The following is a 56,208-nucleotide window of genomic DNA, read 5'->3' as shown; positions in this document are numbered from 1 at the left end:
TGCAAGGCGCGAAAGTCACGCTGAACCTGGCCGAAGTGATGACGCGGCGGCTGGTCGTTACCGGGTCGACCCTGCGGCCGCAGTCGGACCTTGCCAAGGCCAGGATCGCACAGGCGGTCGAGGCGAATGTCTGGCCGATGATCGAGCGTGGGGCGCTGAAGGTGGTGATGGACAGCGAGCACGCGCTGCACGATGCCCCGGCTGCGCATTGGCGTCTGGAATCCGGTGGGCATGTCGGAAAGATCGTCCTGAAGGTGAACCCGTAGGGATTTCCTTACCTTCGTGGAAGTTGTGAGCCGTTTGACGGTTTCTTCACGCGCGTCGCAAGTTAACGTCGGGTAAACCGGTTGCAGGCGGGATCGGAGTTTTCGATCCATCTCTTGGCCCGAGGATGGTTCCCCAGCCACCAACGGCACCGGTGATTTGACAAAGCACTTTCCCCAGACTTCCCCTCAGCAGTTGCTTTTCCCCAGATCCGGTCCCGCCCCCTCTCCTACCGCACCGCCTCCAGCACCGCATCCTTCAGGCGGCAATCGCGGATGACATCCGTACCGCAGCGACGGAACTCCAGGTCAGTCGTCAGGCAGATGCGGGCCTCCTGGATCAAGCCATCCGCGCAGGTGATGGTGATCTCGTCGCGCGCCAGGCCGGGGTTGGCTTCGAGAAAGGCGTCCTCGATGACGCTGGCCGGAACCTCCAGCGGATCGGAGACGTCGGCGAAGAAGTCGGGAACCTTGACGCGCCCATAGGCCTTGCGGGCGGTTCGGTAGTAGTCCGACGCTGACAGGCCCGAGCAGCGACCGTGCTTTTTCCATTCGTAGAAGGCAAGGCCCGCGCCGCCCATGATGTCGGCCATCGCCGCCGTCTCGGCACGGGTCGGATCCCGCTCGCCCGTGCGGCAGAACGAGGGCCAGCCGGTTTCATGCTGCGGCCAGAGCCCGTGCAGCACGAAGGTCAGGCCGCGCCCTTCGTCGCATTGCGGATCGTGCCGGGAATCGCCCTCCAGCGCGCACCAGGCGGCGGACCAAGAGAGCGACATGACGTAGTAGTCGAAATCGCCCGCCCGCTCGCCTTCGGCCCTTGCGGCGCCTGCCCAGCACAAAGCCGCGATGGCCAACGGGATCAGGCGCATTTCCGCTTCCCCTTCTTGCAATTCGGCCCTATATGGGCCGTGAATTCCCTGAAAACGTGGAACTCGCGGGCCCCGCCCGCCGCCGTTTTCCCGGCTCGGGGAAGCTTTGTAAAGGAGAGATCCGATGTCGAAACCGCTTATGGCCAAGGCCACTGCCGTCTGGCTGGTGGACAACACGACGCTCAGCTTCGCGCAGATCGCGGATTTCTGCGGGATGCACGAGCTGGAAGTTCAGGGCATCGCCGATGGCGACGTGGCCACCGGGGTCAAGGGGTTCGATCCGGTTGCGAACAACCAGCTTGACCCGATCGAGATCGACCGGGCGCAGGCCGATCCGCTGTACCGGATGAAGCTGAAGTTCAACGCCGCCGCCGTGGGCGAGGAAAAGCGTCGCGGGCCGCGCTATACGCCGCTGTCCAAGCGCCAGGACCGCCCGGCCGCGATCCTCTGGCTGGTGAAGTTCCACCCCGAGCTGTCGGATGGTGCGATCGGCAAGCTGGTCGGCACCACGAAGCCGACGATCCAGTCGATCCGCGAACGCACCCACTGGAACATCTCGGGCATCCAGCCCATTGATCCGGTCGCCCTGGGCCTGTGCAAGCAATCCGAGCTGGACGCCGCCGTACAGGCTGCGGCACGCAAGAAGGCTGCCGAGGGCACGGTGATGTCGGACGACGAGCGCCGGAAGCTGGTGTCGACCGAGCAGTCGCTGGGCATGGCGCCCGAGGCTCGCATGCCCTCGGGCCTTTCGGGGCTGGAGGTGTTCGGCGACGAGGAGAAGGACGAGAGCAAGCCGTCGGATTTCTCGGATGCGGACAGCTTCTTCAACCTGCCTGCCGGCAGCCACGACGACGAGGACGAGGACGAGGATCACCGTCGCTGATCCTTGGGCGGGGCCTGAGCAAGAACCCGGACGCATCGCGCGGCCGGGTTTTTCATTTGCGTCGATTGCTCACGCGAGGTCCGGAAAAGCAAAAAGCCCGCAACCGGTTACGGTCGCGGGCTTTTTGAGCGATGGTGCCCAGAAGAGGACTCGAACCTCCACGCCTTGCAGCGCTGGTACCTGAAACCAGTGCGTCTACCAATTCCGCCATCTGGGCACTGATGGGCGATGTAACGGCGCCCCTTGGCAGAGTCAACGGGCCGCGACGCAAATTTCTTGGGCCGCTTTGGCCTTGCCCGGGCAGGGCTGCGGGGATAATCATCCGCCATGTTTTCCGGTGCCGAACGGGCGCCTTGAGCGGAGTGTGCGCATGAGCAAGCTGGTCACGATCTTCGGTGGTTCGGGCTTTGTCGGCCGCTACATCGCCCGGCGCATGGCCAAGGAGGGCTGGCGGGTGCGGGTTGCCTGCCGCCGTCCGAACGAGGCGCTGTTCGTCAGGCCCTACGGGGTTCCCGGGCAGGTCGAGCCGCTGGCTTGCAACATCCGCGACGACGCCTCGGTGCGATCGATGATCCGCGGCGCGGATGCGGTGGTCAACTGCGTCGGCGTGTTGAACGGCATCGGCGCCAACACCTTCGACGCGGTGCAGGCCGAAGGTGCCGGTCGGATCGCACGTCTGGCGGCGGCTGAGGGAGTCGGGGCGCTGGTGCATGTCTCGGCCATCGGCGCGGATGCGGGGGCGGACAGCGACTATGCCCGGACCAAGGGAGCGGGTGAGGCCGCTGTGCGTGCGGCCTTCCCGGCGGCAGTGATCCTGCGGCCCTCGGTCATCTTCGGCACCGAGGATCACTTCTTCAACCGCTTCGCTTCGATGACCCGGATGGGGCCGGTCCTGCCGATCGTCGGGGCGGTGACGAAGTTCCAGCCGGTCCATGTGGATGACGTGGCGCGCGCGGCGGTCAAGGGTGTGCTGGGGCAGGCCGGAGCGGATGTCTACGAACTGGGCGGGCCGGAGGCCGACAGCCTGCGCGGGCTGATGGGGCGGATGCTGCATGTGATCCAGCGCCGTCGCGCCGTGGTCAATGTCCCGTTCTTCCTGGCGCGGATCATCGGTTTCGGCTTCGACATGGTGCAGGGCGTGACGCTGGGCCTGGTCGAGAACAAGATCCTCACCCGCGACCAGGTGAAGAACCTGCGGCATGACAATGTCGTGGCGCCGGGAGCGAAGGGTCTGGCCGATCTGGGCATCACCCCCACGGCGATGGAAGCGGTCCTGCCGGAGTATCTGTGGCGCTATCGCCCCTCGGGCCAGTATGCGGCGATCAAGGATTCGGCAAAGAACCTGAAGAAGGCGTGATGCGCGCCATGTCGCCGGCGCAGGCCAAGGGATCTGTTCGGGCCGTGGGGCTCCGCGACAGGTAGGTCATGGAAAGCCAGACACTCACCGCAGCCTTCCTGGGGCTCATTGAAGGGTTGACCGAGTTCCTGCCGGTGTCCTCGACCGGGCATTTGCTGCTGGCGGGGCATTTCCTGGGGTTCCAGTCGCAGGGCCGGACCTTCGAGGTGGTGATCCAGCTGGGGGCGATTCTGGCGTTGTTCTCTGTCTATGCCGGGCTTCTGACCCGCCTTGTCCTGCGCGCTCGGCACGAGGACGCGGCGCGCCGATCGCTGGTGTCGCTGCTTCTGGCCTTCCTGCCCGCAGTCTTCGTCGGCCTTCTGGCGCATGACTTCGTGAAGAACGTCCTGTTCGAGACCCCGAGCCTGATTGCCGTCATGCTGATCCTTGGCGGGGTCGTGCTGCTGGTGATCGACCGCATCGCGCCACGGGCCGTCTATCGCGACGCCCTGGCCCTGCCCTTCGGCAAGTCGCTGGCCATCGGGTTCTTCCAGTGCCTTGCCCTGGTGCCCGGCGTGTCGCGGTCCGGTGCGACGATCGTGGGTGCCTTGCTCCTGGGTGTGGAAAAACGCGCGGCGGCGGAGTTTTCCTTCCTGCTGTCCCTGCCGACGATGGGCGCGGCGGTGGCCTACGACCTGTTCAAGAACCGCGACGTGCTGGATTTCGGCGCGATCTGGGAAATATCCGTGGGCTTCGCCGTGGCCTTCGTGACGGCAGTCCTGGTGGTGCGCTGGGTGCTGAGTTTCATCTCGCGCAAGGGCTATGGCCTGTTCGGCTGGTGGCGAATCATCGTCGGAACGGCGGCGCTGGGGGCGCTTTTGCTGGGGTATTAGTGCGGTTTGGAACCTATACTGACCTGTTTTGACGCCGAAACGTCAGCTTTCCTGCCGCATAACGTAAAAAACCCGCAATTAGGTAAACTATACTGACTTTTCTTGTCGGCGGATCGGCTGTATCCCATCGCTCCCGGAAGTATTCGTTGGGAGACGCAGCCCATGGCCACGCAGAAGATGCTGAAATTCGTCACCGTCGGGAAGGAAATGCCCGAAAAGCGTGACGCATCCTCGCGCGCGCAGGATTTCAACGAGATTTACCGCGAGTTCGCCGACCGCAAGGCCGCCGAGCAGGCGAGCCGGTGCAGCCAGTGTGGCGTGCCCTATTGCCAGTCGCACTGCCCCTTGCACAACAACATCCCCGACTGGCTGAAGCTGACCGCCGAGGGCCGGTTGCAGGAGGCCTACGAGCTGAGCCAGGCCACCAACACCTTCCCCGAGATCTGCGGTCGCATCTGCCCGCAGGATCGCCTCTGTGAAGGCAATTGCGTCATCGAGCAATCGGGCCATGGCACCGTGACCATCGGCTCGGTGGAGAAGTATCTGACGGATACGGCGTGGGAGGAGGGCTGGGTCAGGCCGATCCGCCCGCACATGGAACGCGCGGAAAGCGTGGGCATCATCGGCGCGGGGCCGGGTGGCCTTGCTGCGGCGGATGTGCTGCGGCGGCAGGGCGTGCAGGTCACGGTCTATGACCGCTATGACCGCGCGGGGGGCCTGCTGACCTATGGCATCCCCGGCTTCAAGCTGGAGAAGGACGTGGTGGAGCGCCGCAATGGCCAGCTGGCGGACGGGGGCGTGAACTTTGTCCTGAACTGCAATGTCGGCGAGGACATCACCTTCGACGCGATCCGGGGCCAGCATGATGCGGTGCTGATCGCCACGGGTGTCTACAAGACGCGCGAGATCGAGGCGCCGGGGGTCGGGGCCAAGGGCATCGTGAAGGCGCTGGATTACCTGACGGCGTCGAACCGCAAGGGATTTGGCGACGAGGTGGCGGAGTATGACAGCGGCGAGCTGAACGCCAGCGGCAAGCGGGTGGTGGTGATCGGCGGCGGCGACACGGCGATGGACTGCGTGCGCACGGCGATCCGGCAGGGCGCGCTGTCGGTGAAGTGCCTCTACCGCCGCGACCGGGCCAACATGCCGGGCTCGCAGCGCGAAGTGGCTAATGCGGAAGAGGAAGGCGTTGAATTCGTGTGGCTTTCCGCGCCGAAAGGCTTCACCGGCGGGGTCGAGGTCGAGGGCGTGATGGTGCAGAAGATGCGCCTTGGCGCGCCAGATGCCAGTGGCCGCCAGTCGCCGGAAGTGATCGAGGGCGCCGACTATGTGGAGCCCGCCGATCTGGTGGTGCAGGCGCTGGGGTTCGAGCCGGAGGAGCTGCCGACCCTGTGGGGCGTGCCGGAGCTGAAGGTGACGCGCTGGGGCACGATCAAGGCCGATTTCCGCACGCATGAAACCAGTCTTCCGGGTGTCTATGCCGCAGGCGATATCGTGCGGGGCGCCTCGCTGGTGGTCTGGGCGATCCGCGACGGTCGCGAGGCGGCGGAGGCGATCCTGGGATATCTGAGCCAGACCGGGGCGGTGGCGGCGGAGTAGCCTTTTACCCGTCTTGAAGGCGTGTTCCTTCCGCCTCTACGTACGGTCGATGCAGGGAAAGTTAAACGTCAGGATGAGTGACCTGACTTTAGGTGAAACGGCGATGCGGAAGTTTGTGATCCTTGCCTTTCTGACTGCCCCGGCCGCCCCCGCGCTGGCCGGGACCTGGACCGCGCCCGAGGGCTGCGAGGTGTTCATGACCGTGCAGTCCAAGGGCTGCCGGGTGTCGCATTACTACCGCTGCGAGGCGGACAATCCGGGCGACCAGTGGCGGGTGGACCTCGATCAGGAGGGGCCGTTCTTCTATTCGAAGATCGACGCCGAAGGGCAGTGGGTCGAAAGCTATGACCCGATCAAACAGACGCTCGACCCCTCGCCCGCCGACCCGGCCAGCTACAGCGAGCTGATCGCCGAGGGGGTGGACACCTGGAGCTTTGGCCTGTCGAAAGCCGACGGCACCGGCAGCCGTGCCGAGGGGTATGACCGGCTCACCGGGCAGAGTTTCGTCATCGACGGGATCACCCTGCAACAGACCGAGGTCGACTTCACCGAATACGACCTGTCGGGCAACGTGCTGCGCCGATCGAAGGGCAATGAATATGTGAACCCCGACTGGCGACTGTTCTTCGCCGGGCCGGGCGAGACCGACCTGGGCGATGGCCAGTGGCTGCCGATCGACGGCTCGCCCATGCAGTTCGTCTTTCCGGGGGAGGAGGGGTTTCTCTCCAGCCAGCCGCTGTTCGACTGCGATGCCCTGACGGCGGAGTTGCCGCAGTCCCTGTGGAGGGCGCGGTATGAGCCCTGAGCGGCCCGAAATTGAAAGAGCAGGCGGCTGCCTTTGCGGCGCAGTGCGGTTCAGGGCGCGACTGACGGGCACGAACTTCGGCGCCTGCCATTGTCCGATGTGCCGGAAATGGACCGGCTCGGCTCTCTTGGGGATGACGGTGCCTGAGGGAAACGTGGAATGGACCGGGCTTGACCATGTCGCCAGACGGCAGTCGTCGGCTTGGGGCGAACGGGCCTGGTGCCGGGAGTGCGGCTCTCCGGTCTGGTTCCGGGTGACGGTCGACAGCCCCTATGCCGGGACCATCGAACTGCTGGTCGGCACCTTCGACAATGCGAACGGGCTGACCATGACGAATGAGATCTACATCGACTTCAAGCCCGACAGCTATGCCTTTGCCGGTGAAGGGCGGAAGGTTCTTACCCGGGCGGATTGCGTCGCGCGCTTTCCGCTCCTGGCGAGCGGGTGAGCCGATGGTGACGCCCGAATCCTATCTGGAGGAACCGCCGCTCTACCTCGACTACCTGCCGGGGACGAGCGACATTCTGGTTCTGGCATTCAGCGGGGTCGGTGACCGGAGCAAACCGGTTCCGATGCCCGAGGGAACGGTGCTGACCGGCTGGGACGGCGTGAACCATGTGCTGTTTGTCCGCGACGCCAGTCGAAGCTGGATGAACGCCCCGGGGATGGCCGAACGCCTGCAGGCGGCGGTGGCGCGGCTGGTCGAAACGATCCGGCCCCGCCGGATCGTCGCGTTCGGCAACTCGATGGGCGGCACTGCGGCGCTGATCTTTGCCACGCTCTGCCGACTGGATGCGGTGCTGGCAATCGTGCCGCAGTACTCGGTGAAACCGGACATCGTGCCGGAGGAACGGCGCTGGCGGCATTTCAGCAGCACGATCGGGGACTGGCGGTTTCCGTCGGTGCCTGATCTGTCTGCGCTGGCCAACGTGATGATCCTGCACGGCGGCGACGCCTACGAGATGATCCATGCCCGCCGGTTCCGCGCCGGGCCCGCGACCGATCACTACGTGTTGCCGCAGTACGGGCACATGCTGGCGAAGGTTTTGAAGAACAAGAAGATCCTGCGCCCGCTGATGGTGCAGATGATCAACGGAAACCAGAACGAGGCCCGGGCCGTGGTGGAAGCCGCGGGGGGCCTGCGCTTCGCCGAATTCTGGCAGCAACGCAAGAATGCCAAGAGAGAGAGACAGAGAAATGCAGCAGCAGTTTGATGACGCCTGGGTGAAGGCCGAGGAAGAAAAGCGCGCCTGGCTGGATGCGAATGGTCTCTACAAGGCCGAGGACGAGCATTCGTCCTGCGGGGTGGGGCTGGTAGTCTCGATCAGCGGCAAGCCCAGCCGCAAGGTGGTGGAGAACGGCATCAACGCGCTGAAGGCGGTCTGGCACCGGGGGGCGGTCGACGCCGATGGCAAGACCGGCGACGGGGCGGGGATCCATGTGCAGATCCCGGTCAAGTTCTTCTACGACCAGGTGCGCCGGACGGGGCATGAGCCCGATGCGAAGAAGCTGATCGCCGTGGGCCAGGTCTTCCTGCCGCGCACGGATTTCGGCGCGCAGGAACGCTGCCGGACCATCGTGGAGACGGAAGTCCTGCGGATGGGGCATTACATCTACGGCTGGCGGCATGTGCCGGTGGATGTCTCGGTCCTGGGCGACAAGGCGAATGCGACCCGGCCGGAGATCGAGCAGATCCTGATCCGCTGCGATCGGCCCGTGGACCAGGAGCAGTTCGAGCGCGAGCTGTACATCATCCGGCGGCGGATCGAGAAGGCGGCGACGGCGGCGGGCATCCAGGGGATGTACCTGTGTTCCCTTTCCTGCCGGTCGATCATCTACAAGGGGATGATGCTGGCCGAGCAGGTTTCGACCTTCTACCCCGACCTGATGGACGAACGCTTCGAGAGCGCCTTCGCGATCTACCACCAGCGCTATTCGACGAACACCTTCCCGCAATGGTGGCTGGCGCAGCCGTTCCGGATGCTGGCCCACAACGGCGAGATCAACACGCTGAAGGGCAACGTCAACTGGATGAAGTCCCACGAAATCCGCATGGCGTCGAACAACTTCGGCGAGGCGGCCGAGGACATCAAGCCGATCATTCCGGGCGGCACGTCTGACAGTGGCGCGCTGGACGCGGTGTTCGAGGTGCTGGTGCGGTCGGGGCGCAACGCTCCGATGGCCAAGACCATGCTGGTGCCGGAAGCCTGGTCAAAGCAGACGGTGAACATGCCCAAGGCCTGGGCCGACATGTATTCCTACTGCAACTCGGTGATTGAGCCCTGGGATGGTCCGGCGGCTTTGGCGATGACCGACGGCCGCTGGGTCTGCGGCGGGCTTGACCGCAACGGGCTGCGGCCGATGCGCTATGTGGTGACGGGCGACGGGATGCTGATTGCCGGGTCGGAAGCCGGGATGGTGCCGGTCGATGAATCGACGATCCGCGAAAAGGGCGCGCTGGGGCCTGGGCAGATGATTGCCGTCGATATGGCCGAGGGCAGGCTTTACCACGACACCGAGATGAAGAACAAACTGGCGACCTCGCAGCCCTACAGCGAGTGGGTCGGCAAGATCGTCGACCTGAACGGCCTGTTGCGCGATATCCCCGAGACGCAGACCTTTACCGGCGGCGAGCTGCGCAAGCGGCAGATCGCGGCGGGGTTCACGCTGGAGGAGCTGGAGCAGGTCCTGGCGCCGATGGCCGAGGACGGCAAGGAAATGGTCGCGAGCATGGGCGATGACACGCCGCCCGCGGTGCTGTCTTCGGTCTACCGGCCGCTGTCGCATTACTTCCGGCAGAACTTCAGCCAGGTGACGAACCCGCCCATCGACTCGCTTCGCGAAGGGCGCGTCATGTCCTTGAAGACGCGGTTCGGCAACCTGCGCAACGTCTTGGACGAGAACAACTCGCAGACCGAAATCCTGGTGCTGGAAAGCCCCTTCGTCGCCACCACCGAGTTCGGGGTGATGGTGGAACGCTTCGGCGACCAGGTGGCCTTCATCGACTGCACCTTCCCGGTCAGCGAGGGGCTGGATGACTTGGCGCAAGGGCTGGAGCGGATCCGGGCGGAAGCCGAGGATGCCGTGCGGTCGGGCGCCGGGCAGCTGGTGCTGACGGATGAGCATCAAGGGGCGGAGAAGGTGGGGATGCCGATGATCCTTGCCACCTCCGCCGTGCATAGCTGGCTGACGCGCAAGGGCTTGCGGACCTTCTGTTCGATCAACGTGCGCTCGGCGGAATGTATCGACCCGCATTACTTTGCCGTCCTGATCGGGTCGGGGGCGACGACGGTGAACCCCTATCTGGCGCAGGATTCCATCGCCGACCGGATCGACCGGGGGCTGCTGGATGGCTCGCTGACCGACGCGATGCGGCAGTATCGCGATGCCATCGACGCCGGTCTGCTGAAGATCATGTCGAAGATGGGGATCTCGGTGATCTCCTCCTATCGCGGGGGCCTGAACTTCGAGGCGGTGGGTCTGTCCCGCGCCATGGTGGCCGAGTATTTCCCGGGCATGCAGTCGCGCATTTCGGGCATCGGCCTGACCGGGGTGGAGCAGAAGCTGGAGGAGGTCCACCGCAAGGGCTGGCTTGGCGGCGCGGATGTGCTGCCCATCGGCGGCTTCTACAAGGCGCGGCGGTCGGGCGAGAAGCACGCCTGGGAAGCGCAGACGATGCACATGCTGCAATCGGCCTGTGACCGGGCGTCTTATGACGTGTGGAAGCAGTATTCCGCGGCGATGCGGGCGAACCCGCCGATCCATCTGCGCGACCTGTTGGACATCAAGGCCTTGGGCAAGCCGGTGCCGATTGAGGAGGTGGAAAGCATCACCTCGATCCGCAAGCGGTTTGTGACGCCGGGCATGTCGCTGGGGGCACTGTCGCCCGAGGCGCACAAGACGCTGAACGTGGCGATGAACCGGATCGGTGCGAAGTCGGACTCGGGCGAGGGCGGCGAGGACCCGGCGCATTTCACGCCGGAGCCGAACGGGGACAATCCGTCCGCCAAGATCAAGCAGGTGGCCTCGGGCCGCTTCGGCGTGACGGCGGAATATCTGAACGCCTGCGAGGAGCTGGAGATCAAGGTCGCGCAGGGGGCGAAACCCGGTGAGGGCGGCCAGTTGCCGGGGATGAAGGTCACGGCGCTGATCGCACGGTTGCGGCATTCGACGCCGGGGGTGACGCTGATCTCGCCGCCGCCGCACCATGACATCTATTCGATCGAGGACCTGGCGCAGCTGATCTATGACCTGAAGCAGATCAACCCGCGCGCCAAGGTGACGGTGAAGCTGGTGTCGTCCTCGGGTGTGGGCACGATTGCGGCGGGCGTGGCGAAGGCCAAGGCCGATGTCATCCTGATTTCGGGCCACAACGGCGGGACGGGGGCGTCCCCGGCGACCAGCATCAAATATGCGGGCCTGCCGTGGGAGATGGGCCTGACCGAGGCGCATCAGGTTCTGGCGATGAACAACCTGCGTGAGCGGGTGACCTTGCGCACCGATGGGGGCCTGCGCACGGGCCGGGATATCGTCATGGCGGCGATGATGGGGGCCGAGGAATACGGCATCGGGACAGCGGCGCTGATCGCGATGGGCTGCATCATGGTGCGGCAGTGCCAGTCGAATACCTGCCCTGTCGGCGTCTGCACGCAGGACGAACGGCTGCGGGCGAAGTTCACTGGCAGCGCGGACAAGGTGGTGAACCTGATCACCTTCTACGCGCAGGAAGTGCGGGAAATCCTCGCCTCCATCGGTGCGCGGTCGATTGACGAGATCATCGGGCGGGCGGACCTTCTGACGCAGGTCTCGCGTGGGGCGGCGAACCTCGACGACCTTGACCTGAACCCGATGCTGATCAGCGTCGATGGGGCGCGGTCGATCACCTATGACCGGACCAAGCCGCGCAATGCGGTGCCGGACACCCTGGACGCCGACATCATCAAGGACGGGCATCGCTTCTTCGAGGATGGCGAGAAGATGCAGCTCTCCTATGCCGTGCGGAACACGCTGCGGACCATCGGCACGCGGGCCAGCAGTCACATCGTCAAGAAGTTCGGGATGCGGAACGCGTTGCAGCCCGACCATCTGACGGTGAAGTTGACCGGGTCGTGTGGGCAGTCGCTGGGGGCGTTCTCGGTGCGAGGCCTCAAGCTGGAAGTGCAGGGCGACGCCAACGACTATGTCGGCAAGGGCCTTTCGGGTGGCACCATCACCGTGCGGCCGCTGATGTCCTCGCCGCTGAAGGCCGAGGAAAACACGATCATCGGCAACACGGTGCTGTACGGGGCGACGGACGGGTTCCTGTTCGCCTCCGGTCGAGCCGGGGAGCGGTTCGGGGTGCGCAACTCGGGTGCCAGCGTGGTGGTCGAGGGCTGCGGCTCGAACGGCTGCGAGTACATGACCGGCGGGGTCGCGGTGATCCTGGGACGGATCGGCGCGAACTTCGGGGCGGGGATGACCGGCGGGATGGGGTATGTCTACGATCCCGAGGGCGTGGCCGAAGACTTCATGAACCTCGAGTCGATCCTGACCTGCGCCGTGGGCCATCCGCATTGGGAGATGCAGCTGAAAGGCCTGATCGCCCGGCATCTGGAGGAGACGGGAAGCCGTATCGCGGAACGCATCCTGACGAACTGGGACCGCGAGCGGCTGAACTTCCTGCAGGTCTGCCCGAAGGAAATGATCGACCGGCTGCCCTATCCGCTGTCGGACGAGGTGGCGAAGGTTCCGGCGGAGTGATCAAGCGCCCCGGACTTGGGCCGGGGTGTTTGCGTAGGGTGGGTGCCAACCCACCTTGCGCGGCGGTGGGTTGGCACCCGCCCTACGCAACTTGGTCGAAGATTAATCCTCGGACGACCGCGCCCAGAGGTTGATCGCCTTCTCCTCGGAAATCGCGTCGATCCGGGACAGTTCTTCCGCGGTGAAGTCGAGGTTCTGCAGCGCGCCGACGCAGTCCACCACCTGCTCGGCCTTCGACGCCCCGATGAGCGCGCTGGTGATCCCGCCGTTCCGCAGGACCCAGGCCAGCGCCATCTGGGCGAGGGTCTGGCCCCGGGAGGCGGCCATGTCGTTCAGCTTCCGCACCGACCCAAGCGCCTTTTCCACCACCGAAGGGTGCAGCGACTTGTCCTGCGCCGCCCGGCTGCCCGCCGGGATGCCGTTCAGGTACTTGTTGGTGAGTATCCCCTGCGCCAGCGGCACGAAGGCGATGGAGCCCACCCCCAATTCGGTCAGGGTGTCCTTCAGCCCGTCGGTTTCGACCCAGCGGTTCAGAATGTTGTAGCTGGGCTGGTGGATCAGGAGCGGCGTGCCGAGGTCCTTCAGGATCGCCACCGCCTCGCGCGTGCGCTGGCTGTTGTAGCTGGAGATGCCGATGTACTGGGCGCGACCCGACCGGACGATGTGGTCGAGCGCGCCCATGGTTTCTTCCAGGGGCGTGTCGGGGTCGAAGCGGTGGGAATAGAAGATGTCGACATAGTCGAGACCCATCCGCTTCAGCGACTGGTCGCAGGAGGCGATGACGTATTTCCGGCTGCCCCATTCGCCATAGGGGCCGTCCCACATCTCGTAGCCGGCCTTGGAGGAGATGATCAGCTCGTCGCGCAGGGAGCGGAAGTCGGTCCTAAGGAGTTCCCCGAAGGCCTCCTCGGCGCTGCCGGGCGGGGGGCCGTAGTTGTTGGCGAGGTCGAAATGGGTGATGCCGAGGTCGAAGGCGGTGCGGCAGATCGCCTGTTTGGTGGCGTGTGGGGTGTCGTGGCCGAAGTTGTGCCAGAGGCCGAGGCTGATCGCGGGCAGCTTCAGGCCGGACTTGCCGCAGCGGTTGTAGATCATCCGCTGGTAGCGGTCGGCGGCGGGGGCGTAGGTCATGGGGATCCTCCTGTTGGCGCTATCATGCGCCGGGGCTCGGGCGGCTTCAAGTTGCGCCGCGCCGTAATCCGGGGGATGGTGGAGGCATGAGGCAGCTTCGGCAGGTCTGGGAATTTGTGGTTGCGGTCTGGCTGCGGGTCGGTGACGGGCATTTTGGCCTGATTGCCGCCGGGGTCGCCTTCTTCGCGATGTTCGCGGTGTTTCCGGGGCTGGCCGCCGCCGTGGCGGTCTGGGGCATGTTTGCCGATCCGGGCGTGATCGCGGGCTATCTGACGGTCGCCGAGCGTTTCCTGCCGCCCGAGGCGCGGACGCTGATCCACGATCAGGTGATGGGTCTGATCACCGCCCCGCGCTCGGCGCTGCAATGGACGACGGTGCTGTCTCTGCTGATCGCGCTCTACTCCGCGCGGGCCGGGGTTTCGGCGCTGGTGCAGGGGCTGGACGTCGTGCATCGCTCGCGGCCCCGAGGTTGGGTGAAGGGCTGGGCGGTGGACTTCGTCCTGACCGGCGCGCTGATCGGGGCACTGTTCGTGGCGCTGGTGACGGTGGTGGTGGTGCCGATCCTTCTGTCCTACGTCCAGTTCGGCACCTTCGAGGCTTGGTTGACCAAGGTCCTGCCCTGGGGGGCGATGTTCCTTCTGGTCGTCACCTGCCTGTCGATCCTCTACCGCTTCGGTCCGAACGTTCCGGGCGGGTTCCGGTCGCCCTGGATCACGGTGGGCGTGCTGGTCGCGGCGCTGGCCTGGGCGGGGGTGTCGATCGGGTTCTCGATCTACCTGGCGAACTTCAACAGCTACAACGCGATCTACGGCTCGATCGGGGCGGTGATCATCCTGATGATGTGGCTTTACCTCAGCGTCTGGGCCGTGCTTCTGGGCGGGGCGATCAACGCCGAACTGGACGCGCGGATGCAGGGCTGGCGGGCCGCTCGCCGCTGACGTCGTCCCTCCCCGCCGCGATCCTGCGACGAGGAAACGCCGTCGAACGGGGCGCGGTCAGAAATGCGCGTCGGGCTGGCCGCAGAACGGATCGACCGGGTTCGTGCCCAGGAACGGGGCGCGGCCAAGCAGGCAGTCCAGCGTCGCGCGCTGCATCGTGTCCATCGTGGCATAGGCGTTGACCACGCAGGGCAGGCGCGGTGCGTCGTAGAGGTAGTAGGGATAGCCGAAGGAAATGAGCGCTGTCGGCACCTCGTGCCAGGGCCGGATCATCGCGCCGAACATGCCGCCGGTCAGGCGGTTCCAGTCGAGGAAGATACGGCCCCGGGTCAGCAGGGTTTCCTCGGCCATCACATAGAGCACCAGGTCGAAGGCGCGCGGGTCGGGGCGGGCGACGGGGTCGTAGAGCGTGACATCGAAGCCCTCGGCGCGCAGGAGATCGGGGAAGATCATCGGCATGCCTTCGCCGTGCAGTGGCGTGACGATTCCGGTGGAGTAGACCAGCACCCTGCGATGCCGGTCGCGCGACAGGGGTAGCAAGCCCTGCACATCCTTCACCAGCGTCGGCGCGCGGGCGGTGATGGTGCGGGCGATTGCCGTGCTCTCGGGGGTCGCAAGCTTCGTTCGGTCCGATGGCGCCTTGCCGTCGCGATGCAGGCCCAGTGCAGCCTTCAGGCCCAGAATGCGCACCATCGCTTCGTCCAGCCGCTCCGGCGTCAGCCGACCATCATTGAGCGCCCGGTCAATGCGGGCGATGTCGGCCTCGGGCTCGTCCGAAAACAGGATGATGTCGCAACCGGAGGAGACGAGTTCGGGCAGGGTCACGTCCCGATGCGCCCAGGCGCCCAGGCCCGCCATCGGCGTCGCGTCCGAGACGATCAGCCCGTTGAAGCCCAGCTCGTCCCGCAACAGCGTCCGGTTCAGAAGCGCCGAAGTGGACGCCGGGCGATAGGCCTCGATCCTGGCATCCGGGTCATGCGCCAGCACATAGGCCGGAAAGGCGATATGGGCGGACATGACCGACATCACGCCCGCGTCGATTGCCGCGCGATACAGAGCGCCATGAGTGGCCCGCCAGTCCTCGACCGACAGCGGGATATGCGTGGTGACAAGATGCTGGTCGCGGTCGTCGTGCCCTTCGCCGGGCCAGTGCTTGACGGTCGCCGCCACGCCATTCGCCTGCAGGCTGCGGATATGGGCAAGGGCATGGTTGCGGATACGTTCGGGGTCGGAGCCGAGGCCCCGGGTTGCCACGATGGGCGAACGGAAGAGCGCGTTGATGTCGATGACCGGGGTGAAGGACCAGTTGATCCCCGCCGCCCGCGCCTCGATTGCCATGATGTCGGCGATCGCGGTCGAGGCATGCACATCGTCCACCGCCGCAAGGGCCAGCGGGTTCGGCACCTCGGTCCCGAAGGACGGGCTCATCCGGCTGCCCTCCAGATCGGAGCTGACGAGGTAGGGGATGGTAGCCGCCCCGCGCAGCGCATCGAGCGTGTCCAGCTCTCCAGTCGCATCGGGGCCGAAGAACTTGGTGATCCCGGCCGGGGCAAGGGCCGTGATCCGCTCTACCACCTCCGGCCCGGTGCCGAAGCAGATGTGGACGAAGAGCTGGCGCACCTTTTCCGCCCGGTCCATGTCGGCGAGCGTGGTCCGCACCCAGTCGCGCGCCGCGGCGTCCAGATTGAAGGGGTTGGCAGAGAGGATGCGGTCGATCTGGTCCATCTACGGCCCCTATTGAGCGGCAATGTCGCGGCTGGCCGGGGACAGGATCGCCTCGGTCACTTCCGAAAGCGCCAGCGCGGCGGCGCCATGCGCCCAGAGCAGGTCGCCCCAGGCATGGATCTCGATCGGCGGGCGCGGGCGGCCGGAGTCGATGGCCAGGTTGTCCATCTCGGACAGGGTCTCGGCGGCGTAGAGATAGTCGTAACGCATCCGCTCGCCCGACAGGATGATCAGCGAGGGGTCGAACAGGTTGACCACATTCGATAACCCCACCGCAAGATAGCGCCCGGCGCGGCGGAAGATCGATTTCGCGGTCGCGTTCCCCGCCTTGGCATGGTCGTAGAGGCTTTCGAGAAGAACGTTGATCGGCTGGCTTTCCTTGTGGCCCCAGTTCAAGGCCGTCGTCGCCTCGCGCGCCAGGGCATAGTCGGCGACATAGGCCTCGAGGCAGCCGCGTTGGCCGCAGCGGCAGAGCGCGCCGTCAAGTTGCACCTTGGTGTGGCCGAGCTCCATCCCCAGCCGCTGCGCGCCGCGATAGATGCGGTGGTTCATGACAAAGCCCATGCCGACGCCATGCTCGATGGTGACGACGGCAAAGTCCGACAGACTGCGACCGGCGCCGAACCACAGTTCCGCCAGCGCGACAAGGTTGGCGTCGTTGTCGACATAGACCGGAAGGCCAAGCTGGGCAGTGGCCGCCGCGGCAATCGGGACCGAGCGCTGGGCCAGGATCGACGACCAGAACACCATGCCCTCGGAGCAGTCGACAAAGCCGGGCAGACCGATGCCGATGGCCGAAAGCTCGCTGCGACCGACCCCCGCCTTCGCACAGACGCGGTCAAGGAGCGTCTCGATCGCCTCCAGGATTTCGGGCAGGGACATCGGTCCGGGGCGGCGGGGAATGGCATCGTCGGCGATCAGCCTACCGGCGAAGTCGACGATCACCGCGGTATGTTCGCGGTCCGAAAGCTTCATCCCCGCAACCCGGTGCGCCTGCGCCCGCACCCCGAGCGCGACGGCAGGGCGGCCGCGACCGGCCTCGTTGTCGCGCGGGGCGGCGACCTCTTCTATCAGCCCGGTGTCGATCAGTTCAGAGGAAATCGTCGTGACCGAGGCCGGGCTGACTCCAAGGTCCTTTGCCAGCTGCACCCGGGGAATCAGCCCGGCGGCACGGACAAGTTCGAACACCTGCTGCCGCAAGGGACGCTGGCTTTCCGTCAGCGGTGGAATCAGCGGACCAACGCCCTTGCGCCCTTCCACGATGGCGGACCGAGTCGCCTTCGCACGCATTTGTTCGCCCCTCAAAGCAAAGATGGCCCGTCCTGCCCGGCTGCGCCGCACTTTCGCCGCAATCCGGCCAGATTTTCGCCAAGACCGCCGATTCTCCAACTTTGAACGGTATAATTATTTTGACAACTGAAATTGTTGCGGCACCCGACGTCGCGGCACCATTCGTTTGCACATGCAGAAATCGGCGCGACCCGACCAGCGCCGGGGCCGACAGGACCATTCTCGGGCCACCATGCCGTGCTTCGTGTTCCCGAGGGCTTTTCCCGCAGCGGGTTTCACTTTTATATTTTGACAACTGAAATTATTCGCGGCATCTTCCGGCTCGTTCCGTCGAATCTGAGTGACCTGCGTTGCATGGATGAGGGGTCGGATTGCGCGTGCTGCATGAAACATTGCAACAAACAAAAATTGACAACTTGCCGTGAATTGCGTCAGATCACTGCGGGCGATGGTCGCCAGGCCGGCAGGAGAGCCGGTGATTCCCAGGGAGGATCAAGAATGAAGAAATCACTGTTGCTCGCGTCCGTCGCGGTTGCGGGCCTGACCTCGGCAGCCTCGGCCGCCGATCTGAAGGTTTGCGTGTCCTGGTCGAACTTCCGCGAAGAACGCTGGAAGACCGACGAAGCGGCGATCAAGGGCGCGCTGGACGCTGCCGGGGCCGAATATATCTCGGCTGACGCGCAGACCTCGGCCTCGAAGCAGCTTGCGGACATCGAGGGCATGATCACCCAGGGCTGCTCGGCGCTGATCATCCTGGCGCAGGACAGCGCGTCCATCGGGCCGGCGCTGGATGCCGCCGCCGATGCGGGCGTGCCGGTTGTCGGCTACGACCGCATGATCGACGACCCGCGCGCCTTCTACCTGACCTTCGACAACGTCGAAGTGGGCCGGATGCAGGCCGCCGAAGTGCTGAAGGTGATGCCGAAGGGCCGCTACGTCATGATCAAGGGCTCGCCGGTCGACCCGAACGCCGACTTCCTGCGCGGCGGCCAGCAAGAGGTGCTGCAAGCCGCCATCGACGCCGGTGACATCACCATCGTCGGCGAGGCCTATACCGACGACTGGCAGCCTGCCAACGCGCAGAAGAACATGGAGCAGATCCTGACCGAGACCGACAACGGCGTTGATGCCGTGGTCGCCTCGAACGACGGCACCGCCGGTGGCGTGGTCGCTGCGCTGACCGCACAGGGCATGGCCGGGATCCCGGTCTCGGGCCAGGACGGCGACATGGCGGCGCTGAACCGCGTGGCGCTTGGCACGCAGACGGTGTCGGTCTGGAAGGACAGCCGGGCCCTTGGCAAGGCGGCGGGCGAGATCGCCGTGGCTCTGGCCTCGGGGACCGCGATGGCCGACGTTCCCGGCGCCGCGGTCTTCAAGTCGCCGGGCGGCAAGGACCTGACCTCGGTCCTGCTGAAGCCGGTTCCGATCACCAAGGACAACCTGAACGTCGTCCTGGATGCGGGCTGGATCACCAAGGACGTGCTCTGCGCCGGTGTCTCGGGCGTCGCCGTCTGCGAATGATCTGAAAGCGAAAGTCGCCCCGGGCCGAATGCGGGCCGGGGCGATTTCGTCGGGGGAAGGGCGCCGAAAGGCGACCCGCGAGGGAGGAATTCACATGACCGATCAGGGGCTTTCCGCCCAGGGCGCCGGGCCGCGCCGCAGCGTGATCGACACGCTGGAAATCGACGTGCGGTTGCTTGGCATGCTGATGGCCTTTGCGGCTGTCGCGCTGGTCTTCACGATCTGGACCGGGGGCACCTTCGTCGGCCCGCGCAACGTGTTCAACATCGCGGTGCAGACCGTGCCGGTGGCGATCATGGCCTGCGGCATGGTCTTCGTGATCGTGGCGCGGCATATCGACCTTTCCGTCGGCTCGATGCTGGCCATGTGTTCCGCCGTCATGGCGATGAGCCAGGCGCAATGGCTGCCCGCTCTGTTCGGGCTTGAATACGGCAACCCGGCGATCCTGGTGGCGACGATCCTGATCGGCCTGGTCACCGGAACGCTGATCGGCTCGCTGACCGGTTGGCTGGTCGGCTACCAGCGCATTCCATCCTTCATCGTGACGCTGGGCGGACTTCTGATCTGGCGCAATCTCAACTGGTTCACCACCAACGGCCAGTCGGTCGCGCTGACCGACCCCAATCTCCTGATGTTCGGCGGCACCGAGGGCGTGCTTGGCGCGACCGCGAGCTGGGTCGTGGGCCTGATCGCCTCGGCTGTCGCGGTCTGGGTGATCGCCTCGGCGCGGCGCACGAAGCAGGGCCACGGTTTCATGGTCAAGCCACTCTGGGCCGAAACGGTGATGGCGGGCCTGATCGTCGGCGCGATCCTGTTCTTCGTCGGCTGGCTGAGCCGCTATCCGATCCCCGAAGCCAAGCTCAAGCGACTGTTCGAGGCGCGGGGCGAGGTGATGCCGGAGGGCTATACCGCGATGCACGGGCTGCCGATATCGGTCCTGATCCTGATCCTGGTTGCCGTGGTGATGACGGTCGTGGCGAAGAAGACCACCTTCGGGCGCTATATCTTCGCGATGGGCGGCAACCCGGATGCGGCGGAACTGTCGGGGATCAATACCCGCCTGCTGACCGTCAAGATCTTTGCCCTGATGGGATTTCTGTGCGCGATTGCCGGACTTGTGGCGCAGGCGCGGCTGCAAAGCCACGGCAACGATCTGGGCGACAAGTGGGAACTGTGGGTGATCGCGGCCACCGTCATCGGCGGCACGGCCCTGGCCGGGGGCGTCGGCACGATCTACGGCGCGGTCCTGGGTGCGCTGATCATGCAGTCCTTGCAATCGGGGATGGCGATGGTCGGGGTCGACACGCCGTTCCAGAACATCATCGTGGGCCTGGTGCTGGTCATCGCCGTCTGGGTCGACATCCTGTATCGCAAACGCCTGGGGCTGACCAAATGAACCAGACCGCACGCACCCCCCTTGTCGAGATGCGCGACATCTCGATCTCGTTCGGCGGGATCAAGGCCGTCGACCACGTCTCGATCGACCTGCACCCGGGCGAGGTCGTCGGCCTTCTGGGCCACAACGGCGCTGGGAAATCGACGCTGATCAAGTGCCTCTCGGGCGCCTATCAGAAGGACGCCGGCCAGATCCTGATCAACGGCGAGGAAGTCACGATCAACAACCCGCGCGACGCCCGCGCGCAGAACATCGAGACGATCTACCAGACGCTTGCGCTGGCGGACAACCTGGATGCGGCCTCGAACCTGTTCCTCGGGCGCGAGCTGAGGCGGAGCGGGCTTGTCGACGACGCGAAGATGGAGGCCGAGACGCGGAAGATCATGGGTCGGCTGAACCCCAACTTCCGCAAGTTCAACGTGCCGGTGTCGGCGCTTTCCGGCGGGCAGCGCCAGTCGGTCGCCATTGCGCGGGCGGTGTATTTCAACGCCAAGATCCTGATCATGGACGAACCCACCGCAGCCCTTGGCCCGCATGAGACGCAGATGGTGGCCGAACTGATCCAGGAGCTGAAGGCGCAGGGGCTGGGCATCTTCCTGATCGAGCATGACATCCACAACGTCATGAAGCTGTGCGACCGGGCGAGCGTGATGAAGAACGGCCAGCTTGTCGGCACCGTCAACGTCAAGGATGTCACCGACGACGACATCCTGGGCATGATCATCCTGGGCAAGAAACCCGCGCATCTGGCGGCGTGATGTATATCGGGCTGGATCTCGGCACCTCCGGGCTCAAAGGGGTTCTGATCGGCGAGGACCAGACGGTCCTTGCCGAAGCTACCGCGCCCCTGACCGTGCAGCGCCCGGCCGAGGGCTGGAGCGAGCAGGCGCCGTCCGACTGGATCCATGCCGCCGAGACGGTGTTCGACCGGCTGGCGGCGCTGAAGCCTCTGGCCGAGGTGCGGGGGATCGGGCTTTCCGGCCACATGCATGGCGCGACGCTGCTGGATGCCCGGGACGAGGTGCTGCGCCCCTGCATCCTGTGGAACGACACCCGCAGCCACGAGGAAGCGGCCGAACTGGACGGCGACCCGATGTTCCGCCGCCTGACCGGCAACATCGTCTTTCCGGGCTTCACCGCGCCCAAGCTTCTTTGGGTCGCGCGGCACGAACCGGCAATCCGCGACCGGGTGGCGAAGGTCCTGTTGCCGAAGGATTACCTGCGGCTCTGGTTGACCGGAGAGCATGTCGGCGAGATGTCGGATGCCGCGGGGACCTCGTGGCTGGACACCGGCAAGCGCGACTGGTCGGACGAGTTGCTGCGCGCCACCGGCATGGACCGCGGCCAGATGCCGAGCCTGGTGGAGGGCTCCGAGGTTTCGGGCTATCTGCGCGAGGCGCTGGCAACCCGCTGGGGCCTGCCCAAGGGCGTGGTCGTGGCGGGCGGGGGCGGCGACAATGCGGCCTCGGGCGTTGGCGTCGGTGTCGTGCGGGCGGGCGAGGCCTTCGTCAGCCTTGGCACCAGCGGGGTGCTGTTTGCCGCCAACGACGGCTACCAGCCCGACCCGGACACCGCCGTCCACACCTTCTGCCATGCCCTGCCGGATACCTGGCACCAGATGGGCGTGATCCTGGCCGCAACCGATGCGCTAAACTGGTATGCCAGCCTTGTCGGAGCCGATGCCGCCCGGCTGACAGGGGAGCTTGGCGACCTGCAAGCCCCCGGCAAGACCCTGTTCCTGCCTTATCTGGGCGGCGAGCGGACGCCGTTGAACTCGGCTTCGGTGCGGGGCGCCTTCACGGGCCTGGAACATGCGACCGACCGCAAGGCCGCCACCCGCGCCGTGCTGGAGGGCGTGACCTATGCCATCCGCGACAGCCGCGATGCGCTGGCCGCCACCGGCACGACACTGGTGAACCTCCTTGCGGTCGGCGGCGGCACCCGGTCGGACTACTGGCTGCGGCTCATCGCTACGGCGCTGGACTGCCCGGTGCAGCTGCCGGTCGCCGGTGACTTCGGCGGCGCCTTCGGGGCCGCGCGGCTGGCGCTGATGGCCGCGACCGGCGCGGGCGCCGAGATCGCCACCCTGCCGCCCATCGCCCGGGTGATCGAACCCGATCCCTCGCTTACCGACGCCTTCGACGCCGGGGCTGCAAGGTTCCGCGCCGCCCAATCCGCCATCAAGGACCTGACATGACCGATTTCTTCAAGGGCATTCCCCAGATCAAGTATGAAGGGCCGAATTCCGGCAATGAATTCGCCTTCCGCCACTACAACCCGGATGAGGTGATCCTCGGCAAGCGGATGGAGGATCACCTCCGTTTCGCTGTCGCCTATTGGCACAGCTTCGCCTGGCCGGGCGGCGACCCGTTCGGCGGCCAGACGCTGGAGCGGCCCTGGTTCGGCGACGGGATGGCCAAGGCCAAGATGAAGGCCGACGTGGCTTTCGAGATGTTCGATATCCTTGGCCAGCCCTTCTACTGCTTCCACGACGCCGACGCGCGGCCCGAGGGCGCCACCTTCGCGGAAAGCCTGAAGAACCTGAACGAGATCGCCGATTACCTCGCCGAGAAGCAGGCCGGCCACAAGGCGAAGCTCCTTTGGGGCACGGCGAATCTGTTCAGCCACCGCCGCTGGATGTCAGGTGCGGCGACGAACCCCGATCCGGATGTCTATGCCTATGCCGCCGCGACGGTGAAGGCGAACATGGACGTGACGCACCGGCTGGGCGGGCAGAATTATGTGCTTTGGGGTGGGCGCGAGGGTTATGAGACGCTTCTGAACACCGACCTGAAGGCCGAGCGAGCCCATGCCGGGCGCTTCCTGCAGCAGGTGGTCGAATACAAGCACAAGATCGGGTTCAAGGGCGCGATCCTGATCGAACCGAAGCCGCAGGAGCCCTCGAAGCACCAGTACGATTACGACGTGGCGACGGTCTACGGCTTCCTCAAGGACTTCGGGCTGGAGACGGAAGTGAAGACCAACATCGAGCAGGGCCATGCAATCCTTGCCGGGCATTCCTTCGAGCACGAGATCGGCCTTGCCGCTGCCCTTGGCATCTTCGGCTCGATCGACATGAACCGGAACGATTACCAGTCCGGCTGGGACACCGACCAGTTCCCGAACAACCACGCCGAAAAGGCCGTGGCGTTCTACGAGATTCTGAAAGCGGGCGGGTTCACCACCGGCGGCGTCAACTTCGACGCCAAGATCCGGCGGCAGAGCCTTGATCCGGAGGACCTGATCCTGGCCCATGTCGGCGGCATGGACACCTGCGCCCGGGCGCTGAAAGCGGCTGCGGCGTTGATGGAGTCGGGCGAGATGGAGGTCGCGGTCAAGGCGCGCTATGCCGGATGGAACGACCCGAAGGCGCAGGCGATGCTGAAAGGCTCGCTGGAGGCCGCCGCGGCGCGGGTAATCGACGAGAAGCTGGAGCCGCAGCCGCGGTCCGGGCGGCAGGAACGGCTGGAGAACCTCTGGAACCGCTACGTCTGAGGTCTGCGGTCCAGAAGCAAACCCGTCCCGGGCTTGACCCGGGACCTCGGCTTCCGGTCTGCGCAATATTGAAAAGAGGTCCCGGGTCAAGCCCGGGACGCCGATCACCCGTCGGGCGTCAGTCCCCGCCCGCCAGAAGCGCCGCCAGCCCCTGCGGGTAGTCGGGGTAAAGCAGCTTCACCCCCAGCTCATCCTTGATCCGGTCGTTCCGGACCCGCTTCGACTCGCTGTAAAAGCCAAGCGCCATCGGGGTCATCGTCGGCGCGACCTCCTCGAACGGCGCCGCCGGAGGCTCGGGCAGGCCCAGAAGACGGGCGGCGTAGCCGATCACCTCGTCCGGCGGGCAGGGGTTGTCGTCGCAGACGTTGTAGGCGGCACCGGGGTTCGGGTGGCGGATCGAGGCTTCCAGCACCTGCGCGATGTCCTCGACATGGATGCGGCTGAACACCTGTCCCGGCTTGATGATCCGCCGCGCGCTGCCGTCGCGCACCTTCTCGAACGGGCCACGACCGGGGCCGTAGATGCCCGCCAGGCGGAAGACATGCACCGGCAGGCCCGTCGCCTGCCACTGGCCCTCCGCAAGCACCCTTTGCCGCCCGCGGTCAGACTGCGGGGTCAAAGGCGTCGTCTCATCCACCCAGCCGCCGTCGTGATCGCCATAGACCCCGGTGGTGGAGAGATAGCCGACCCAGCCCGCCTGCGAGCGGGCAATCTCCGGCACCGCCCGCAGGAACGGATCGCCCTGCGCATCCGGCGCGGCGGAGCAGAGGATATGCGTCGCCTCGGCCAATGCCGACCCAAGGTCGCCCGGCCAGATGAGCGGCTCCACCCCTTCGGCCCGGAAGGCCTCGGCCTTGGCCGGGTTACGGGTGGTGCCGATGACGCGCCAGCCCTGGGGAACCAGGCGACGGGCAAGGGCGCGGGCGGAATAGCCGTGGCCAAGGGACAGAAGCGTTGACATGGGCGCGACTATCGGGGGGCGGCCCGGGGGGCGCAAGGGCTTGCGGCAAGGGGTCGCGCATTCCATGCTGGCAGGCGGGAGGTGCCGCATGGAGCACGGCAAGGACGGGGGATTGAAAGGCGCGCTTGGCCTGACCGGGCCGGAGGCCTGCCTTGCCTACTATCGCGACTGGGCGGCGAGCTATGACCAGGGCTTCGCGACCGAGATGCAGTATCTCTTGCCCGCCCATGTCGCCGCCGCCTTCATGGGGGCAAGGGGCCAGGGGCCGGTGCTGGATGTGGGCGCGGGCACCGGGCTTCTGGCCGAAGCGTTGCGGGGGATGGGCTTCACCGACCCGATCGACGCAGTGGACTTCTCGGTCGAGATGCTGGAACGCGCGGCGGAAAAGCGCATCTATGCGGGTCTTTTCCAGGCCGACATCACCAAGACGCTGATGCTACCCCGCCGCTACGGCGGGATTGTAAGTTCCGGCACCTTCACGGCAGGCCATGTCGGACCGGAAGCGTTGCCGAACCTCCTCGGCGTTGCCGCTCCGCAGGCGCAATTCGCCCTGTCGATCAACCGTCGGGTCTGGACCAGCGCGGGCTTCGACCTTGCGCTGGACACGCTTGCCGCGGAAGGGCGGATCATCGGCCTGCAACTGATCGAGGTCGAGGTCTACGGTGACGCCGCCGCCCGGATCGACGCGGACCATGCCGCCGACCGTGCGATGATTGCGCTGTTCCGCGCCGCCTGACCTGTCACAATCGCTTCACTTGCGAAGCCGCCCCGGTTTCGGCTTATATGCCGGATCAATTTGCAGGACCCGATATGGACGACCTTCAGACTTCGATCCTTACCCCCGACGCCGCGCCGCTTGAAAGCTTCACCAGCGCCGCTGCCGCCGTCGACCGGCTGGAGGCGCTCTACACCCAGGCCACGCGCTTCCTGTCGGCCGAGTTTCTGCGCACGGTGGCCAATGGGAACCCCGGCCGCCGCATCCGCGCCTTCTACCCGGAAATCCGCATCACCATCACGAGCTTCGACAAGGTCGACACCCGGCTTGCGTTTGGCCATGTGTCGGCCCCCGGCACCTATGCCACCACGGTCACGCGCCCCGACCTGTTCCGCAACTACCTGATCCAGCAGATCGAGCTTCTGATCCGCAACCATGGCGTTTCGGTCGACGTGGGCCTGTCTGATACGCCGATGCCGGTGCATTTCGCCGTCTCGGGCAGCCCGGTCGCCATTCCGCAGGAAGGGGTGATGGACTTCTCGCTTCGCGACGTGTTCGACGTGCCGGACCTCGTCACCACCAACGACGATATCGTGAACGGGGTGATGACGCGCTACGACGACGGCTCGGCGCCGCTTGCCCCCTTCACCGCCCAGCGGGTGGATTATTCGCTGGCCCGCCTTGCGCATTACACCGCGACCGATCCGACGCATTTCCAGAACCACGTTCTCTTCACCAACTACCAGTTCTACGTCGACGAGTTCGAGGCCTATGCCCGCGCCGCCCTTGGCGATCCGGCCCTTGGCTACACCGCCTTCGTGGCGACCGGGAACCAGGAGATCACGACGCCCGACGGCGTGCTGCAGACCTTCGACAAGATGCCGCAGATGCCGACCTATCACCTGAAGCGCGCCGACGGGAACGGGATCACGCTGGTCAACATCGGCGTCGGGCCGTCCAACGCCAAGACCGCGACCGACCATATCGCGGTTCTCCGCCCCCATGCCTGGCTGATGGTCGGCCATTGCGCGGGCCTTCGCAACAGCCAGTCGCTGGGCGACTTCGTCCTCGCCCACGCCTACCTGCGCGAGGATCATGTGCTGGACGACGACCTGCCGATCTGGGTCCCGATCCCGGCGCTGGCGGAAATCCAGATCGCGCTGGAGAAGGCCGTGGCCGAAGTCACCCAGCTGGAGGGCTACGAGTTGAAGCGCATCATGCGCACCGGCACTGTCGCCACCATCGACAACCGCAACTGGGAGCTGCGCGACCAATCCGGCCCGGTGCGCCGTCTGTCGCAATCCCGCGCGGTGGCGCTGGATATGGAAAGCGCCACCATCGCGGCCAACGGCTTCCGCTTCCGGGTGCCCTACGGCACGCTTCTCTGCGTCTCGGACAAGCCCTTGCATGGCGAGTTGAAGCTGCCCGGCATGGCTTCGGACTTCTACAAGACCCAGGTCAGCCGCCACCTGCAGATCGGCATCCGCGCGATGGAGCGGCTGCGCGACACGCCCATCGAAAGGCTTCATAGCCGGAAACTTCGGTCTTTCGAGGAAACCGCGTTCCTTTAGACGGCGAAAAAGCCGTCAAATGCCCCGGTTTCGCGGTTCGGGGGTTGATTTTGGCCCCCAAACCGTGTGTCTGGGCCGTGGCCCTGGAACGAGGGATGCCTGCCATTTGCGGGCCGAAGCGTGCATATGACACGAAACGAATAACAACGAAGGATGATCAAATGTCCAAACCGATGACCAAGACCCAACTGGTGGCTGCCGTCGCCGACGCCATGGGCGGAGACAAGAAGACCGCGAACGCGGCGCTGGATGCCATTGCGGCAGTCGTGTCGCGCGAAGTCGCCGCTGGCGGCACCGTGACGATTCCCGGCCTCGGCAAGGTCGCCTGCAAGGCCCGGCCGGAGCGGCAGGTCCGCAACCCCGCCACTGGCGAGACGATGACCAAGCCCGCCGACAAGCAGGTCAAGTTCGCCATCGCCAAGGCGCTGAAGGACGTGGTCAACGGCTGAGGCTTCTGCCCGACCGGATTTCGTGAGAGGGTCGTCCTGGGGACGGCCCTTTTGCTTTGGAGGGAACAGATGGCCAAAGTCACCGGCATCGGCGGCATCTTCTTCCGGTCGCGCGACCCTTCCGCGCTGAACGCCTGGTATTCCACCCACCTCGGCATCACCCAGCCAGACACGACGGTCTGGATGCAGGAGGCCGGGCCGACCGTCTTCTCGCCCTTCAAGGCCGATACCGACTATTTCGCGGCAGACAGGCAATGGATGCTGAACCTGCGGGTTGAAGACCTGCGGGGCCTCATCGCGCAACTGAAGAACGCGGGCATCGCCGTGGAAACCCGCGCCGACTGGGATGGCGACGGCAGCTACGGCACTTTCGCCCGCATCCACGACCCCGAAGGCACGCCCATCGAGTTGTGGCAGCCACCGGGCTGATCCCGGACCTTTCGAAAGGCCCCAACCGGAGCCTCTGAAGGCTCCGGTCCGATTGCTTCGACGAGATCGAACTTACGCCGCCATCCGCCCGGCATCCGCCGCCAGCACTTTCGCCCGCGCGGGCCGGGCCTTGCAGCGGTCGACCCAGTCGCGGATCAGCGGGTCGTCCGGCGTGCCCTCCGGGAACCAGGCATAGGGGGCGTGCAACAGGACATCCGCCGCGCTGAACGCTTCGCCCATGATCCAGGGGCCCTTCTCCAGCGCCGCGCGCAGCCGGGCGACGGCGGTCTTGTGATCGCGGATCGCGGCCTCCATCCACGGATGCGAGACGCCCGCCGCCTCCATGATGAAGGCTGGTTCCAGCACGCCCTGATACCAGGCCATCCACATCGCGAAGACGCCCCAGTCCGGCGTACCCACCGCCGGGGCCAGCCCGGTTTCGGGGAAAAGCGTCGTCAGATGCAGGATGATCGCCCCGCGTTCGGTGATGACACGGCCATCATGCACCAGCGCGGGCACCTTGCCTTCGGGATGCGGGTTCGCCGGGTCCCGCCGACCCGATCCGTCCATGCGCGGAATCGTCACTTCGCGGATCTCGATCCGGTCCCGGATGCCCATCTCCTCGATCAGGGCCAGAATCGCCGAAGACCGGCTTTGCGGGGAATGGAACAGGGTCAGCATTTCTCTCTCTCCTTTGCTTTCCGATGGGACTGTTCTACCCTCACCCTCCTGCCAGAACCTGTCAGGATGAAATGCCGAAGTCCGACCGCCTGTTCCGTCTGCTCTCTGCCTTCCGGGTGCTGCCGCAGCCGGTAACGGCCGCGCGGCTGGCCGAGGAAACGGGTGTGTCCGAACGCACGCTCTACCGTGACATCCAGTCCCTGCGCGCCGCGGGTGCGCTGATCGACGGTGAGGCAGGCACCGGCTACACCCTCACCGAAGACCCCGCCCTGCCGCCGCAAATGTTCACCCGGCTGGAGGTCGAGGCGCTGGTCCTGGGACTGGCCGAAGTGTCGCTGTCGGGCGATCCGATGCTGGCCAGGGCCGCGGCGGAGGCGCAGGGCAAGATCATCGCCACCCTGCCCGACCGGGTACAGCGCCAGGCAATCCATGCCGTCAGCCGCTCCTACCGTTACGAGCGTCGCAATCCTGCGCCCCCTCACCTGCATCTCCTGCGCGAAGCCGCCTGGGAGGAGCGCGCGGTGGACCTGACCTACTGCGACACTTCGGGCCATCAGACGGCGCGCCGCATCTGGCCGCTCGGCACCGTCTTCCTGGATCGGGAGGTGCAGGTGCTTGCCTTCTGCCGCCTCCGCCAGGACTTTCGCCGTTTCAAGGTGGCGCAGATGTCCGACGTCCGCGCGAGTGATGAAAGTTTCCGTCCCCGCCGCGTGCCCTTGTTGCGCGCGTTCCTCGACCAACTGCGCGAAAACGGCCCCCGGGTCCCCCGTGCTTGAAGTGCCGCAAAGCCGCGTGGTAGCGTCCGGCCCGCAGCCATAAGGAAGGCCCGATGTCCGAAACCCTCGCCACGCTTGATCCGACGAAGAAGCCGGCCGGGGCGATGACGATGGTCTACAAGGACTATTACTTCCTGCAGCGCTGGGTCGACTATTACGGTCGCCAGCTTGGACGCGAACACCTCTATGTCCTGTCGCACGGCGGCGACCCCGAGCACGACCGCATCTGCGAAGGTGCCAACGTGATCCGCCTGCCCCGCGACCCGACGATGTGGCGGATGGAGCGGCGGCGCTGGGGGATCAACAGCCAGTTTTCCGCCGGGATGCTGCGCTACTACAACTGGTTCTTCGTCGGCGACGTCGACGAGGTGGTGATCGTCGATCCCGCCGCCGCCCCCGACCTTGTCACCTACCTCGGCCGCTACACCAACCCGAAGACGACCCCCGCCTCACTCTGCCCCTTCGGGATCGAACTGGTCCACAACCCCGAAGCCGAACCCGAACCCCTGGCCGACGACCAGCCCATCCTGTCACGCCGCCGCGTGTTCCGCGCCAATGCGAACTACGCCAAGCCTTGCGTGCTGCGCAAGGAAACCGGCTTTACCATCGGCGGGCACGCGAACAGCCACCAGCCGCGCACGCTCGACCCGCATCTCTACCTGATCCACTTGCGCTTTTTTGACTACGCCATGGTCACGGAACGCCTGAAGGGTCGCAAGGAGATGCGCGCCACCATGGTCGGCGACCGCGACCCGAAGGCCGCCGGGAAAGCCTGGGGCAACGATCTGGAAACCTTCCTCGCCCTTTCCGGGCTTTCCGCCAGCCGCGAAGACGCCGAGCTTCCCGAGTTCCGCAAGAAGATGATCGAGGGCCAGCAGCACCTGCATGACGGCAAGATCACCTTCTTCGGCGGCGGCCGCAGCAAGGAGTTGTACCGCCTTCCCGACCGCTTCGCCTCGGTCTTCTGACCCCATAGCCAAAGGCACCCGCATGACCCTGAACCGCCGCCCTGTCGCCTCGCTCTGGATTGGCGAAAGCCTGCACTACATCAACCAGCTGTGCCTGAAATCGCACCTGGTGATGGGCCATCCGGTTACGCTATATTGCACCGACAGCGTGCGCAATGTGCCCCAGGGGGTCGAGGTCCGCCCGGCCTCGGAGATCATGCAGATCGACCGCGCCATCGTCGCCGAAACCTCGGCCTCGTTCCTGTCGAATGTCTTCCGCTACAAGATGATCGCCGCCACCGGCGCGATCTGGATCGACTGCGACGCCTACTGCTACCGCCCCTTCCCGGAAGGCCAGGAGCATATCTACGCGGGCCACGGGATGCGCGGTGCGCTGAACTGCGGCGTGGTGGCGATGCCCAAGACGGGCAAGCTGATCGAAAGTCTGCTCGACTACTACGACAACCTGCCCGACTACCCCGCCTGGTGGGGCAACAAGCAGCGCCGGAAGATGGACAAGCTGGACCGCTCGCTGCCGAAACCCGTCCGCATCTACCAGACCGAACGCACCGCCTTCGGTCCGCAAGCCTTCACCCACTTTGCGCAAGTGACCGGCGACATCGACAAGGCGATGGGGGCCGACACGCTTTACCCCGTGCCCTTCCAGCTGAACGATGTCTTCTACGACCCGCATTCCAACGTCGAGGGGCATTTCACCGACGCGACCCTTTCCGTCCACATCTACACCAACGCCGCCCGGCCCTGGTGGCGCAAGAACCCGCCGCTGAAAGGCAGCTACATCGCCCGCATGTGCGAGAAGCTCGACATCGACGCCACCGCCGCGCTGGAAGAATGAGTTTCACGAAGCAGACCAGCCCGCACGGCTCGCTCGTCGCGCTCTCCACCATGAAGGACGAAGGTCCGACCGTGGTGGAATGGGTGGCCCACCACCTTGCGGTCGGATTTACCGAGGTGATTGTCTACACCAACGACTGCTCGGACGGGACCGATACGCTCCTCAAGCGGCTGGAAGCGATGGACATCGGCGTCCACCACCGCGAGAACGTGATCCCCGAAGGCATGAAGCCCCACCCCTCGATGCTGAAAAGCGCGGCGGAGGAAGAGCTGATCGTCAACTCCGACTGGCTTCTGGTTCTGGATGCCGACGAATTCCTCTGCATCAACCACCCCTCCGGCACGCTGGACGGGCTGGTGACTGACCTGAACGCGATGAACGCCCATGCCATGGTCCTGACCTGGCGCATCTTCGGGTCGTCCGGGGTGCGCGACTGGTCCCGCGACCCCATCACCGACCAGTTCACCCGCGCCGCGCCCGAGTTCTGGAACAAGGGCTGGGGCACCAAGACCCTGCTCAAGTTCGACCCGAAGTTTCTGCGGCTGGGCATGCACCGCCCGATCATCAAGTCGCAGCACAAGGACACCGACTATCCGGAAAGCGTCCTCTGGGTGAACGGCTCGGGCCGCCCGCTGGAAGACTGGTTCAAGTTCCGCGGCTGGCGGTCGATCCGCCGGACGGTGGGCTACGACTGGGCGCAGATCAACCACTACGCCATCAAGTCGATGGACGCCTATTCCCTGCGCAAGTTCCGCGGCAACGCCAACCTCAAGAAGGACAAGTACAATTCCGACTACTGGTCACTTCAGGACCGGAATGAGGTCGAGGATACCCGCATCTTCCGCCACCGGGAACGGCGGGCCGAAATCATGGCCGAGTTGCTGAAGGACGAAGAAGTCCGCCGCCTGCACGCCGCCGCCCATGCCAGGGCCGAGGCGCGACTGGCCGAATACCAGCAGTCCCCGGACTACCAGGCCTATGTCGCGAACCTTGTCGCCGCGTCGAACGTGCCGATCAGTCAGGTCGTGGCCAAGCCGCCCAAGGCCCGCGATCCCGAGGCGGTGAAGGCCGTCCAGTCCAAACTGGAACAGCGCCGCAATGCCCAGCCGAAAGTGGAGCGCCGTACCCCGCCCCCGCCCGGCTGGGGCTCGCCCTTCGCTTCGCCCTATGTCTCGGGCGAGGCCGACGTTTCCGCCGAGATCCCGCTGGAGACGGTGGAAAACCAGTCCCTGAAAATTCCGCTCGACCCCCGCATCTTCACCGCCGCGACGCTGGAGGTGCTGAAGTCCGGCAAGTTCGACCGCCGCCACGCCCGCAATATCGCGGGCTTCCTGAACGGCTGCACCCGGCTTCTCGACCTCGACTGCGGCATCGGCTTCGTCGCGCTTCGGGCGAAGGCGGCGAACCCCGACTTGCAGGTGACGATCCACGAGGAACGTCCCGCGCTCCTGACCCTGTCCCGCCGCATCGCCGCGCTGAACTTCCCCGATCCGACCGGAATCGCTTGGTCGCAAGCCACGCTGAACCCCGACGGTATCTGGTCCGGCCTGCACAAGCTCATTGCCGACAGGCAGCCAGAGGTCATCCGCCTCTCCGGCCCGCCCCTGCCTGCCGAGGCCTTCACCGCCGAAACCCTGACCGGCGTCCGCCGCATCCTTGTCCCCTTCCTCGACCCCTCGGAAGTTACCGCCGCCCGCTCGAAGTTTGCCTCCGCCCTTGCTGCCCTAGGCTTTGCCGAGGACACGAACGGCGAACCGAACGGCACGATCTACCTGCGCCGCGAGTAGCCTTTCAAACGGACCAAGTAGTTCCGCCCGAGGCGTCCACCGCTTTCCCAAGGCACCCTCCTCCCCCCGGGGTGGGGCGCGCGACCATCAGCCAAGGGGGTGCCAGCTCCGATTCGCAGCCCGGGTCTAATGTTGGTTAACCTCTTGCAGGGCCATATCGCGTATGGCCGCTTTCCATACTCAATCCATACTCAATCCATATCAAAAAATGTCGCGCAATCAGGGTATTAATGTGACGCTCTCCAGCCGCCACGCTACTTCCGTTCACCTTTCGCCAACCACTGCCCTTGCGCCCCCGCCGCATTGCCCTATGGTCGCCCTCACCTCGGGGAGCCCTCACCGGCTGAGATGCGAAAGCGAACCCGTCGAACCTGAACCGGATCATACCGGCGGAGGGAAGGTGCATGGGTTTCTCCATCCCCGACCAATCCGTCGCACCTTGGAGAGAGACATGAAACAACACCTCCTTGCTGCGGGCCTTCTGACTGTCGCACTTCCTGCGATGGCCGAAACACCCGTCCTGACCGTCCTGACCTATGACAGCTTCACTTCGGAATGGGGGCCCGGCCCCGCGGTGGAGAAGGCCTTCGAGGCCACCTGCGCCTGCGACCTGCAATTCGTCCCCGCTGGCGACGGTGCAGCCCTCCTCGCCCGCATCCAGCTTGAAGGCGCAGCCTCCGACGCGGACGTTGTCCTCGGCCTCGACACCAGCCTCGCCGCCGCCGCTGCGGCCACGCAACTCTTTGCACCACATGGGAAAACTCCGGTCACGAACCTGCCGGTCGCCTATGCCGATCCGCTGTTCCTTCCCTTCGACTGGGGTTGGTTCGCCTTCGTCTACGACAAGACCAAGCTGCCCGAACCGCCGAAAACATTCGAAGCCCTCGCCGCCTCCGACCTGAAGGTCGTGATCGAGGATCCCCGGTCCTCGACCCCCGGGCTTGGCCTTCTCCTCTGGGTGAAGGCGGCCTATGGCGACAAGGCGGCGGAGATATGGAAGGGCCTTGCCGACAACATCGTCACCGTCACCCCCGGCTGGTCTGAGGCCTATGGCCTGTTCCTGGAGGGCGAGGCCGACATGGTCCTCAGCTACACCACCAGCCCGGCCTACCATCTGATTGCGGAAAGCGACGACACAAAGGCTGCGGCCCTGTTCGACGAAGGCCACTACATGCAGATCGAGGTGGCCGGGAAGCTGGCTGCCTCCGACCAGCCCGAGCTGGCGGACAAGTTCCTCGACTTCATGCTGACCGACGCCTTCCAGTCGGCCCTTCCCAAGACCAACTGGATGTATCCCGCCGTGACCCCCGCCGCGGGCCTGCCGCAGGGGTTCGACACGTTCCGGCCCGCAAAGTCGCTCTTGATGACCCCCGAGGAAGCGCAGGCCGCCCGCGACCCGGCGCTGACCGAATGGCAAACCGCGCTCGCCCGCTAGGCCTTGCCGCCCCGACGCTGGCAGCCCTGCTGCTCGCGCTGGTCATGGCCCCCCTCGCCGCCGTGGGGTGGCGGGGGGCGGACATGACGCTGCGTCCGTCGGACTGGATGGCCGTCCGGTTCTCGGTCACGCAAGCCATTCTTTCGGCAGTCTTTTCTACCCTCCTCGCCATTCCCGTTGCCCGTGCCTTGGCACGACGTCGCTTTCCCGGCCGCGCCGCGCTCATCACCCTGATGGGCGCGCCGTTCCTGCTTCCCGCCGTTGTGGCCGTGCTTGGCCTCCTCGCCGTCTTCGGCCGCTCAGGTCTGCTGAACACCGTCCTCGTGGCTCTTGGCCTGCCCCCGGTCTCGATCTTCGGGCTGCATGGGGTCGTCCTCGCCCATGTCTTCCTGAACCTGCCCCTCGCCACCCGGATGCTTCTGCAGGGCTGGCTTGCCATCCCGGCCGAGCGTATCCGTCTGGCGCAATCGCTTGGCTTCGGGCCTGCAGAGACGTTCCGCCACCTTGAACGCCCCATGCTGCGCGAGGTGGTGCCGGGAGTGCTGCTGGTCATCCTCGTAATCTGCCTTACCAGCTTTGCCGTGGTGATCACCCTGGGTGGCGGGCCTTCGGCCACCACGATCGAGCTGGCGATCTACCAGGCGGTCCGGTTCGAGTTCGACCTTGGTCGCGCTGCCGTGCTGGCTGGCCTTCAGCTTGCCCTGGGCGGCATGGCGGCTTTGGTCGCCTGGACTTTCAGCCGCCCGGCAGGCTTCGGATCGGGGCTGGACCGCGTCCTGGCACTTGCCGCCCCCTCTGGTTGGCGGCGGGGAGTGGATGCGACGTTGCTGATTTCGGCCACGCTGTTCCTGGCCCTGCCCCTTCTTGCTGTCCTGCTGCGCGGCTTGCCCGGGTTGACCGACCTGCCGCCTTCGGTCTTGCCGTCTGCCGCCCGCTCGATTCTTGTCGCGCTGGCCTCGGCGCTCTTGACCACTGTTGCCGCGCTGACCCTGGCGCTGGCATCGGCCCGACGGCCCCGCGCGCTGCTCGAACTCGCGGCGACCCTGCCGCTTGCGACCTCGGGACTGGTCCTCGGCACCGGGCTTTTCCTGCTGATCCAGCCCTTTGCGCCGCCGATGGCCCTGGCCCTGCCCGTCACGATCCTGGTCAACGTGGCGCTCTCGCTACCCTATCTTTACCGCATCCTCCTGCCGGAGACCCGCGCCCTGCAAGCCGACTACGGGCGCCTTGCCGACAGCCTTGCGTTGACCGGCTGGTCGCGGTTGCGCTGGCTGGTCCTGCCCCGGCTGGCCCGCCCGCTGGGCTTTGGCGCCGGAATCGCGGCGGCGCTGTCGATGGGCGACCTTGGGGTCATCGCGCTGTTCGCCGGGGAACGGCAGGCCACGCTGCCGCTGGTCGTCAGCCAGTTGGCAGGGGCCTACCGCATGGATGCCGCCGCCGCGGCTGCGTTGATCCTTGTCGCCCTGTCTTTCGCCCTGTTCTGGGCCTTTGACGCCGGAGGCCGCCGTGTTGCAGCTTGACCGCCTGACGATCACCCAAGGCGACTTCCACCTGACCGCCGACTGGTCCGCCGCCGCGGGTGCCCGCATCGCCGTGATGGGGCCGTCGGGCGCGGGCAAGTCCACGCTGCTGTCGGTGATCGCCGGCTTCTTCCCCCAGGCCTCGGGACGGGTGCTGTGGCAGGGGCAGGACCTGACCGTCCTCCCGCCGGGGGAGCGCCCGGTGACGATCCTGTTCCAGGACCAGAACCTGTTTCCGCACCTCAGCGTCGCACAGAACCTCGGCCTCGGCCTGCGCCCCGACCTGCGCCTGACAGGCGCCGATCATGATCAAATAGACAAGGCGCTGGAGCGTGTCGGGCTTCAGGGCCTGGGCCCCCGCCGCCCAGCGCAGCTTTCGGGAGGCCAGGCCAGCCGGGCGGCGCTGGCGCGGGCGCTGCTTCGCTCCCGGCCGATGCTCTTGCTGGACGAACCCTTCGCCGCGCTTGGCCCCGCGCTTCGGGCCGAGATGCTGGATCTGGTGCGCGAGGTGGCGGACGAAACCGGGGCGCTGGTGCTGATGGTCACGCATGACCCGCAGGATGCCCTGGCGCTGGACGGCGATACGGCTTTCGTCGCCGAGGGGGTCGTCCATCCCCCGGTTCCGACGGTCGAGCTTCTCGCCGACCCGCCGCCCGCCGTGCAGGATTACCTCGGCCGCAAATGAAAAACCCCGCGCGATGGCGGGGTTTTCCGTAAGCCTGGAACAGGCCGATCAGGCGTGCTTCTTGCCCTTGATCCCGGCCCAGATCCGCTTGTTGGTCAGATAGAGCAGCGTCGACAGGACCAGAAGGAAGATCACGCTGACAAAGCCTGCGTTCTTCCGGTCCATCAGGTGCGGCTCGGCGGCCCACATCAGGAACGAAGCCACGTCCATCGACATCTGGTCCACCGTCGCCTTGGTGCCGTCGGCATAAGTCACCTGGTCGTCCGACAGCGGCGGTGGCATGCGGATCCAGCCGCTTGCGAAGGCGTGGTTTTCGTAGAAGGTCGAGCCGAACTCCTCCTTCTCCTCGCCGGTATAGCCGGTCAGGATCGCGTGGATGTATTCCGGCCCGCCCATGCCGCGGAACAGCTGGTTGATCCCGCTGCCATAGGGTCCGTGGAAACCGGCGCGCGCCTTGGCCATCAGGCTGAGGTCGGGCGCGCCGGCCCCGGTGTTGGCCGGGAAGTTGTCGGTCGGCAGGCCCTCGCGGTCCTCGCCGGTTTCCTTGTCGGTCACGGTGAACTGCTTGGCATAGGCCCGGACCTGATCTTCCGGCAGGCCGGGGCCACCCTCGTCGGACAGGGTGCGCAGGGGCACATACTTCAGACCGTGGCAGCCTGCACAGACCTCGGTGTAGACCTGAAGGCCGCGCTGCAGCTGGAACTGGTCGAACTTGCCGAACGGGCCTTCATGGGCGAAGGCCACGTCCTCGATATGACCCCCGGTGCCTTCGGCAACGGCTGCGCCCGTGCCAACAGCCAGTACCGATGCGGCGATGAGTGCGATCTTGCGGAACATTGTCGGTTTCCTCTCACTCGGCCGGATGGGCTTTGGAGCCGTAATGGGCGTTGAAGTCTTCCTCGATGGTCGCCGGTTGGGCCAGCGGCTTCTCGATCACGCCCAGAAGCGGCAGGATGACCAGGAAATAGGCGAACCAGTAGGCCGCCGCGATCAGGCTGATCGTGGCATAGGGTTCTTCCGCCGGCATCGCGCCACACCACATCAGGACGACGAAGTCGATGCAGAGAAGCGCGAACCACCACTTGAACATCGGCCGGTAGCGGCCCGACCGCACGGAGGAGGTGTCGAGCCACGGGGTCAGCGCCATGACCGCGATCGCGCCGAACATCGCCAGTACGCCGAAGAACTTCGCGTCGATGATGCCGAACGACAGCCAGTTGGCCGCGATCACCACCCAGACATCGCCGGTGAAGGCGCGCAGGATCGCGTAGAACGGCAGGAAATACCATTCCGGCACGATATGCGCGGGCGTCGCCAGCGGGTTCGCCTCGGTGTAGTTGTCGGGGTGGCCCAGGAAGTTCGGCATGAAGCCGACCACGGCGAAAAAGATCGCCAGAATGATGGCCAGGGCGAACAGGTCCTTGATCACATAGTAGGGCCAGAACGGCACGGTGTCGCGCTCGGCCTCTTCCTTCGAGCCACGGCGCACCTCGACCCCGGTGGGGTTGTTGTTGCCGGTGGTGTGGAAGGCCCAGATGTGGACCGCGACCAGCGCGGCGATCACGAAGGGCAGCAGGTAGTGCAGCGAGAAGAAGCGGTTCAGCGTGGCGTTGTCCACCGCCGGGCCGCCCAAGAGCCAGGTCTGGATCGGCTCGCCGATGCCCGGGATCGCGCCGAAGAGACCGGTGATCACCGTGGCACCCCAGAACGACATCTGGCCCCAGGGCAGGACGTAGCCCATGAAGGCGGTGCCCATCATGCAGAGGTAGATGATCATCCCGACGATCCAGGTGATCTCGCGCGGGGCCTTGTAGCTGCCGTAGTAGAGGCCGCGGAAGATATGCAGGTAGACGGCGAAGAAGAACAGCGAGGCGCCGTTCGCATGCAGGTAGCGCAGCATGTAGCCGCCGTTCACGTCGCGCATGATATGCTCGACCGAGGCGAAGGCCATGGCGACATGCGGGGTGTAGTGCATCGCCAGGACGATGCCGGTGACGATCTGCAGCGCCAGGCAGAAGGTGAGGACGATACCCCAGATCCACATCCAGTTCAGGTTCTTGGGCGTGGGGATCATGATGGTGTCGTAGAGAAGCCCGATGATCGGCAGGCGCTTGTCAACCCAGCGCTCGGCGGCGGTCTTGGGCTCGTAATGGTCGTGCGGGATTCCGGCCATGATGCTGATCCTTACCCAAGCTTGATCGTGGTTTCGTCGAAGAAGGCGGTGACGGGCACAGGCAGGTTGCGCGGGGCGGGCCCTTTGCGGATGCGACCGGCGGTGTCGTAGTGCGATCCGTGGCAGGGGCAGAACCAGCCGCCGAAATCCCCGGCACCGTCGCCCAGCGGCACGCAGCCAAGGTGGGTGCAGACGCCCATCATCACCAGCCACTCGCCCGCTTCATCCAGCGTGCGGTTCGCGTCCGAGGCGTCGGCCTCCGGCTTGTTGCTGTTCTCGGCACTGGTGTCGACCAGCTCTTCCAGCTTCACGGCGCGTCCGGCCTCGATCTCTTCGGGGCTGCGGCGGCGGATGAAGACCGGCTTGCCGCGCCATTTGACCGTCAGCTGCGTCCCGACCTCGACCGCCGAGACATCGACCATGATCGACGCCAGGGCGCGGGTGTCGGCCGAGGGGTTCATCTGGTTGACCAGCGGCCAGACCGCGGCGCCAGTGGCCACCACCCCGGCACCTGCCGTTGCGTAGTACAGGAAATCCCGCCGAGTGCCTTCGCCGGTGCCTGCGTGATCGTCTACGTGGGACACGAGATCTTCTCCCCTATCAGGCCGTCGGATACCGGCCCATATGACTTGAGGGGCCATGGAAGACCATACCCCGCCGCCCGCGTATCTAGCCAAGGCTTTCCGCCACGTCCAGCGGACAAAGCCGCAGGGCTTCGCATTTCTGTGCGGCAGTTCGTCCTGTGTGTCGCAAGGGTCGCGGGTTACCCCCCGGGCTTCAGGCGTCTGGCGCGGTGGCCTGCATAGCAGGACGGGCTGCGAAGCTGGCAAACCAGCCGGTCAGCGTCGGGTGCGCGCCACGCCAGTCCCGATCGGCATGGCGGAAGTCGAGGTAGCCCAACGCGCAGCCGATGGCGATCTGGCCCATGTCGACCGGGCCGGAGAGATGGCTGATCCAGCGCTCCTCCAGCGCGGCGAGGGCGCGGGCGATCTTCCGCCACTGTGCCTCGGCCCAGTCTGGCGATCGCGAGGGTTGGGGGCGGACATGCATTTCGTACCGCATCAGGACGGCGGCCTCGGCGATGCCGTCGCCGGTGGCCTCGATGACCAGCGTATCCCAGAGACGGGGAGCGGCGGGGTAGAGGCCCGCTTGCAGCAGGTCGTCAAGGTAGCGAGTGATCACCCGGCTGTCGTAGAGGGTCGGGCCGCCCTCGCGCTCCAGGGCCGGGATCTTGCCCAGGGGATTGCGGTCCACCGGGATCGTTCCGGGGTCCAGCGGGTTGCCGGAGACGGGGACCAGGGCCACGCGGTCAGCGGCTCCGGCCTCGTGGAGGAGGACCATCACCTTGCGGACGAAGGGCGAGGCGGGGGCGTGGTAGAGCTTCATTTGCCGGTCTGCCGCAGTCGGAAGCGGGCCATGGCCCCGGCGTCCAGTTCCCAGGTCTTGCCGCGGAATCGGATCACCCGGCGCAGGCGGGCAGTGGCGTTGGTCTGCCTGTCTTCGGCCCGGTCGGCGGGACGATGGAGCGAGAGGCCCTCGCCGAGGTCATCCAGCGCATCCTCGGCCCGCTGGTCGGTGCGGCCGGGATGGGTGGCGGCGACGAGGCGGGTCAGGGCGAAGGTCGTGGTCGCGACGACGCCGAACCGAAGGGCAAGAGGCAGCAGGGGGGCGAGGGGCAGGGGCATGGGAACCTCCGTTTCGACGCAGGAATGATAGGGGGGCGGGACAGCGCCTGTAAACGGGTCAGCGCTTTCCGTTCAGCCAGGAGTTGACCGAGGACGCGAGGGTTTCGAGCGGTGACTTGCTGCCGGAGGCTGCCCGCGATGGCCTTTGGTACGCGGTCTGGAGCGGAAAGGGTGGCTCGCCTGTCTTCCAGACAAGCTCCAGCCGCCGATAGGGTCGGCCTTCCGCGATCTTTTCGGCCGGATCGGTCGCTGCCCGGATCGCGGCCAGATCAGCCAATGCCCAATCCCGATGCTGCCAGCCGCGCAAGGTGAACCGGCTGTAGGTGAGCCGTCCCGTGGTGCGATCGAGGGTCAGCCGGACAAAGGCACAGAACACCAGCCCTCCGATCAGCACGGCAAGACCCACAAGGAACAGCACGCCTGCTTCGTTGCTGGCGCCGTGCCGCTGCTTGTCGAGAGCGGCGGCCAGCATCGTCACCGTGATGGCCAGGAAGAGAATCGCCATCAGCCAGGGCGAGGCACTGAGCCGGAGTTTGGCGGGTGTCTTTTCCACGATCTTCATGCTGAGCACCCATCAGTCGATCCCGTCAGACAATCCTAGCAGCCTTTGCCGGGGTTTTCATCGGTGCGTCGCAACGCCGTCACTCGGTGGGCAGGTCGCGCATCAGCGCGGCAATCTGCTGCGCCGGGGCATTGCCCCGCGACAGGACCGCGGCGGCCCGGGCCCTGATTTCCGGGGCCTTGTTCTGGTTCAGCTTCCAGGTAGCGTCGACCGAGTCCACGCGGAAGCGGAACGGCAGGATCATCCGCAGCATCCGGGGCATCGCGCCTTCGGTCATCTTGGCGCTGGTCCAGGGCTGTTTACCCTCGATTCGGCCTTCGTGCTCTGCCGAAAGGGCATCGACATGCGGGCGGAGCGCATCATCCGGCAAGGGCTCCAGCACGCCGCGCAGGTGGACGGCGACGTAGTTCCAGGTCGGAACCTGGTCGGGGACTTCGGAATGCGGGCCGTACCAGTCCGGCGAGATGTAGGCATCCGGGCCGGAGATGGCGAGAAGCGCGGGCAGCGGCAGCCCCGCCCTGGCGATGGGGTTCGAGCGGGCGAGATGCATCTCGGCGAAGCTCGCGTCGTCGTTCAGAAGGAAGGGGACATGCGCGGCAAGCGGGCCCTCTGCGCCGTTGACGGTGAGGATGCCGAAGCCACGGTCGCGGGCGAAGGCAAGGTTGCGGTCACGGGGTTCCTGGCGGAAGGCGGGATTGGGGTGCATGGGTCTGGGCGTTCCGGGGCGGTGGGTCGGGGCAGGACAACATCCTTCGAAGGATTTGGCCCCGGCACATCAGTGGGGCGTAGTCGCAAGCGAGTATAGCGCCAGTTCGTCGCGTCGCTTGGCGCCAACCGATGTCCAGAACGCGGCACCCCCGGTGTTGTCGGTGAAGACCATCAGGTGACATTTGTCGATGCCCGCCTGATGCAGCGCGGCAAGACCGACCTCGACCAGCCTGCGGCCAAGGCCGGTGCGGCGACAGTCGGCGGCGACGGCAAGGTGGTGGATCAGCCCGCGCCGCCCGTCATGGCCGACGAGAATCGTGCCGGTGATCCGCCCATCCGACTCGGCGACGAAGCTGGTGCCGGGGTTGCGGTTGAGGAAGGATTCGAGGGCTGCGGGTTCGTCGGCGGTCGACAGGCCGACACCCGGCGTTGCCTGCCAGAGCGCACGGGCGGCAGCGATGTCGGCGGAAAGGAAGGGGCGGAGGGTCATCGGGACGGGCCTTCTGTGACGGCTCCCCGTTCGACTTCGTCTTCTCGTCGCGGGAAACTGAGAGGAGCAAGGAAGTCACCGACGAGCGGGTGGAATGGAAAAGGCCGCCGAGGTTTCCCAGGGCGGCCCATGATCCAGTCTGCTGAAGCAGGCTCAGCCCTGGCGGGCCTTGTAGCGCTTCTGCGTCTTGTTGATCACATAGACGCGGCCTTTGCGGCGCACGACCTGGCAATCGCGATGGCGCGTCTTCAGCGAGCGGAGCGAGTTGGCGACTTTCATGGTCGTCCTCCTTCTACGCGGCGCGAGATGCGCCAGATTGAAACCCATGCCCCCGCGAGGGAGCGGCGAATGGTGGGCGGTACTGGGATCGAACCAGTGGCCACTACGATGTCAACGTAGTGCTCTACCGCTGAGCTAACCGCCCACTTGAGCCTTGCATCCACCCCGTCCCTTCCGGTGAAACGAAAAGGACGCGGGGCGAACCGCGTCGGTCGGGGCTGCTATACTGACAAGTGCCACAGGCTGCAAGGGGTTTTGGCTTTCCGGATTCTGCGGCTATACCAAGGGGAGGAAGTGGGAGCCTGCCCTTGTCGCGGACCGAGACCGAGGCCTATGTGCTGACCCATCCGCGCGCGCGGACAAGCCCGCTGATCTTTGCCTCGCCGCATTCCGGGCGCGACTATCCGCAGGATTTCCTGGACCAGGCGATGCTGGACCGCCACACGATACGGTCGTCGGAAGACGCTTTTGTCGACCGGCTGTTCGACATGGCTCCCGGGCTCGGCGCACCGCTCCTGGCAGCGCGGGCGCCGCGTGCCTTCATCGACCTGAACCGGGCAGCGGACGAACTGGACCCGGCGGTGATCGAGGGCATCGCGCGGGCTCCGCACAATCCGCGAATCTCCTCGGGCCTCGGGGTGATTCCCCGTGTGGTGGCGGGTGGGCGGGCGATCTATCGCGGCAAGCTGCCGCTGGCAGAGGTCGAAGGGCGGCTCAGGCGGTTCTGGCATCCCTACCACCAGGCGCTGGCGGGGCTGGTCGAAGAGACAAGGGACCAGTTCGGCGAGGCGGTGCTGATCGACTGCCATTCCATGCCGCACGAGGCGATCGAGGCGCATACCAGGCCGGGCCAGCCGCGCCCGGAGGTCGTGCTGGGCGACCGCTACGGCGCGACGGCAGGGCGCGAGGTGATGGAGCGGGTCGAGGCGGCGTTCTCGGGCGCGGGGCTGAGGGTGGGGCGGAATGCGCCTTTCGCGGGGGCCTATGTGGCGCAGGCCTATGGCCGCCCCTCGCGCGGGGTGCATGTGGTGCAGGTCGAGATCGACCGGGCGCTCTACATGGACGAGGTCCGGGTCGCGCCGCTGGCGGGGTTCGAGGGCTTTCGCAGGGTGATGGAGGGCGTGGTGGCCGAACTGGTCGGGGTCGCGGGCCCCGCGCGACAGCTGGCGGCGGAATAGCCGAATCTGTTGACTGTGGCGGGCGGGGCGTCAGTCTTTGCCGATCCCAGAGGAGGAACGCCGATGCGCCTGACGCTTGCTGCCGCCCTTGTCGCCGTCGCGACCATTGCCCATGCCGAGGATCGCTGGATGACGATCCCGAAGCCGCCCGAGATGCCCGCGGCGGCAAGTTCCGGCATGGCGCCGGTGAACGGGATCGAGATGTACTACGCCACCTATGGCGCGGGGGACCCGGTCCTGCTGATCCACGGGGGATTGGGGAATGCCGACATCTGGGCGAACCAGGTGATCGACCTGATGCAGGACCATCTGGTGATCGTGGCCGACAGCCGGGGGCATGGAAGGTCGACCCGGACGGAGGAGCCCTACGGCTATGACCTGATGGCCTCGGACTACCTGGCGCTGCTGGATTTCCTGAAGGTAGATAAGGTGGATCTGGTGGGCTGGTCGGATGGCGGGATCATCGGGCTGGACATCGCGATGACCCACCCGGAGCGGCTGGATCACCTCTTTGCCCATGCCGCCAACATCACCACGGACGGGGTGGACCCGACGGTGGGGGATGATCCGGTGTTCATGGGGATCTATGCGACCTGGATGGGCGAGGAATATGCGAAGCTGTCGCCGACGCCGGACCAGTTCGACGCCTTCGTCGCGCAGATATCCGAGATGTGGGCGAGAGAGCCGAACTGGACCGACGATCAGGTGGCGGCGATCACGGTGCCGGTCGCGGTGGTGGCGGGGGACCATGACGAGGCGATCCTGCCCGCCCATACCGAGAAGATCGCCGCGCTGATTCCGGGGGCGAAGCTGGTGATCCTGCCGGAGGCGAGCCACTTCGCGATGCTTCAGGCGCCGGGGGAATACACGGCGGCGATCCGGGCGTTCATCGACGGGTGAGGGGGCTGTCCACGGTGGACAGATTTTTCGATCCTTTGGAATCAAGGGGTTGGTCGCGTACATTTACCGGATGTTAGGATGTCTGGCGCGCGTCCCCCCACCCCCGGCCCCTCCCCACGGAGAGGGAGGGGAGGCGCTTCCTGCCCGATGGTGTCGCGGGTTGGGGCGGCTGTTGAATTGAGCGCTGACGCGCGAAGACTCTTTGTCTCGCCTCTGGCCTTCGGCCAACCAGCTCGGGCGAAGGGCCTCCGGCGGGGATATTTGGTGCCAGGTGAAAGCTATGGGGTTTCGGAGGAAGTGGGGGACGGGGGTGTGGTAGGGTCGGGGTGAGCGGTTGAGGTTGGGTGGTTCGGGATGAAGAAGGTTCTCGTTGTTGCTGCGATTGCTTCGGTCGTGTTTGCGTTGGTCTGGGCGGTGGTCAACAAGGACCGCTACGCTTGGCGCCAGAAGCTGACCGTCACGGTCGCGACCCCGGCGGGAGAGGTCTCGGCCTCCTCGGTCAGCGCGGTCAGTTGGCGCAAGCAATGGATCCGTTGGGATGGCATGGGCTGGTATTACGACCTGACCGGCGAGGCGGTGGTGGTGGAGGTCGCGCCGGGGCGGTTCCTCTTTGCGCTTCTCAAGGGGGCGGGGACGACGGAATACATGGGCTCGGTCGCCGGGGCCTCGATCGCCGGGCGCGAGGGGCGGGCGATCGACGGGGCGCTGTTCGATGAGGTCCGCGACAAGCGCGACCGGGCGGCGGGGGTGATCACGGTGCCGGAGGGTCAGTATCCGATGCTGGTGACATTTGGCGAAATCGCGGACCCGGCCAGTGTGAAGCTGGTCGATCCGGGCGATCTTGCCGCCAGTTTCGGGCCGGGGGTGAGGTTGACGACGGTGGTGGTGGAGGTGACCGATGAGGCGGTGACGGAGGGAGTGGTGGAGGGCCCGTTGGGGTGGTTGGGGCCGTATCCCGAACCGGCACTTGGGCCTGCAACGGGGCGGGCAGACAACATACCGTTCTATCGTCAAGTGCATATGGGCGACTTCATCCGGCGGCCCTGATTGGACGCGTCGGTGGTGCGCTGTAGCGCACCCTACGGTGTCGCGCCGTCGCGACCGACGATCAGCGAGGAGCGATGCGGGACGCAAGCGAGGAGCGGGTCAGCGGAGGGCGCGGCCCTTGATGATCGCCTCGGCGCCGAACTTGGCGCGGATGGCGTCGGTGGCGCGTTCGGCGGCGGCGCGTTTGGTGGCGTTGGGGTCGAGGAGGTCCTGCGAAAGATCGGCCTGGTCCTCGGGGGCGAGGTCGGAGATGCCGACGCCGATCAGGCGGAAGGGGCCGGTGGTGCCTGCGTGGTCGAAGAGGTCCTTCGCGGCGCGGTAGATGCGGTCGGTGAGCTGGGTGGGGTCGGTCAGGGCATGGCGGCGGGTGACGAGCTGGAAATCGCCCTTCTTCAGCTTGAGGGTCACGGTGCGGCCCGACAGGCGCTTGGCCTTGGCGCGGTCCGCCACCTGTTCGGACAAGCGCCAGATATGGCCGTCGAGGAGGTCGGGGTCAGAGGTGTCCTCGAAGAAGGTGGTCTCTTTCGAGATCGACTTCAGCTTTTCGTCGCGGTTCACCCGGCGGGTGTCCATCCCCCGCGCCAGATGCCAGAGCCGGTCGCCCATCTGGCCGAACCGGGCGGTCAGGTCGGCGCGGTCCCAGCGGAGGAGGTCGGCGATGGTGCGGATGCCTGCGGATTCAAGCGCGGTCTGGGTGGCGGTGCCGACGCCCCAGATGACCCGGACGGGTTTCGGCTTCAGGAAGCTTTCCGTCTCGACCTTGCCGATGACCGAGAAGCCGCGCGGCTTGTCGAGGTCGGAGGCGATTTTCGCGAGGAACTTGTTGTGGGAGAGGCCGATGGAGCCGGTGAGGCCCAGCTCGTCCTCCATCCGCTTGGTCAACCTTGCCAGCAGCACGGCGGGGGGCGCGCCGTGCAGGCGGGCGGTGCCGGTGAGATCGAGGAAAGCCTCGTCCAGCGAGAGGGGTTCGATGGAAGGCGTCAGCTCCTCCATCATCGCGCGGATGGCGCGGGAGGCTTCGGTATAGGCGGAGAAGCGGGGTTTCACCACCACCGCCTCGGGGCAGAGCTTCAGGGCCTGGAACATCGGCATGGCGGAGCGGACGCCCTTGATCCGGGCGATGTAGCAGCAGGTGGAGACGACGCCGCGCTGCCCGCCGCCGACGATGACCGCCTGGTCGCGCAGGGCGGAGTTGTCGCGTTTTTCGACGGAGGCATAGAAGGCGTCGCAGTCCATGTGGGCGATGGAGAGTTGGGCCAGTTCAACGTGCGCCACGATGCGTGGCGACCGGCAGGAGGGGCAGCGGGAGGGCGCCGCATCGGTCAGGGTCAGGCAGTCGCGGCAGAGGCTGGGCATGGGGCGAGGCTACCACGCCGCAGGAGGCCTGTGGAGAGCGGCAAAGGAAAGCGGTTGACCTTCCCGCAGCCAGTTCGTCCTATTCCGGTCAAAGCCCAAGGACCGCCCGCGCATGTCGCACCCCTATGAGACCTTGCCCGAGGACCGCTTCTGGCGCACCGCCGTCGCCGAACGGGATGCGATGGAGATCACGGGCCTGTGGAAGCCCCGGCATGAAATCAGGCGGCGAACCCGGATTGTCACCGCGGGGTCATGCTTTGCGCAGCATTTCGCGAAAGCGCTGGTCGCGCGGCGCTATCGCTGGCTGGATTTCGAGCCCGGACCGGCAGGGCTGACGGCCGAGCAGCGGAAGGACTATCACTACGGCACCTTCAGCTTCCGCACCGGCAACATCTACACGCCCCGGATGCTGCACCAGTGGCTGAGCTGGGCGCTGACCGATGTGCCGGTTCCCGAGGCCGTCTGGGAGAAGGACGGCCGGTTCTACGACCCGTTCCGTCCGGGGGTGGAGCCGGGAGGGTTTGTCAGCCCGGAGGAGCTTTGCGCCTCGCGCAGGGAAACGCTGGCGGCGATTGCCGCGGCGGTGAAGGGGTCGCATGTCTTCGTCTTCACCATGGGGCTGACCGAGGCCTGGCAGGACCGCGCGACCGGGGTGGAATACGCGGTCTGCCCCGGCACGGTGGCGGGCACGTTCGATGCGGAGGCGCATGGCTTCGTGAACCATGGCTTCGCCGCGCTGATGGCGGACATGACGGCGGCCCTGCGGCTGTTGTTCCGGGTGAACCGGGGGCTGAAGGTGTTGCTGACCGTCTCGCCCGTGCCGCTGACGGCGACAGCCTCGGGGAACCATGTGCTGACGGCGACCAGCCATTCCAAGTCGCTTCTGCGCGCGGTGGCGTCCGAGCTGGTGCGGGCGCAGCCGCGGGTGGACTACTTTCCCTCCTATGAGATCATCACCCATCCGGCCTATCGGGGGCGCTTCTTCGCATCGAACCTGCGGTCGGTGCTGCCGGAAGGGGTGGATCATGTGATGGCGCAGTTCTTCCGCGACCAGGCGGCGGCCTTCGGTGCCGTGGCGGCCCTGCCGCCCGCACCCGCTGCCCTGGTGCCGTTGCCGGAAGAGGCGCCGGAGCCGGAATTGAGCGAAGCCGAGGAGTTGCGCTGCGAAGAGGAGATCCTGGCCGCCTTCGCGCCGGATCGGCGCCATGGCTGAGGGCCTGCCGCGGTTCTGCATCTTCGGGGACAGCCACTATGCCTGCCTGAAACAGGCCGAGGTTCAGGGGCTGGTCGATGTCTCGGGTGTCGATCTGGAATACTGGGGCCATGTCGGGGGCCGGTTCCGCTTTTTGCGGGTCCGCGACGGGGCGATCCATCCGACGGACGAGTTCACCGCGATGCGCTTTGCCAAGTTCAACGCGAAGGGGCGGACCTTCCTGCCTGCCGCCGATTTCGACGTCATCCTGGTGATGGGCGCGCGGGTCTATGTCTGGCCGCTGTTCAAGCGGGTGTTGACCCTGCTGTCCGCCGGCCCGCTGCTGAGCGAGGGGTTGCAGCGGCGCATCCTGACCGACGATCTGCGTCGGCTTCAGGGCTATCAGCTGGCCCGGGGGCTGGCAGCGGACGGGACAGCCCGCATCCTGCTGGCGCCGACCGCCTATGCCACCGAGAATGCCCCGCAGCTGGCCAGGGCCTTTCCGCCCGAGGTCGCGGTGCTGATCGCCGAGCGGGTGCCGGGGTTCTGGCGCATCCTGGAAGCGGTTGCGGCAGAGGACGGCATCACGCTGTTGCGCCAGCCGGAACAGACGGTGGTCGATGGCATCTTCACCGGCGTTGAATATGCGGTGGACGACCATCTGAGAAAGCAGGATTTCGAGCACCACAATGCGGCTTTCGGTGCGGCGGTGCTGTCGCAGGTGATGCCGATTGTCCGCGGGGTTGCGACCGGGGGCCGGGCGCGCGGGCTTGCGGCAGGTCCTTGCCCCCGGCAAGATGGCCAGGAGGGGGAGGCGTGATGCTTGAAATCGCGATGAGGCTGCCACCCGGCGCCCTGATCGGAGGCGAGGACCGGCTGCTTTCGGAGATGGTCCTGCGCAGCGGCGGCGCGCGGTTCATCGCCCGCGAAAAGGATCTGGTCCGGACGGGCGAGGCGATCACCGGCTGGCGGGAATCGCGGATGGCGGTCGAGGCGGTGGCGGCAGGTCCGAACACGGGAAACAGTCGGTTCGAGCCGGGGCCGCCGGGCGCGCTGCTTTGCCGCGACGGGATGAACTGCGGCTTCACCCTGCCGGGCTTTGCGCCCGAGGTCGAGGCCTTCACCATGGCGGTGGTCTACACCTCGGACGGCGAGGCCAAGACGCTGGCGTCGGTCTTCACCGGGCAGGCGCACAACATGATCTTCCTGACCGAGGGCGAGGGACGGCTTCTGGCGAAGGACAAGATGAACTCGGTGTCGCTGTCCTTGCCGGTGCCGAAGGGGCGCGGAGTGAAGCTGGCGCTGATGTCCTTCGACGGGCGCAGCCTGCGCCTGGGGATGGGCGAGGAGGAGGCAAAGGCCAGCGCCAATGTGCCGGGGCTGGCGCACCGGGCGGATTTCTTCATCGGCTGCCGGTCAAACCGGAGCGGGCTTGCGAAGATGCTGGGCCAGTCGTTGCTGCACGAGGTGATCTTCTGGCCCGACCGGTGCCTGCAGGGCTCGGTCGATCCGGGGGACCGGGCGACGCTGTCGGCGCTGCGCCGCTATCTGCGCTGGGCCTTTTGAGTGGACGCCGAAGCCCCACCGCCACTGGATACTCCGCCCGAGATGGGGTTGGACGAGGCCGTGGCTGCGCGGCGCTTCCTGATCCGGGGCGAGCATGCGAACCTGTGGTTCGAGGGCCGGGGACCGGATCAGGACGGGGCGCTGGACGGGGCGCTGGTGGTGTCCTTCGACAACCTCGCCACGATCGACGAGGGCTGGCCGCGCGGGCCCTGGGCCTGGAAGCGGCTGGAGCCGATGGGGCATTCGGTGCTGGGGGTGCAGAGCCATGCCAAGGACTGGTTCCGCCAGCCGACCGCCCCTGCCCTGCTGCGGGGACTGGAGGAGCGGGGCTTCTTTCGCCGCTTCCGCCGGGTGGTGCTGACGGGCGCCTCGATGGGGGGGTTCGCGGCGTTGAATTTCGCGCCGCTGATCCCCGAGGCGCGGGTGCTGGCCTTCTCGCCCCAGACCACGATGAACCGGGTGATCGCACCCTTCGAGGCGCGGTTTCCCTATTCGGTCAAGCGGTCGAACTGGGAAGGGATGCCGTTTCTCGATGCGGCGGCGGCGGTACCCTACATCCGCCGGGCGGTGGTGGTCTTTGACCCGATGGTGCCCGAGGACCGCGCCCATGCCGCACGGCTTGCCGGGGCGAACGTGCAGCTTCTGCGGCTGCCCTTCGCCACGCATGAGGCGATCCGGGTGGTGCTGAAGACCGGGACCTTCCCGCTGCTGATCGACGCGCTGGTCGAGGGCAATGGCGCGGGGCATGCGTTCTGGCAGGCCTACCGCGCGCGGCGGGCGGTGACGAAATGGCAGCGGGCAGTGCTGGCGGCGGCAGCGAACCGGGGGCGGCACCAGCTGGTGATCCAGGCGGCGGACGCGATGCTGCGGCTGGGGCAGGACCTGCCTGACGAGGAGAAGGTCTTCATCCGCCGCGCGCGGCGCGGCGCGGTGAACGCGCGGAAGGTGGGGGCTGCGACCTGACCGTCGTGCCCAGTGCGGGCGGTTTTCAGATTGAGCGCTGACGCGCGAAGACTCCTTGTCTCGCCTCTGCGCGTGAAGAACGCGCAACCGGCTCGGGCAATTGGGGGTTTTCCACCCCCAAACCCCCGAGGATACTTGGGCAAATGTGAAAGGCTTGGGAGTTTCCTCTCGGCTCCCCTCTAGGCCCCGGCTTCGACCTCATGCTATGCGGGGCCATGGGCAGGGCGGGGACATGGACCAGACACGCGGCCGGATGATGGCGATGACCATGGTCGGGGGGGATCACTTCTTCCTCTCGCGCTGGGTCGGATATTACGGTCGCCAGCTGGGCCGCGAGAACCTGTTCGTCCTGAGCCACGGCGGCGACCCCGAGCACAGGAAGATCGCCGAAGGCTGCAATGTCATCTATCTGCCTTTTGACGAGACGCGGAACTGCTTCAACCAGCGCCGCTGGCAGATGCTGTCGCGGCTGACCACGGGGTTCACCAATTTCTACAACTGGGTGCTGGTGGGGGATGTGGACGAGATCGTCTGTGTCGATCCGGCCGTGTCGGACAGCCTGCCGGACTATCTGGAGCAGTATGCCGTCAGGGGCGGGCCGCGGGTGATCACGCCCTTCGCGATCGAGATGGTGCACAACCCGACGCTGGAGCCGGAGCCGATCAGCGCGGGGCGCAATATCCTGGACGTGCGGCGCATCTTCCGGCTGAACGCGAATTACGCCAAGCCCTGCATCACCTGCGACAAGATCGACATGGCGCCGGGCGGGCATTTCGCCAACCATCCGAAGCTGCATCTCGACCCGCATCTCTACCTTTTCCACCTGCGTTTCATCGACCACGACATGACGGAAGGACGGCTTGCCACACGACGCGCCCAGCGCGTGATCCAGAGCGGGGCGCTGGAAGAGGTGGAACGCCAGAAGACCGGCTGGGACACCGCCTGGGATACCTATCAGGCGCTGTCGAAGGAGAAGCCCCGGGCCGAAACGGTGGATTTCCCCGAGTTCCGCAAGGAGATGGTCGAGGGCTGGCGCGAGAAGAAGGTGGTCTATTTCTCGCCCGGCGGGGCGCGGCCCAAGGGCGTCTACCGGCTGCCCGAGCGTTTCAAGGCGTTGTTCTGATGGCGGAAAAACCGATCCCCCCCGAAGGCGTGATCATCCGGGCCGAGAACGGCGACGTGATCGGCTATGACGAGACGGGGCTGGTGCTGCGCCTGTCCGACAAGGTGATCGCCGACATCGCCGCGCGGCTGGAGTTGAAGCCGCAGGCGGTGGTGGGCGAGACGCTGCCGCTGCCCGATCTGCCCGAGGGTATCGACCTCTGGGCCCCCCGGCGCGAGGGGGACTGGCTGTTCTTCCAGGCCAACCTGCCGGGCGCGGACTCTGCGCGGGGCTATCGGCGGCATGTGTCCGGGGGCGCGGTCATCGCCGAGGCGCGGGGGCCGCTCATGGCGGTGCTGGGCATCGGCGGGGCGCGGGCGGGGCTGGGCTCGCCCGGTCCGGCGCGGTTCCGCTGGCATGTGCTGACCCCGGGCGACGACATCGGCGCGGTGGGCATGGGGGGCGAAGGCGAGGCGGTGGCGACGGCCGAGCTGGAGCCCTTGCGCGAGCTGACGGTCGAGGCGCTGGTTGCGGACGAGTTGCTGGCCCGGCGGCGGGTTGCGCACCAGCCGTTGCCCGTGCTGGTCGTGCGGACCGAGACGGACACGGCGGCGACCGCGCATGATCTGGGGACCGAGGCGGCAATGGCCAATCTGGACCAGTGCTTTGCCAATCTGGTGGCGGCCTCCGCCCGGCTGGGGGTGGGGGCGCAGGTTCTGGCGGTGGTGCTGGACTATACGCTGGAGGACCTGACCGGCGACGCGACGGCCTACCGCGACGGGATGATCGCGCTGATGGAGCGGATCACCCGGGGCATGGCCAGGCAGGGGCTGGCGCGGCCGGTGTTCCTGTCGGCGTTCGACTGCGGAACCCTGAGCGTGACGCGCGGGCCGGGGCTGGAGGGGCAGTGGGAACTGTCCTGGAACCACGGCGATCACCAGCTGGTCTTTGCAGCACCCTCCTATGCGTTCCGGATCGACGACACCGGGCGGCTGACCGACGAAGGCCGGGCGGAGAAGGCGGTGCTCTTGGCCGAGGCGCTGCTGGCGGTGCAGGGCGGGGGCCGCTGGCTGTGTCCGGTGATCCAGCTGGCGGAGTGGTCCGAGGGCGGTATCCGTCTGATCTGCGAGGCGCAGGAGGGGCTGGTGATCGACGGCGGTGATCCCTTCGTCGCGGGCAAGTTGGCGGGCTTCGCGCTGGACGGGGTGACGAACGGGGCGCGGATCACCGGGGTCGGGATCGACAAGGACGACGCGAAGGTCGTGGTGCTGAAATGCTCGAAACGGCCCGAGGGCGAGGTCTTCGTGACCTATGCCCATGCGTCGGCCCCCGGCGACGGGCCCTATCCTGCGAACCGGGGGGCCCTGCGCGGGGATTTCGGCGAGGGCGCGGTGCGACGCTGGGCGCTGCCGGCACGGTTGAAGCTGACGGGCCTCTAGATGGGTTTCACGGCGGACAGCATCGCGGGCGACAACATCTGTGTCATCTGGGTGGATGACATGATCGACGTCTTCACCTGGCGCGACACGTTCGGGATCACCATCCAGACCCCGAACCTCGACCGGCTGCTGAATGCGGGAGTGCGGTTCGGCAACGCCTATGCCACGATCCCCTTGTGCGCGCCCTGCCGGGCGGAACTGGCCACGGGGCTGTCGCCGTTCCGCACCGGGCTTGTCGACCTGAACCGCTTCTGGCGCCAGGTGCTGCCGCCCGAGAAGGCCTGGGCCTATGACCTGCGCCGGGCGGGGTTCTACACCTTTACCACCGGCAAGGTGGATGCGACCTACAAGCCGATGCCGGAGCGTTATCGCCGGGTGCTGTTCCACGAGGATGTGCCCGCGCAGGACAGCGGCCCGCGACCGGGGGAAAAGGTCTATCTGGACCGTGGACCGGGGATCAAGGGCATCAACTATCCGGACGATGACGGATCGCAGGACCATCTGTTCTACGATTTCACCGTCGCTCAGAATGCGATTGATTTCCTCGGGAGGGCGGACCCGAAGCGGCGGCACCTGATCCAGCTCGGGTTCAAGCACCCGCATTACAACCTGGAATGCCCGGACCGCTTCTACCAGCTGTACGATCCCGCCGCGATCCGCTGGCCCGACATCGCGGCGCCGGAGGATTACTACGGCCCGCCGCCGGGTTTTGCGGTCTATGAAGCGGCCTATATCGCCAATGGCAACTGGACGCCGGAAAAGGGCGGGGACGACGGCTGGCGGCAGGTCGTCCGCGCCTACTTCGCCGCGATCAGCCATGTGGACCATGAGATCGGGCGGTTCCTGGACGCGCTGGCGGCATCGCCTCTGGGCGGTAGGACCACGGTGATCTTCCTGTCGGACAACGGCTTCAACCTTGGGAACCACGACAGTTTCCACAAGATGAGCCAGTGGGATTCGGCGGCGCATGTGCCGCTGGCGATCTGGTCGCCCCGGATGACGGAGGGCCGGGTGGTGGACCTGCCAGTGTCTCTGCACAACTTTCCCAAGACGGTGATGCAGCTGGCCGGATTGCCGCCGCGACCGGACTGGACCTCGGGGCAAAGCCTGCTCCCGCTGGTCGACGCGAGTTTCGGCAGCTTCGACGACACGAAATCACCGATTACCTCGGTCTTCGGAACGCTGTCGGTCAGGCCCTCCATCGAGGGCTACCGGCAGTTCCGCTATTTCCGCTATCCGAACGGCGAGGAGCATGTCTACGACGTGGTCGCCGACCCCGGTGAGACCGAGAACCTGATCGCGACGGCGCCCATGGATGTGCTGCGGGGCGAGCTGGTGAAGGGGGCGCTGGAGCTGGGCCTGGACCTGCGCGGGTTCGAGAACCCGGCGGATGGCGTGAACGCGATGATGGCGGTCGATGGCTCGGTCGTGCTGGAGGGGCGTCGGGGCAACGACAACTATTGGGCCTACGGGGCCGAGGCCGAGAAGATCAGGGAAACCAAGGAGGGCGGGACCGATACGCTGTGGTATCTGGGCGGGCCGGATGGCTATGTCCTGCACTGCCCGATGAACGTCGAGAACATCCGCATCGCCACGGTGCTGGCGCGGCACGAGGATGCGGAGGCGGCGAAGAAATCCTCGCGCATGCTGCGGATCGTGGCCCATCCGGACAGCCCGATCCATTTCGAGACCACCGAGCGGGTGATGGTTAGCGTCCGCGGCTCACGCGGGAACGACGTGATGATCGGTCCGATATATGGCGGGGCCACGTTCTACGGCGGCGAGGGCGACGATGTGCTGCGGGCGATCTCGGCCAGCGAAAGCTCGCGGCATTACTTCTACGGCGGGGCGGGGAATGACCGGCTGGTCGGTGGCGGCGGGCGCGATGTGCTGGACGGCGGCACGGGCGATGACACGATCATCGGTACGGCGGCGCGGAACAAGATTTTCGGCGGGCACGGCAATGACGAGATCCATGACGGCGACGGATCCTCGGTGGTCCATACCGGGCCGGGGCGGAACCGGGTGCGACTGGGGGGCGGGAACGACACGATCCATGCGGGCACCGGGGTTACCCATGTCGATCCGGGGCCGGGGGCGGTGGTCTTCGTCCTGGCCTATGGCGGGGTGACCCATGTCAGCCAGTGGCAGGCCGAGCAGGTCTATGATCTGACCGCCTGGCCGAAGCCGCCCCAGGTCACGCGCCGCCCGGACGGGCTGGTGGACGTGACACTGGGGCTTTCGGTGTTGCGGATCGCCGGGGTGCCCGGCGACCACGATGTTGCAAGCCAGATCAGGCAGGGCGGCGCTACTCTGCCGCCTTGACTGCGGTCCCGTGCCCATCGTCGTCCCCACGCGTTTTCCACAGCGAATAGACGATGCCCGCGACGATGATGCCCACGGTGATCGCCAGCGACAGGTAAGGGTCAAACTTGCCGAAGAAGTAGCTGTAGAACCCCTTGAGGCCGATGAAGATCAGCACCACGGCCAGTGCGTATTTCAGGTAGTGGAAGCGGTGGACCAATGCCGCCAACGCGAAGTAGAGCGCGCGCAGGCCGAGGATCGCCATGATGTTCGCGGTGTAGACGATGAAGGTGTCGGTGGTGATCAGGAAGATCGCGGGCACCGAGTCGACCGCGAAGACCAGGTCGGCGAAGTTGATCACGATCAGCGCCACGAAGAGGGGCGTGGCATAGAGCATCAGCTTGCCGGTGACGGGGTTCGGCTGGCGGACGAAGAACCTTTGCCCGTGCAGGCGCTTGGTCACGTTCATGTGGGTCGAGATGAAACGCACGACCGGGTTCTGCGACAGGTCCGGATCGCTGTCCGGCACCACCAGCATCTTGAAGCCGGTGAAGGCCAGGAAGGCGGCGAAG

Annotated in this window: 53 protein-coding genes, 2 tRNA genes and 1 riboswitch (2 of these 56 running past the window's edge); of the genes, 36 read left to right on the top strand and 19 right to left on the bottom strand. The window is 66.3% G+C overall.

The annotated features are described in order from the left end of the window. Positions 1-266 carry the end of an NAD(P)H-quinone oxidoreductase gene (locus JNL31_RS10755; protein ID WP_294973100.1) on the top strand. It extends 727 nt beyond the left edge of the window, so the window shows 266 of its 993 coding nt (coding positions 728-993); the start codon falls outside the window, past its left edge; its stop codon occupies positions 264-266. A 227-nt stretch (positions 267-493) separates the two neighbouring features. Here the strand turns inward: JNL31_RS10755 and JNL31_RS10750 are convergent, their stop codons facing one another. Next, positions 494-1,132: a ribonuclease T2 gene (locus tag JNL31_RS10750; protein ID WP_294973098.1), complete on the bottom strand. Its 639-nt coding sequence runs from the start codon at positions 1,130-1,132 to the stop codon at positions 494-496. Between the two features lie 124 nt (positions 1,133-1,256). On the opposite strand from JNL31_RS10750, the gene JNL31_RS10745 reads away from it, so the two are divergent. Then, complete coding sequence (locus JNL31_RS10745; protein ID WP_294973097.1) at positions 1,257-2,015, top strand: cell cycle transcriptional regulator TrcR; 759 nt, start codon at positions 1,257-1,259, stop codon at positions 2,013-2,015. Between the two features lie 132 nt (positions 2,016-2,147). Here JNL31_RS10745 and JNL31_RS10740 read toward each other — a convergent pair. Beyond that, positions 2,148-2,232 (bottom strand) — tRNA-Leu (locus JNL31_RS10740). 153 nt (positions 2,233-2,385) lie between these two features. On the opposite strand from JNL31_RS10740, the gene JNL31_RS10735 reads away from it, so the two are divergent. The 7 genes from JNL31_RS10735 (at position 2,386) to gltB (ending at position 12,387) form a co-directional block, all read left to right on the top strand. Then, positions 2,386-3,372, top strand: coding sequence for a complex I NDUFA9 subunit family protein (locus tag JNL31_RS10735; RefSeq protein WP_294973095.1), 987 nt, complete (start codon positions 2,386-2,388; stop codon positions 3,370-3,372). Positions 3,373-3,440: 68 nt separating this feature from the next. Further along, entirely contained in the window at positions 3,441-4,244 is an 804-nt protein-coding gene (locus tag JNL31_RS10730; RefSeq protein ID WP_294973093.1) for an undecaprenyl-diphosphate phosphatase, read from the top strand. A gap of 162 nt (positions 4,245-4,406) precedes the next feature. Continuing rightward, complete coding sequence (locus tag JNL31_RS10725) at positions 4,407-5,843, top strand: NAD(P)-dependent oxidoreductase (protein WP_294973092.1); 1,437 nt, start codon at positions 4,407-4,409, stop codon at positions 5,841-5,843. 103 nt (positions 5,844-5,946) lie between these two features. Continuing rightward, positions 5,947-6,648 (top strand): hypothetical protein, encoded by a 702-nt coding sequence (locus JNL31_RS10720; protein WP_294973090.1) that lies wholly within the window; start codon positions 5,947-5,949, stop codon positions 6,646-6,648. Beyond that, positions 6,638-7,096, top strand: a complete 459-nt coding sequence (locus JNL31_RS10715) for a GFA family protein (RefSeq protein WP_294973088.1) — start codon at positions 6,638-6,640, stop codon at positions 7,094-7,096. Before JNL31_RS10720 ends, JNL31_RS10715 begins: the two co-directional genes overlap by 11 nt. Before the next feature lie 4 nt (positions 7,097-7,100). Then, entirely contained in the window at positions 7,101-7,862 is a 762-nt protein-coding gene (locus JNL31_RS10710; protein WP_294973086.1) for a hypothetical protein, read from the top strand. Next, positions 7,846-12,387, top strand: coding sequence for a glutamate synthase large subunit (gltB, locus tag JNL31_RS10705; protein WP_294973084.1), 4,542 nt, complete (start codon positions 7,846-7,848; stop codon positions 12,385-12,387). The genes JNL31_RS10710 and gltB overlap by 17 nt, the downstream gene beginning before the upstream one ends. A gap of 102 nt (positions 12,388-12,489) precedes the next feature. Here the strand turns inward: gltB and mgrA are convergent, their stop codons facing one another. Further along, positions 12,490-13,515, bottom strand: coding sequence for an L-glyceraldehyde 3-phosphate reductase (mgrA, locus tag JNL31_RS10700; protein ID WP_294973082.1), 1,026 nt, complete (start codon positions 13,513-13,515; stop codon positions 12,490-12,492). A gap of 86 nt (positions 13,516-13,601) precedes the next feature. Between mgrA and JNL31_RS10695 the strand changes: the two genes are divergently transcribed. Further along, positions 13,602-14,453 (top strand): YihY/virulence factor BrkB family protein, encoded by an 852-nt coding sequence (locus JNL31_RS10695; RefSeq protein WP_294973080.1) that lies wholly within the window; start codon positions 13,602-13,604, stop codon positions 14,451-14,453. 57 nt (positions 14,454-14,510) lie between these two features. On the opposite strand, the gene JNL31_RS10690 is transcribed toward JNL31_RS10695, so the two are convergent. Together JNL31_RS10690 and JNL31_RS10685 are read right to left on the bottom strand one after the other, a co-directional pair. Further along, positions 14,511-16,178, bottom strand: a complete 1,668-nt coding sequence (locus JNL31_RS10690; protein ID WP_294973078.1) for a glycoside hydrolase family 3 N-terminal domain-containing protein — start codon at positions 16,176-16,178, stop codon at positions 14,511-14,513. A 9-nt stretch (positions 16,179-16,187) separates the two neighbouring features. Next, positions 16,188-17,468 carry an ROK family transcriptional regulator gene (locus tag JNL31_RS10685; protein ID WP_294973076.1) on the bottom strand — a complete coding sequence of 427 codons (1,281 nt, stop codon included), beginning with the start codon at positions 17,466-17,468 and terminating at the stop codon, positions 16,188-16,190. A 498-nt stretch (positions 17,469-17,966) separates the two neighbouring features. Between JNL31_RS10685 and xylF the strand changes: the two genes are divergently transcribed. The 5 genes from xylF (at position 17,967) to xylA (ending at position 23,880) form a co-directional block, all read left to right on the top strand. Then, positions 17,967-18,989 carry a D-xylose ABC transporter substrate-binding protein gene (gene xylF, locus JNL31_RS10680; protein WP_294973074.1) on the top strand — a complete coding sequence of 341 codons (1,023 nt, stop codon included), beginning with the start codon at positions 17,967-17,969 and terminating at the stop codon, positions 18,987-18,989. Positions 18,990-19,083: 94 nt separating this feature from the next. Further along, positions 19,084-20,385 (top strand): sugar ABC transporter permease, encoded by a 1,302-nt coding sequence (locus JNL31_RS10675; RefSeq protein ID WP_294973072.1) that lies wholly within the window; start codon positions 19,084-19,086, stop codon positions 20,383-20,385. Then, entirely contained in the window at positions 20,382-21,143 is a 762-nt protein-coding gene (locus JNL31_RS10670; protein ID WP_294973070.1) for an ATP-binding cassette domain-containing protein, read from the top strand. The genes JNL31_RS10675 and JNL31_RS10670 overlap by 4 nt, the downstream gene beginning before the upstream one ends. After that, positions 21,143-22,582, top strand: coding sequence for a xylulokinase (gene xylB, locus JNL31_RS10665; RefSeq protein ID WP_294973068.1), 1,440 nt, complete (start codon positions 21,143-21,145; stop codon positions 22,580-22,582). Before JNL31_RS10670 ends, xylB begins: the two co-directional genes overlap by 1 nt. Continuing rightward, positions 22,579-23,880, top strand: coding sequence for a xylose isomerase (xylA, locus tag JNL31_RS10660; RefSeq protein ID WP_294973067.1), 1,302 nt, complete (start codon positions 22,579-22,581; stop codon positions 23,878-23,880). Before xylB ends, xylA begins: the two co-directional genes overlap by 4 nt. A 118-nt stretch (positions 23,881-23,998) precedes the next feature. On the opposite strand, the gene JNL31_RS10655 is transcribed toward xylA, so the two are convergent. After that, positions 23,999-24,841 (bottom strand): SDR family oxidoreductase, encoded by an 843-nt coding sequence (locus tag JNL31_RS10655; RefSeq protein ID WP_294973066.1) that lies wholly within the window; start codon positions 24,839-24,841, stop codon positions 23,999-24,001. Between the two features lie 88 nt (positions 24,842-24,929). On the opposite strand from JNL31_RS10655, the gene JNL31_RS10650 reads away from it, so the two are divergent. From JNL31_RS10650 to JNL31_RS10635, 4 genes are all read left to right on the top strand, one after another. Next, the gene (locus tag JNL31_RS10650) at positions 24,930-25,577 is read left to right on the top strand and encodes a class I SAM-dependent methyltransferase (RefSeq protein ID WP_294973064.1); all 648 of its coding nucleotides are present in this window, start codon (positions 24,930-24,932) and stop codon (positions 25,575-25,577) included. 74 nt (positions 25,578-25,651) lie between these two features. Beyond that, complete coding sequence (locus tag JNL31_RS10645) at positions 25,652-27,127, top strand: AMP nucleosidase (protein WP_294973062.1); 1,476 nt, start codon at positions 25,652-25,654, stop codon at positions 27,125-27,127. A gap of 161 nt (positions 27,128-27,288) precedes the next feature. After that, positions 27,289-27,576 carry an HU family DNA-binding protein gene (locus JNL31_RS10640; RefSeq protein ID WP_294973060.1) on the top strand — a complete coding sequence of 96 codons (288 nt, stop codon included), beginning with the start codon at positions 27,289-27,291 and terminating at the stop codon, positions 27,574-27,576. Positions 27,577-27,645: 69 nt separating this feature from the next. Next, complete coding sequence (locus tag JNL31_RS10635; protein ID WP_294973058.1) at positions 27,646-28,005, top strand: VOC family protein; 360 nt, start codon at positions 27,646-27,648, stop codon at positions 28,003-28,005. Positions 28,006-28,077: 72 nt separating this feature from the next. Here JNL31_RS10635 and JNL31_RS10630 read toward each other — a convergent pair whose 3' ends face one another. Continuing rightward, positions 28,078-28,686, bottom strand: a complete 609-nt coding sequence (locus tag JNL31_RS10630; protein ID WP_294973056.1) for a glutathione S-transferase family protein — start codon at positions 28,684-28,686, stop codon at positions 28,078-28,080. A gap of 71 nt (positions 28,687-28,757) precedes the next feature. Here JNL31_RS10630 and JNL31_RS10625 point away from each other — a divergent pair, with 71 nt between their 5' ends. The 7 genes from JNL31_RS10625 (at position 28,758) to JNL31_RS10595 (ending at position 36,692) form a co-directional block, all read left to right on the top strand. Beyond that, positions 28,758-29,462 (top strand): YafY family protein, encoded by a 705-nt coding sequence (locus JNL31_RS10625; RefSeq protein WP_294973054.1) that lies wholly within the window; start codon positions 28,758-28,760, stop codon positions 29,460-29,462. Between the two features lie 53 nt (positions 29,463-29,515). Next, positions 29,516-30,430 (top strand): glycosyltransferase family 2 protein, encoded by a 915-nt coding sequence (locus JNL31_RS10620; protein WP_294973052.1) that lies wholly within the window; start codon positions 29,516-29,518, stop codon positions 30,428-30,430. Between the two features lie 22 nt (positions 30,431-30,452). Continuing rightward, complete coding sequence (locus JNL31_RS10615; RefSeq protein ID WP_294973051.1) at positions 30,453-31,265, top strand: hypothetical protein; 813 nt, start codon at positions 30,453-30,455, stop codon at positions 31,263-31,265. Beyond that, positions 31,262-33,052: a glycosyltransferase family 2 protein gene (locus tag JNL31_RS10610; RefSeq protein ID WP_294973049.1), complete on the top strand. Its 1,791-nt coding sequence runs from the start codon at positions 31,262-31,264 to the stop codon at positions 33,050-33,052. Before JNL31_RS10615 ends, JNL31_RS10610 begins: the two co-directional genes overlap by 4 nt. Before the next feature lie 316 nt (positions 33,053-33,368). Continuing rightward, positions 33,369-33,467, top strand: a riboswitch (TPP riboswitch). A gap of 36 nt (positions 33,468-33,503) precedes the next feature. Beyond that, positions 33,504-34,487 carry a thiamine ABC transporter substrate binding subunit gene (thiB, locus tag JNL31_RS10605; RefSeq protein ID WP_294973047.1) on the top strand — a complete coding sequence of 328 codons (984 nt, stop codon included), beginning with the start codon at positions 33,504-33,506 and terminating at the stop codon, positions 34,485-34,487. Then, complete coding sequence (locus tag JNL31_RS10600) at positions 34,463-36,007, top strand: thiamine/thiamine pyrophosphate ABC transporter permease ThiP (RefSeq protein WP_294973045.1); 1,545 nt, start codon at positions 34,463-34,465, stop codon at positions 36,005-36,007. Before thiB ends, JNL31_RS10600 begins: the two co-directional genes overlap by 25 nt. Beyond that, the gene (locus JNL31_RS10595; protein ID WP_294973043.1) at positions 35,994-36,692 is read left to right on the top strand and encodes an ATP-binding cassette domain-containing protein; all 699 of its coding nucleotides are present in this window, start codon (positions 35,994-35,996) and stop codon (positions 36,690-36,692) included. The genes JNL31_RS10600 and JNL31_RS10595 overlap by 14 nt, the downstream gene beginning before the upstream one ends. A 48-nt stretch (positions 36,693-36,740) precedes the next feature. Here the strand turns inward: JNL31_RS10595 and JNL31_RS10590 are convergent, their stop codons facing one another. From JNL31_RS10590 to JNL31_RS10545, 10 genes are all read right to left on the bottom strand, one after another. Further along, positions 36,741-37,529, bottom strand: a complete 789-nt coding sequence (locus JNL31_RS10590; RefSeq protein WP_294973042.1) for a cytochrome c1 — start codon at positions 37,527-37,529, stop codon at positions 36,741-36,743. Positions 37,530-37,542: 13 nt separating this feature from the next. Then, positions 37,543-38,865 (bottom strand): cytochrome b, encoded by a 1,323-nt coding sequence (gene petB, locus JNL31_RS10585; protein WP_294973040.1) that lies wholly within the window; start codon positions 38,863-38,865, stop codon positions 37,543-37,545. 11 nt (positions 38,866-38,876) lie between these two features. Beyond that, positions 38,877-39,449: a ubiquinol-cytochrome c reductase iron-sulfur subunit gene (petA, locus tag JNL31_RS10580; protein ID WP_294973038.1), complete on the bottom strand. Its 573-nt coding sequence runs from the start codon at positions 39,447-39,449 to the stop codon at positions 38,877-38,879. A 193-nt stretch (positions 39,450-39,642) separates the two neighbouring features. Further along, positions 39,643-40,251, bottom strand: coding sequence for a glutathione S-transferase (locus tag JNL31_RS10575; RefSeq protein ID WP_294973036.1), 609 nt, complete (start codon positions 40,249-40,251; stop codon positions 39,643-39,645). Continuing rightward, a complete protein-coding gene (locus tag JNL31_RS10570) occupies positions 40,248-40,550 on the bottom strand; it encodes a hypothetical protein (protein WP_294973034.1) in 303 nt (100 codons plus the stop codon). The genes JNL31_RS10575 and JNL31_RS10570 overlap by 4 nt, the downstream gene beginning before the upstream one ends. A gap of 58 nt (positions 40,551-40,608) precedes the next feature. Then, positions 40,609-41,112, bottom strand: a complete 504-nt coding sequence (locus JNL31_RS10565) for a hypothetical protein (protein WP_294973032.1) — start codon at positions 41,110-41,112, stop codon at positions 40,609-40,611. Positions 41,113-41,191: 79 nt separating this feature from the next. After that, complete coding sequence (locus JNL31_RS10560; RefSeq protein WP_294973030.1) at positions 41,192-41,818, bottom strand: FMN-binding negative transcriptional regulator; 627 nt, start codon at positions 41,816-41,818, stop codon at positions 41,192-41,194. Positions 41,819-41,887: 69 nt separating this feature from the next. Continuing rightward, on the bottom strand, positions 41,888-42,310 hold the full coding sequence (locus JNL31_RS10555) for a GNAT family N-acetyltransferase (protein WP_294973028.1): 423 nt from the start codon (positions 42,308-42,310) through the stop codon (positions 41,888-41,890). Between the two features lie 153 nt (positions 42,311-42,463). Next, positions 42,464-42,589 carry a type B 50S ribosomal protein L36 gene (ykgO, locus tag JNL31_RS10550; RefSeq protein WP_023666132.1) on the bottom strand — a complete coding sequence of 42 codons (126 nt, stop codon included), beginning with the start codon at positions 42,587-42,589 and terminating at the stop codon, positions 42,464-42,466. A gap of 70 nt (positions 42,590-42,659) precedes the next feature. Beyond that, positions 42,660-42,734, bottom strand: a tRNA-Val gene (locus JNL31_RS10545). 163 nt (positions 42,735-42,897) lie between these two features. On the opposite strand from JNL31_RS10545, the gene JNL31_RS10540 reads away from it, so the two are divergent. The 3 genes from JNL31_RS10540 (at position 42,898) to JNL31_RS10530 (ending at position 45,714) form a co-directional block, all read left to right on the top strand. Next, positions 42,898-43,767, top strand: coding sequence for an N-formylglutamate amidohydrolase (locus JNL31_RS10540; protein ID WP_294973024.1), 870 nt, complete (start codon positions 42,898-42,900; stop codon positions 43,765-43,767). A 63-nt stretch (positions 43,768-43,830) separates the two neighbouring features. Next, the gene (locus tag JNL31_RS10535) at positions 43,831-44,667 is read left to right on the top strand and encodes an alpha/beta hydrolase (RefSeq protein ID WP_294973023.1); all 837 of its coding nucleotides are present in this window, start codon (positions 43,831-43,833) and stop codon (positions 44,665-44,667) included. A 354-nt stretch (positions 44,668-45,021) separates the two neighbouring features. Then, entirely contained in the window at positions 45,022-45,714 is a 693-nt protein-coding gene (locus tag JNL31_RS10530) for a hypothetical protein (RefSeq protein WP_294973021.1), read from the top strand. A gap of 99 nt (positions 45,715-45,813) precedes the next feature. Here the strand turns inward: JNL31_RS10530 and JNL31_RS10525 are convergent, their stop codons facing one another. After that, positions 45,814-47,070 (bottom strand): DNA polymerase IV, encoded by a 1,257-nt coding sequence (locus tag JNL31_RS10525; protein WP_294973019.1) that lies wholly within the window; start codon positions 47,068-47,070, stop codon positions 45,814-45,816. Between the two features lie 112 nt (positions 47,071-47,182). On the opposite strand from JNL31_RS10525, the gene JNL31_RS10520 reads away from it, so the two are divergent. The 7 genes from JNL31_RS10520 to JNL31_RS10490 all read left to right on the top strand — a co-directional run bounded on the left by JNL31_RS10520 (position 47,183) and on the right by JNL31_RS10490 (position 55,657). Continuing rightward, the gene (locus JNL31_RS10520; RefSeq protein WP_294973017.1) at positions 47,183-48,283 is read left to right on the top strand and encodes a GSCFA domain-containing protein; all 1,101 of its coding nucleotides are present in this window, start codon (positions 47,183-47,185) and stop codon (positions 48,281-48,283) included. Further along, positions 48,276-49,082, top strand: a complete 807-nt coding sequence (locus tag JNL31_RS10515; protein WP_294973015.1) for a hypothetical protein — start codon at positions 48,276-48,278, stop codon at positions 49,080-49,082. Before JNL31_RS10520 ends, JNL31_RS10515 begins: the two co-directional genes overlap by 8 nt. Next, complete coding sequence (locus JNL31_RS10510) at positions 49,082-49,828, top strand: hypothetical protein (RefSeq protein WP_294973014.1); 747 nt, start codon at positions 49,082-49,084, stop codon at positions 49,826-49,828. Before JNL31_RS10515 ends, JNL31_RS10510 begins: the two co-directional genes overlap by 1 nt. Next, entirely contained in the window at positions 49,829-50,791 is a 963-nt protein-coding gene (locus tag JNL31_RS10505) for a hypothetical protein (RefSeq protein ID WP_294973012.1), read from the top strand. A gap of 232 nt (positions 50,792-51,023) precedes the next feature. Beyond that, positions 51,024-51,914, top strand: coding sequence for a glycosyltransferase family 2 protein (locus JNL31_RS10500; RefSeq protein ID WP_294973010.1), 891 nt, complete (start codon positions 51,024-51,026; stop codon positions 51,912-51,914). After that, the gene (locus tag JNL31_RS10495; RefSeq protein ID WP_294973008.1) at positions 51,914-53,332 is read left to right on the top strand and encodes a hypothetical protein; all 1,419 of its coding nucleotides are present in this window, start codon (positions 51,914-51,916) and stop codon (positions 53,330-53,332) included. Before JNL31_RS10500 ends, JNL31_RS10495 begins: the two co-directional genes overlap by 1 nt. Next, positions 53,333-55,657, top strand: coding sequence for a sulfatase-like hydrolase/transferase (locus tag JNL31_RS10490; protein WP_294973007.1), 2,325 nt, complete (start codon positions 53,333-53,335; stop codon positions 55,655-55,657). Here JNL31_RS10490 and JNL31_RS10485 read toward each other — a convergent pair. Further along, positions 55,641-56,208, bottom strand: the 3' portion of a protein-coding gene (locus JNL31_RS10485) for a TerC family protein (RefSeq protein WP_294973006.1). Its footprint extends 455 nt past the window's final position; only the last 568 of its 1,023 coding nucleotides appear in the window; the start codon falls outside the window, past its right edge; the stop codon is at positions 55,641-55,643. The genes JNL31_RS10490 and JNL31_RS10485 overlap by 17 nt on opposite strands.

The organism is Tabrizicola sp. (assembly GCF_016792905.1).
Lineage (GTDB): Bacteria > Pseudomonadota > Alphaproteobacteria > Rhodobacterales > Rhodobacteraceae > Tabrizicola.
Note: the sequence above shows the minus strand (reverse complement) of the source record. Positions and strands in the feature narration are given on the sequence as shown.

Coding starts and splice junctions, on each gene's coding strand:
- JNL31_RS10750 (WP_294973098.1), bottom strand. CDS start 1,132: ATGCGCCTGATCCCGTTGGCCATCGCGGCTTTGTGCTGGGCAGGCGCC.
- JNL31_RS10745 (WP_294973097.1), top strand. CDS start 1,257: ATGTCGAAACCGCTTATGGCCAAGGCCACTGCCGTCTGGCTGGTGGAC.
- JNL31_RS10735 (WP_294973095.1), top strand. CDS start 2,386: ATGAGCAAGCTGGTCACGATCTTCGGTGGTTCGGGCTTTGTCGGCCGC.
- JNL31_RS10730 (WP_294973093.1), top strand. CDS start 3,441: ATGGAAAGCCAGACACTCACCGCAGCCTTCCTGGGGCTCATTGAAGGG.
- JNL31_RS10725 (WP_294973092.1), top strand. CDS start 4,407: ATGGCCACGCAGAAGATGCTGAAATTCGTCACCGTCGGGAAGGAAATG.
- JNL31_RS10720 (WP_294973090.1), top strand. CDS start 5,947: ATGCGGAAGTTTGTGATCCTTGCCTTTCTGACTGCCCCGGCCGCCCCC.
- JNL31_RS10715 (WP_294973088.1), top strand. CDS start 6,638: ATGAGCCCTGAGCGGCCCGAAATTGAAAGAGCAGGCGGCTGCCTTTGC.
- JNL31_RS10710 (WP_294973086.1), top strand. CDS start 7,101: ATGGTGACGCCCGAATCCTATCTGGAGGAACCGCCGCTCTACCTCGAC.
- gltB (WP_294973084.1), top strand. CDS start 7,846: ATGCAGCAGCAGTTTGATGACGCCTGGGTGAAGGCCGAGGAAGAAAAG.
- mgrA (WP_294973082.1), bottom strand. CDS start 13,515: ATGACCTACGCCCCCGCCGCCGACCGCTACCAGCGGATGATCTACAAC.
- JNL31_RS10695 (WP_294973080.1), top strand. CDS start 13,602: ATGAGGCAGCTTCGGCAGGTCTGGGAATTTGTGGTTGCGGTCTGGCTG.
- JNL31_RS10690 (WP_294973078.1), bottom strand. CDS start 16,178: ATGGACCAGATCGACCGCATCCTCTCTGCCAACCCCTTCAATCTGGAC.
- JNL31_RS10685 (WP_294973076.1), bottom strand. CDS start 17,468: ATGCGTGCGAAGGCGACTCGGTCCGCCATCGTGGAAGGGCGCAAGGGC.
- xylF (WP_294973074.1), top strand. CDS start 17,967: ATGAAGAAATCACTGTTGCTCGCGTCCGTCGCGGTTGCGGGCCTGACC.
- JNL31_RS10675 (WP_294973072.1), top strand. CDS start 19,084: ATGACCGATCAGGGGCTTTCCGCCCAGGGCGCCGGGCCGCGCCGCAGC.
- JNL31_RS10670 (WP_294973070.1), top strand. CDS start 20,382: ATGAACCAGACCGCACGCACCCCCCTTGTCGAGATGCGCGACATCTCG.
- xylB (WP_294973068.1), top strand. CDS start 21,143: ATGTATATCGGGCTGGATCTCGGCACCTCCGGGCTCAAAGGGGTTCTG.
- xylA (WP_294973067.1), top strand. CDS start 22,579: ATGACCGATTTCTTCAAGGGCATTCCCCAGATCAAGTATGAAGGGCCG.
- JNL31_RS10655 (WP_294973066.1), bottom strand. CDS start 24,841: ATGTCAACGCTTCTGTCCCTTGGCCACGGCTATTCCGCCCGCGCCCTT.
- JNL31_RS10650 (WP_294973064.1), top strand. CDS start 24,930: ATGGAGCACGGCAAGGACGGGGGATTGAAAGGCGCGCTTGGCCTGACC.
- JNL31_RS10645 (WP_294973062.1), top strand. CDS start 25,652: ATGGACGACCTTCAGACTTCGATCCTTACCCCCGACGCCGCGCCGCTT.
- JNL31_RS10640 (WP_294973060.1), top strand. CDS start 27,289: ATGTCCAAACCGATGACCAAGACCCAACTGGTGGCTGCCGTCGCCGAC.
- JNL31_RS10635 (WP_294973058.1), top strand. CDS start 27,646: ATGGCCAAAGTCACCGGCATCGGCGGCATCTTCTTCCGGTCGCGCGAC.
- JNL31_RS10630 (WP_294973056.1), bottom strand. CDS start 28,686: ATGCTGACCCTGTTCCATTCCCCGCAAAGCCGGTCTTCGGCGATTCTG.
- JNL31_RS10625 (WP_294973054.1), top strand. CDS start 28,758: ATGCCGAAGTCCGACCGCCTGTTCCGTCTGCTCTCTGCCTTCCGGGTG.
- JNL31_RS10620 (WP_294973052.1), top strand. CDS start 29,516: ATGTCCGAAACCCTCGCCACGCTTGATCCGACGAAGAAGCCGGCCGGG.
- JNL31_RS10615 (WP_294973051.1), top strand. CDS start 30,453: ATGACCCTGAACCGCCGCCCTGTCGCCTCGCTCTGGATTGGCGAAAGC.
- JNL31_RS10610 (WP_294973049.1), top strand. CDS start 31,262: ATGAGTTTCACGAAGCAGACCAGCCCGCACGGCTCGCTCGTCGCGCTC.
- thiB (WP_294973047.1), top strand. CDS start 33,504: ATGAAACAACACCTCCTTGCTGCGGGCCTTCTGACTGTCGCACTTCCT.
- JNL31_RS10600 (WP_294973045.1), top strand. CDS start 34,463: ATGGCAAACCGCGCTCGCCCGCTAGGCCTTGCCGCCCCGACGCTGGCA.
- JNL31_RS10590 (WP_294973042.1), bottom strand. CDS start 37,529: ATGTTCCGCAAGATCGCACTCATCGCCGCATCGGTACTGGCTGTTGGC.
- petB (WP_294973040.1), bottom strand. CDS start 38,865: ATGGCCGGAATCCCGCACGACCATTACGAGCCCAAGACCGCCGCCGAG.
- JNL31_RS10575 (WP_294973036.1), bottom strand. CDS start 40,251: ATGAAGCTCTACCACGCCCCCGCCTCGCCCTTCGTCCGCAAGGTGATG.
- JNL31_RS10570 (WP_294973034.1), bottom strand. CDS start 40,550: ATGCCCCTGCCCCTCGCCCCCCTGCTGCCTCTTGCCCTTCGGTTCGGC.
- JNL31_RS10565 (WP_294973032.1), bottom strand. CDS start 41,112: ATGAAGATCGTGGAAAAGACACCCGCCAAACTCCGGCTCAGTGCCTCG.
- JNL31_RS10560 (WP_294973030.1), bottom strand. CDS start 41,818: ATGCACCCCAATCCCGCCTTCCGCCAGGAACCCCGTGACCGCAACCTT.
- JNL31_RS10555 (WP_294973028.1), bottom strand. CDS start 42,310: ATGACCCTCCGCCCCTTCCTTTCCGCCGACATCGCTGCCGCCCGTGCG.
- ykgO (WP_023666132.1), bottom strand. CDS start 42,589: ATGAAAGTCGCCAACTCGCTCCGCTCGCTGAAGACGCGCCATCGCGAT.
- JNL31_RS10535 (WP_294973023.1), top strand. CDS start 43,831: ATGCGCCTGACGCTTGCTGCCGCCCTTGTCGCCGTCGCGACCATTGCC.
- JNL31_RS10530 (WP_294973021.1), top strand. CDS start 45,022: ATGAAGAAGGTTCTCGTTGTTGCTGCGATTGCTTCGGTCGTGTTTGCG.
- JNL31_RS10525 (WP_294973019.1), bottom strand. CDS start 47,070: ATGCCCAGCCTCTGCCGCGACTGCCTGACCCTGACCGATGCGGCGCCC.
- JNL31_RS10520 (WP_294973017.1), top strand. CDS start 47,183: ATGTCGCACCCCTATGAGACCTTGCCCGAGGACCGCTTCTGGCGCACC.
- JNL31_RS10515 (WP_294973015.1), top strand. CDS start 48,276: ATGGCTGAGGGCCTGCCGCGGTTCTGCATCTTCGGGGACAGCCACTAT.
- JNL31_RS10510 (WP_294973014.1), top strand. CDS start 49,082: ATGCTTGAAATCGCGATGAGGCTGCCACCCGGCGCCCTGATCGGAGGC.
- JNL31_RS10500 (WP_294973010.1), top strand. CDS start 51,024: ATGGACCAGACACGCGGCCGGATGATGGCGATGACCATGGTCGGGGGG.
- JNL31_RS10495 (WP_294973008.1), top strand. CDS start 51,914: ATGGCGGAAAAACCGATCCCCCCCGAAGGCGTGATCATCCGGGCCGAG.
- JNL31_RS10490 (WP_294973007.1), top strand. CDS start 53,333: ATGGGTTTCACGGCGGACAGCATCGCGGGCGACAACATCTGTGTCATC.